Source organism: Porphyrobacter sp. TH134, from assembly GCF_002855495.1.
Taxonomy (GTDB): domain Bacteria; phylum Pseudomonadota; class Alphaproteobacteria; order Sphingomonadales; family Sphingomonadaceae; genus Erythrobacter.
Window position 1 is genome coordinate 1 of record NZ_PKRO01000019.1, and the last position, 55,386, is coordinate 55,386.

Consider the following 55,386-nt stretch of genomic DNA (forward strand, 5'->3'; position numbering starts at 1 on the left):
GGAGCCACAATCGTCTGCCTCTCTCGGATCAGGCGCTACGCCTGTCGTTCTACATCACCCTCGCCGCCAGCGCCCCTCCCGCGAAGCGGGTTCGTGCTTCGACCCCGTTTAAGACATCAACATCATCGCCGCCTCGGGCCTGACCCGGCGTCCCGCTGCCTTTGCCCGTTTGGCGGTTCAGAAAGCTAAGGATGCGTTTCGGGCCGAGGAGTCGTCCCATGCGGCCTGCGCAGCTGCGGGCGTCAAATTGCTCAGGTCGGGAAAGTTGGTTCCCCGATAGGAAATGACCGTCTCATTGATGCCGTTGTTGTTCCACTCATAGGCGATGGCGTAGAAGCCGGAAGCTAGAACAGCGTTTGGGTCTAGTTCGGCGAGTGCATCTGTCAAAACTGTTGCTGTCCCTATCCCCCCAGACACCGGTAAATTGTTTACGAGGGGTTCCGGCCCTCGATTATATGAGTCCATTGCGAGCAACGAGAGAAAGACTTCACGATTCATACTGGTTCCACCTTCCATCAACGGATCATTCGAAGGAAATCCGATCCATTCAGCCGATGCTCAACTGGCATTTCGCCAATCGGCCGATTTCGAGGTCGGTTCACAACTGTCCCAATATGAGTCCTGACCCACAACAATCGCTGCGTAATCCCGGTGGTCACAGGATCATCGGTAAGCTCGACGGTGATGCGTTTTAGCGTCACACCCTCGCCAAAGGTCGCCGCCAGATCATCGGGATCGACCTTGGCAACGCTGGTCGGATCGGCGGGATCGCCGAAGGTCACCAGCATCGGATAGGCCGACCGCGCAGGTATCCACAAGTCGGCTGGCCATGTGCGCGGGAGCGTCCGCTTGCCGGTGACTTCGAGGACATCGTCCAGCGCGTCCTCGAATGGCTTGTTCTCCTGCAGCGCGAGAAGGACATAAACCATGCTTGCCCAATTGGGATCCTTGTCCGACCGCAGCAGCGCAAACAGCGTCTTGCCGCCCGGCAGATCAACCGCCGCCGCTTCCCCGCGCACCCGCCGCTTGACCGCTTGGTTCGCCGGGACCGACCCGGCGCGCACGAGAGTCTGCTGCACCGCGATGACGCTTGACCCGGTTTTCAACCCTTCAGGCGTCTCGACCTCGACTGTGAGACGGTAGCGATAGTCGGGTGCCGCGTCGTCAGCGAAGGCGCAGCCGGGGAGCAGAAGCGCGGCGAGTGCCAGCCATGCTGCCTGAATAATGCGCGCCATGTCGTTTCTCCGTCCTATAACCTAGACACGGCAGTAATCTCATGATTTGATGAAGAAACAATCAGCAGCGGGGCCCCGGGGCCCCGGGGCGGCGGGATGGCGGGATGGCGGGAAACCACCCACATCCGGCCATTCGCAAATGACAGCGCATCGCCTGAAAGCGGACGTGCCATCCGCCTTTCTTTCGCAAGGCCTGCGACAAATTTGACGACGATCAAGGACGGGGTGACGGAAAGGGCGCATGGTCGCCTCATGACCCAACACCCCCTTCGCGCCCTCGCCTTCCTTACCGCGCCCTTACTGGCGCTCGCCGCCTGCCAGACGCCCGGTACCGACAACCCGCCGCCGATGGTGGGCAAAGCGACCTCGCCCTCGCCCGATACCCGCGCGCCGGCCTTTGTCGAGGCGGCTTGCGGGGGGTGCCATGCGGTTGAGCCGCCGTTCCTTTCGCCCAACCCCGCCTCGCCCAGCTTTGCCGCGATTGCCAACCGGCGGGGGCTATCGGAAAAGTCGCTCGGTGATTGGCTGGCCGAGGCGCATAATTACCCCGAGGACATGGATTTCACGCTGACCCGCGCCCAGATCGACCAGATCGCGCGCTACATGGTGACGCTGCGCAAGGCGGGTTACGTGCCGGACGCGTGACTTTCCTACGGCGCTGGCATTGGGTTAGGCTGCGCGCTGCTCTTTGTTATCGTCAGCTCGTCAAACGGCCCGGCACACGCGTTTTCGTGCCCGCCTCCCGTGTCCGTCCGCTCAGACAGACCACGGCAAACGTTTGATTTTAAGCATTAAATCGGAAAGGTGCGAAAGTTACACGGTGTAACCTTTGTCACCTTCGCAAACGCTTACAACCGCTCCGCCATCAGCGCCTGCATATCGGCCTCGGGACGCGGGCCGTAATGGGCAATGACCTCGGCCGCGCAGATCGCTCCGCGGCGCAGACACTGGGCCAGTGGCTCGCCTTTGGCATAGCCCGACAGGAAACCGGCGGCGAACTGATCGCCTGCGCCCGTGGTGTCGATGACCTTGGCAACGGGTTCAGCGGCGACTGCGGCGCGCTCCCCATGGGCAATCGCGACCGCGCCCTTTTCGCTGCGGGTGGCGACCAGCACCGGCACCTTGCCGGCAACCGCGGCGAGGCCGGCTTCGAAGTCATCCTCACCCGTCAGCGTGGCGAGTTCGCTTTCGTTGACGAACAGGATGTCGATCACGCCGTCTTCGATCATGGCGCGGAAATCATCGCCGTGGCGCGCGATCACGAAGCTTTCGGACGCGGTGAAGGCGATCTTGCGGCCCGCGCCGCGTGCGACTTCGATGGCGCGGCGCATCGCGCGGCGGGGTTCCTCGGGATCCCACAGATAGCCTTCGAGGTACAGGATCGCGCCGCTGGCGATCAGCTCTTCGTCGAGGGCTGCGGCGGGCAGGAACTGGCCTGCGCCAAGGAAGGTGTTCATCGTGCGCTCGCCATCGGGCGTCACGAAAATCAGCACACGGCCAGTCGCAGGCTCGTCCTCGGCAGCGCTGGTGGGGCGCGCCGGGGTGTCGAAATCGATCCCGGTGGCGCGCATGTCGTGGCGGAACACCTTGCCCAGCTGGTCATCGGCAACCTGCCCGATGAAGGCGCATTGCAGGCCGAGCGTGGCAAGGCCCGCCAGCGTGTTGGCCGCCGACCCGCCAGACAGCTCCCGCGCGGGCGGCATGGCTTCGTACAGTTCGTCAGCGCGCGCTTCGTCGATCAGGGTCATCCCGCCGCGGTTCAGTTGCAGCTCGTCAATCAGCTCTTCCGTGCAGGAGGCGATCACATCGACCACGGCATTGCCGATGGCGATCACGTCGTAACGGGGCGGGGTGGTTTCGGGCACAGACAGGTCCTTGCATGGTGTTCGCCGCGCGGTTAGCGGCCTTCGTCGCATCCGCCAAGCCATCTGTGCGCGATGCCCGGTCCGCGCGTTGACTTCGCTTCGCCCTCACCCCATCGGACAGCGCATGTCCGCCGTGCCCACCGCGATGATGAAAGCCTGTTGTCCGCCCCGCGGTAGCGCCGCGATGAAAGGCGCTGCCCTCACCCTGCTGGCAGGCGCGATGCTGCTGGGCGGCTGCGCGGGGGGAGGCAAGCCGGCGCCGGTCCGTCCGCCTGCATCAGCCCAGCCGCGCGGCACAGTGGTGCGCGTGCCGCAGGTCATGGCGCCGCAGGGGCTCGACGGGGTGATCGGCGCTTCGGCCGAGGCGCTGCTCAAGCGGTTTGGCACGCCGCGCATCGATCTGACCGAAGGGGATGCGCGCAAGCTTCAATTCGCGGGCGCGCAGTGTGTGCTGGACATCTTCATCTACCCTGTCTCTGCCGTCGCCCAGCCGACCGCCACCCATGTTGCGGCGCGGCAACGCCAGGGCGGGGCTCCGGCCGACCCCGGAGCCTGCATCCGCGAGGTCGAACAGCGGTAACGCGGTCTTAAGCTTGATCGTGGCATGTTGCGCCGCATCTCAGGGGAAAGATCGCTGCATGACCACCCAATTCATCGCCGTCGCCGAGGCTGCCGCTGCGGACGGCCGGATCACCGCCGAAGAACTGCTCAGCCTGCGCCGCGAAGGCTGGGGCGACGGGATCATCACCCGCGCCGAGGCGGAAGCGCTGTTCGCTGTCAACACGGCGCTGACCGAGCATAGCCCGGAATGGTGCGATTTCTTCGTCGAGGCGATTGGCGAGTTCGTGCTCAACGGCACGCCCCCGCGCCTGCAATGCTCGGTGGAGGAAGCCGCGTGGCTGATCGGCCAGATCGACCATGACGGCGTGGTCGAAAGCATGGCCGAACTGGAAGCGATGGTGCGCATCCTCGAACGGGCCGAAAATACGCCTGACCGGCTCAAGGATTATGTGCTGGGCGTGGTCGAGCGCGAAGTGCTGACCGGCACCGGTCCGACCCGCTGCGGCGGTCAGCTGTCCGCGACCCACATCAGCGCGGCGGAATGCCGCATCATCCGGCGCGTGATCTTCGCCAGCGGCGGGCACGGCCCGGCAGCCGTGACGCGGCATGATGCCGAGATGCTGTTCCGTCTGAAGGACGCGACGCTTGCCGATGAAAATGCCGCCGAATGGGACGACCTGTTCATCGACGGCGTGGCAAATTATCTCAAGGGCTTCACGCTCCAGAACGCGCAGGTCAGCCATGATCGCAAGCTGGAGCTGGAGGCGTTCATCGCCGATAACCGCGCCAGCGTCGGCCGCTTCATGGGCCGCGTTGCGCGCGAGGCGCCGCAGGTGATGAACCATTTCGGCAAGGTGTTCGGCAAGAAGGCGCCGGCCAAACCGGATTACGAAGCGCTCGCCGCTGCGGGCGAGGCGATCACCGACTTCGAAAACGAATGGCTGGGCACCATGATCGACGCCGACGGCGAGGTCGATGATCTGGAAAGCCGCCTGATTGCCCGTCTGGCATCAGAAGACTGAGACAGCCGGGCTGTCTTAGACCATGAAACTTTCGCCGCAGCCGCACGCGCCCTTGGCGTTCGGGTTCTCGAACACGAAGCCGGCGGTAAAGTCGTCCTCGCGCCAGTCCATCACGCTCCCGATCAGATAGAGCACCGACGCGCCGTCGATATAGAACACCCCGCCGGGGGTGACGATCTTTTCGTCGAACTTGGCTTCGGTGGTGACGTAATCGACCGAATAGGCGAGGCCCGAACAGCCCCGGCGCGGGGTCGACAGCTTGACGCCGATCGCGTCAGCCGGGGCCTTGGCCATCAGATCAGCGATGCGCGCCTCGGCGGATAGCGTCAGGATGACAGCGGCCTTGGGAGCGGGGCGACCAGAAACATCTGGCGTGGTGGTGGTTTCGGTCATGTCAGCCTCTTCTGCCAGAACAACGCTTGCCCTGAGGCGGGATCGAGCTGGTAATCGCCGTAGCCTTGCGACGCGTAAAGCGCCTTGGCGAGGTGGTTGCCGCTCAGCACTTCCAATGTGATCTTGCAGGCACCGCACTTCAAGGCCTCGGCTTCGACAGCCGCGAGCAGCGCCTTGCCGATGCCTGCGCCCCGGTGGCCGGGGAGCACCGCAAGGTCGTGGATATTGATCAAGGGTGCACCAGCAAAGGTCGAATAGCCCATGAAGCAATTGGCCAGCCCGACGGCCTCACCGTCCAACCGCGCCAGCAGCGAGAAGGCTTGGGCGTTGGCGGCAAGATCATCCACCAGCCGCGCTTTCACGCCATCGGCCAGAGGCGCCCCGCCGCCCATCGGATCGCGCGCATAGGCATCCAGCAGCGCAACCACATCACCCGCATCGCGCGGGTCGGCATAGTTGGCCCGGTCAATGGTCAAGGCAAGTGTGGGCGTCACAGCATTCCCAGTTCAAGCCGCGCATCGTCGCTCATCTTGTGCGGGCCCCATGGCGGATCCCAGACCAGCACCACCTCGGCATCGCGGATCCCGGGCACGCTGGAGACGCGCAGTTCAATCTCGCCCGGCATGCTTTCAGCCACCGGGCAATGCGGTGTGGTCAGCGTCATGGTGACAGTGGCGTCGCGGTTGTCGTCCACCTCGACCCCGTAGATCAGCCCGAGATCGTAGATATTGACCGGGATCTCCGGGTCGAAGATTTCGCGCAGTGCCGCAATGACGTCAGCCTGAAGGTCGCTGCCTTCGCCGCCGACAGCGGCTTCGCCTGTCTTGGCGGCGAGAAAGCCCTCAAGATAATCGCGGTTGCGCGGCGCATCGCTGGCCGGCGCGGCGTCGGGATCGATCGCATCGGCCACACGGGCGCGCGGCGGCTTGTTGGCGGTGATGTCGGTCTGATCGGCTGAGCTGTCCATCGCTCTCATCCTTTTCCAAAAATGCGGCGGGTGCGGGCGATCCCGGCCAGCAGCGCGTCAATATCGGCCTCGGTCGAATAGAGCCCGAAGCTGGCGCGCGCAGTGGCAGGAACGCGCAGATAATCCATCAGGGGCTGGGCGCAGTGGTGCCCGGCGCGGATCGCGACATCGGCCTCGTCAAGGATCGTGCCGAGGTCGTGGGGATGAATGTCATCGATGGTGAAGCTGACGATCCCCGCACTATCCGGCGGGCCGAACAGCGTCACATCGTTCATCGCGCCAAGCTCGCCGCGCAGCCTTGCGACCAGCGCCTGTTCGTGGGCGTGGATGTGACCGAGCCCGATGCTCTCCACATAATCCACGGCGGCGCCAAAGGTGATGGCTTCGGTGATCGCGGGCGTCCCGGCTTCAAAGCGCTGCGGGCCGCTGGCATAGATGGTGCCCTCGAACGTCACCCGGTCGATCATCGCACCGCCGCCTTCCCACGGCGGCATTGCGGCGAGCAGGTCTGCCTTGGCCCATAGCGCGCCGATCCCGGTCGGCCCGTAAAGCTTGTGGGCGGAGAACACGTAGAAATCACAGCCCAGCGCGGCAACATCGACGGGCATATGCGGTGCTGACTGGCACCCGTCGAGCAGCAGCTTTGCACCGACCGCGTGGGCCAGAGCAGCAGCGCGCGGGGCATCGAGCACAGAGCCGACCACGTTGGACACATGGCACAACGCAACCAGCTTGTGGGCCTCGGTCAGCATGGCCTCTGCCGCATCCAGATCGATCTGGTGATCGCTGGTCAGCGGACAGACGTCGATCACTGCGCCCGTGACCTCGGCGATCATCTGCCACGGCACGATATTGGAGTGGTGCTCCAACTGCGACAGCAGCATGCGGTCACCGGCCTTCAGGTTGGCCCGGCCCCAGGTCTGGGCGACAAGATTGATCGCCTCGGTCGCACCGCGGGTGAAGACCAGCTCGTTCTCGCTGCCGCCGATGAAGCGCGCCACCGTGCGCCGTGCGGCTTCGTAGGCGAGCGTCATCTCGGCGGAACGGGTGTAAACCCCGCGGTGGACGGTCGCGTAATCCTCCCCCAGCGCGCGCGCCATGGTGTCAATCACGGCGCGCGGCTTTTGCGCAGTGGCCGCGGTGTCGAGGTAGTGCCACGGCTTGCCGTTATGGGTGACCATGCCGGGGAACTCGGCGCGCAGGTCGCGCTCGATGGTGGTGGACGCGTTCACAGCTTGGCCCCCTCCAGCGCCGCCAGCGCGGCGTCCAGCAGCGTTTCGCGGCTCTCTTCGTCCTCGAGCGCCACGAAGGCATCTCCGATGAAGGCCTGCACCAGCAGCCGCTGCGCCGTGGCGGGATCGAGCCCGCGCGCCATCATGTAGAACCGCGCAGCTTCATCCAGCGCGCCCACAGTGGCGCCGTGGGCGCACTTCACATCATCAGCGAAGATTTCGAGCTGCGGCACGGCATTGGCGCTCGCCCCGGCTTCGAGCAGCAGGCCCTTGAAATCTTGCGCCGCATCGGTCTTCTGCGCATGGCGCGCGACCTTGATTTCGCCGAGGAAATTGCCGGTCGCGCCCGCCCAGTGGACCGCGCGGACGGTCTGGTTGGAGGTCGCCTCAGGCTCCGCATGGACGACCTGCGTCACGAATTCGCGGGTCACGCCCCCCTGTTCATTGGCCCCGCCGATGGTGACGCCGCCGAATTCAAAATGCGCGCCCTTGGCGAGCCGCACTTCCACCTCGACCCGGGTGTAATCGCCGCCGGCATTGGTGACGAAGAACGCCGCCGTGGCGCCTTCGCCCAGCGTCACGCGGAAGCGGTGGAGTTCAGGCGCGTCCGAGCCGACCACCAGACAGCGCGTCACGCTTGTCCCAGCGGGCACATCCACCGTCTGCCACTGGTCAAGCGCCGCGACGCCAAGCCGCGCCAGCCCGTCCATATCGGCATAGCGCCATGCCTCATCGCGGCGTGTGGGGAGAGTGGCGGTCGTCACGCCATCACCGAATCATAGCCCTCGGCCTCAAGCCTCAGAGCGAGTTCCGGCCCGCCCGTCTCGACGATCCGGCCGCCCGCAAGGATGCTCACCTTGTCGGGCGCGACCACATCAAGCAGGCGCTGGTAGTGGGTGATGAGCAGCACCGCCTTGTCGGGGCTCCGCATGATGGAATTGATCCCTGCGCCCACGATCCGGAGCGCGTCGATATCGAGGCCGCTGTCGGTCTCGTCCAGCACCGCGAAGGCCGGATCGAGGATGCCCATCTGCACCATCTCGGCGCGCTTCTTCTCGCCGCCCGAGAAGCCGACATTGACCTGCCTTTTCAGCATTTCCATGTCCATCTTGAGCAGCCCGGCCTTGTCCTTGGCGAGCTTAAGGAACTCGCCGCCGCTGAGCGGTTCTTCCCCGCGCGCCTTGCGCTGCGAATTCAAGGCCTCGCGCAGGAACTGGACGTTGGAGACGCCGGGAATTTCGACCGGGTACTGAAAACCGAGGAACAGCCCCTTGGCCGCGCGTTCATGCGGGTCGAGGGCCAGCAGATCCTCCCCGCGGAAGGTCACGCTGCCTGCGGTCACTTCGTAGCCCGGCTTGCCGCCGAGCACGTTCGACAGCGTCGATTTGCCCGCGCCGTTGGGGCCCATGATCGCGTGGATTTCGCCCGCTGGGACGCTGAGGGTGAGACCCTTCAGAATGGGCTTGTCGCCGACGGAGGCGTGGAGGTTGGTGATTTCGAGCATCGTCATTCTTTCATTTCGTCATTGCGAGCGAAGCGAAGCAATCCAGAGCGGTTCTGCGCAAACTCTGGATTGCCGCGTCGCCTGCGGCGCCTCGCAATGACGAGGTCTGGGTGAGGATCACGGCTTGCGCCCCCGAGGCTTGGGCGTATCCCCACGATCACCGCCATGCGGCTTGTCGGTGCGCTTGGGGCGATCATAGGTCTGCTTGGGATTGGCCGCCTTGTGCGCGCGGGCGGCGGCTTTGCGTTCCTCGATCCGGTCGCGCATCACCTGGGTGAGCTGCTTGAGCACCCCGTCGATATCGGTGAGGATGTCGGCGGCGGCGATGCGCATCACCTTGATGCCGACGCTCTCGAGGCTCTTGTCGCGGCGCTTGGCGAGGGTGTCGTTCTGTCCCTCCTCGTCAATCGCCAACGCGAGGCCGAGGTTGTGGCAGTTGAAATCGACGATTGCCGAGCCGACCACCGCGTGCCGGGTGAAGGTGTAGCGGCCGAGATCGGCAGCGGTGAACTTCGCGGCCAGCGCCTTGTGCGCGTCTGTCGAATGGCGCCGCATCTCGCGCGCCTGTTCGTGCAATGCGTCGAGCCGCTTGTCCGAAATCTCCCACCCGCGGCCCTTCTTCTTGAGCGCGGGGGCTTCGGCGGCGGCAGCCTCGGGGTTGAGGGCGAGGGTTTTACGAGTGGTCACTTCAATCAATGTCCTTCGTCATTCCAGCGAAAGCTGGAACCTAGGGCCGCAAAGTGCGGAGCCCGGTCGCCCGAGGCCCCAGCTTTCGCTGGGGTGACGGTGATGGTGCAAGCCGTCGTCACCCCACGCTCCCCTCAAGCGAGATCGCCAGCAGCTTCTGCGCCTCGACCGCGAACTCCATCGGCAGCTCTTTCAGCACGTCCTTGGCAAAGCCGTTGACGATCAGCGCCACGGCTTCCTCTTCGCCGAGCCCGCGCTGAATCGCGTAGAACAGCTGTTCGTCGCTGATCTTGCTGGTGGTCGCCTCGTGCTCGATCTGCGCGCTGGGGTTCTTCACCTCGATATAGGGCACGGTGTGCGCGCCGCACTGATCGCCGAGCAGCAAGCTGTCGCACTGGGTGAAGTTGCGCACGCCGCTCGCCGTCGGGCCGACGCGGACGAGGCCGCGATAGGTGTTGTTCGACTTGCCCGCCGAAATGCCCTTGGAGATGATCGTCGAGCGGCTGTTCTTGCCGTTGTGGATCATCTTGGTGCCGGTGTCGGCCTGCTGGTAATTGTTGGTGACCGCGACCGAATAGAACTCGCCGACGCTGTCCTCGCCGTTGAGCACGCAGGAGGGATATTTCCACGTCACCGCCGAGCCGGTTTCGACCTGCGTCCAGGAAACCTTCGAACGGTCCCCCTGGCACAGCGCACGCTTGGTGACGAAGTTGTAGATCCCGCCCTTGCCCTCGGCATTGCCGGGGTACCAGTTCTGCACGGTCGAATACTTGATCTCGGCATCGTCGAGCGCGACCAGTTCGACCACTGCGGCGTGAAGCTGGTTCTCGTCGCGCATCGGGGCGGTGCAGCCTTCGAGGTAGCTGACATAGCTGCCCTTGTCGGCGATGATCAGCGTGCGTTCGAACTGGCCGGTGTTTTCGGCATTGATGCGGAAATAGGTCGAAAGCTCCATCGGGCAGCGCACGCCCTCGGGGACGTAGACGAAGGTGCCGTCGGAGAAGACCGCGCAATTCAGCGCCGCGAAGTAGTTGTCGCGCACCGGCACGACCTTGCCGAGCCACTTCTTCACCAAATCGGGGTATTCGCGGATCGCCTCGGAGATCGAGAGGAAGATCACGCCCGCGCGCAGCAATTCCTCGCGGAAGCTGGTGGCGACGCTGACAGAATCGAACACCGCATCGACTGCGACCTTCTTCGCGCCCTTCACCCCGGCGAGCACCTCCTGCTCGCCCAGCGGAATGCCGAGCTTGTCGTAGATGCGCTTGATCTCGGGATCGAGCTCATCGAGGCTGCCCAGTTCGATCTTCTTCTTGGGCGCGGCGTAGTAATAGGCGTCCTGATAATCGATCTTGGGATAGCCGACCTTGGCCCAATCGGGCTCTTCCATGGTCTGCCACAGCCGGAAGGCTTTCAGCCGCCAGTCGAGCATCCATTCAGGCTCGTTCTTCTTGGCCGAGATGAACCGGACCGTATCTTCGGTCAGGCCTTTTTCGGCAAATTCGGTCTCGATGTCCGACGACCAGCCATGCTCGTAATCGGCGACCTTGGCCGCGGCTTCGCGGGCTTCCCGATCCGTTTCGGGGGCGTCGGTTTCGGGCTTGGCCTCGACTTCGGTGTAATCGGTCATGCCGGATGGTCCTCGATAATAGGGGTAGGCGCACGCGCGACAGGGCCGCGCAGCTGGGCAAGGGTGATGCCCGCCAGCGCCCCGCGCAGCGCATTGTTGATGATCGGCCAGTGCGGCTTCATGTTGCAGCCGCTTTCAAAATCGCACGGCACGTGATCGACGCAGGCGGTCAACGCAATCCGGCCCTCGATCGCCTCGACGATATCCGCCACCGTGATCGCGGCAGCGGGCCGGCCCAGCTGCAAGCCGCCGTGCGCGCCGCGGACGCTCCGCAGCAGGCCCGCAGCGGTCAGCTTCGACACCAGCTTTTGCACGGTCGGCACCGGCAGGCCCGTTTCCGCCGCCAGTTCGGCTGCGCTGACCCGCCCGTCGCCGCAATGCAGCGCTGCCTGGCACATCGTGATGACGGCGTAATCAGCAAGGTTGGACAAGCGCATTGCGAATGGTTCTCAAATCGGACGGAATCAGTCCGAATTGGTAACTAGGAGCATTTTGCTCGCATTACAACCACCAGCGCCGGGAGCGCTGTCAGGCCCCCAGTTCACGTAGATTGCGCTGGTCGATCATCTCGGCAAGATAGGGCGTCGTCTGGTCGCTCAGCCGTGCGGGCGTGCGGCCGACGAAATGAGCGATTTCCCGGATCATGTGCGGCTGATCGAAAAATGCTTCGGCCAGATCGGCCTCGTCTTCCAGGGACAGCTGGGGTGCCGACAGCATGGCGGCGGCTCGCAATGCCCGATATTTCCGCGCCAGCGCACGCGGGGTCAGGCCAAAATAGCGCTCGACCAGCCGCTGGACCTGACGGGCCGAATAGCCCGCGACCCCGTCAAGGTCGCCGACTTCCGGGTTGAACGAAGCGCCAAGCCAGCGCCCCGTGGCCGCGATCAGTTCAAGATGGCGCGGATTGACCGGTTTCAGGTTGCGTTCCACATAGGCGCCGATCGCCAGCGCGCAGTCCCGCCCGCTGACCTCGTTCTGGCGATAGGCTGCGATCAGCGCGTGGCCCAGTTCGTCAATCTCCGGCCCGAGCACGGCCGGCGCAGGCAAAAGCCGGTCGCGGTGCTGGCCGGCATGCAGCCCGGTCAGCGCGGCCCAGCCCAGCGGCGTCAGCGCGGCGCCGAAAGCATGGAACGGGCCGTCCACCACAATCGGCGTGGCGCGCGATAGCGGGGTCATCAGGCCGACGGGATGATTGGGATCGCGATGTCCCGCCGCGAACAGCATTTCGCCAGATCCATAAGGAAACACGCAAAGGTTGCCGATGGCCGCTGGCTGAATGTCGCGGATCATCGGCTCGTCGCACCGGAAATGGTAGAGCGTTGTAACAAAGGGCGCGATGCTGGGCTGCGGTGCAATGTAATCGACCGAAATCAGCGCTGCTGCGGTCAGCGCCTGCTCCGCGCTTGGCGCAGGGCTATCTGTGTGTAGCGGGGGGGAGGACAGGGCATCCATGGTTTGCCCGCCCTACATGCCACATATTGTGCGCCCGTCAAAAGCCAACAAAAATTGGGCGACGCACCCTAAGGCGCGCCGCCCCTCTAAGTTGAGGAACTCTTGGCATCACTGCTCCGAGCCCTTCGGGTCGCGGTGCGGGATATAGCCCTGGTTTTGGGCAAGGGATTGTATGCAAGCGACATGCATTTTGCAGGGCGGCTGGGGGACGATGCGCTCGACACAGGCCTGATGCTGACCTAGTCGCAAAACCGCCATGCTGTTCAACCTGATCAAACCGGCGCTGTTTGCGCTCGATTCCGAAACCGGGCACCGCCTCGCTATCCGCGGGCTGGCCGCCTTGCCGCGGCGCGGCGCGGCTGCGCCCGGCGGCCCGCTGGCGATCGACGTGGCAGGACTTGCCTTTCCCAATCCGGTCGGCGTCGCTGCCGGGTTCGACAAGGATGCCGAGGTGCCTGATGCACTGCTCGGGCTGGGCTTCGGCTTCACCGAAGTCGGCTCGATCACCCCGCTCCCGCAGGCCGGCAACCCCAAGCCGCGCCTGTTCCGGCTGGTTGAAGATCAGGCGGTGATCAACCGCATGGGGTTCAACAACGGCGGCGGGGCGGCGGCGCTGGCGCGGCTTGAGGCGCGTGCGGGGCGGCAGGGGATCGTCGGGGTCAATATCGGCGCGAACAAGGACTCCGCCGACCGCATTGCCGATTATGCGGTGATGGCACGCATGATGGCCGCGCACGCCAACTATCTGTGCGTCAATATCTCCAGCCCCAACACCCCGGGCCTGCGCGCGCTTCAGGATGAAAGCGCGCTGACCGGCCTGCTCGACGCGGTCATCGCCGCGCGCGCCGAGGCGGGGAGCGCAGCCCCGATCTTCCTCAAGGTCGCGCCCGATCTCGAACCCGCCGATATCGACGCCATCGCCCGGATCGCGATTGACAAGCGGCTGGGCGCGCTGGTCGTTTCCAACACCACGATCAGCCGCCCGCCGCTGCGCTCGCACCATGCAGGCGAGATGGGCGGGCTGTCAGGCGCGCCCTTGCGCGATCTTGCGACCCAGCGCCTGCGCGATTTCCGCAAGGCGACGGGCGGGGCTATCCCGCTGGTCGGCGTGGGCGGCATCGCCACCGCCGAGCATGCGTGGGCGCGTATCCGGGCGGGTGCATCGCTGGTGCAGCTCTATTCGGCCATGGTGTACGAAGGGCCCGGTCTTGGCGCGCGCATTGTGCGCGGGCTGGAAACGCTGATGCGGCGCGATGGCTTTGCGAGCATTGCCGAAGCGGTGGGAAGCGAATAGCACCGCAGGGATGCGCACTCTCTCCGCCCTGATCGCCCCGCTCGCGCTTGTCCTTTCGGGCTGTGCGGCCACCCAGACCACCGCTCCGGCCACTGCTCCGGCCACTGCTGCCGCTCCGGTTGCGGCCGGCGCGGTCAGCAGCGCCGATCCGCGCGCGACCGCGGCGGGCGAGGCAATCCTCGCAGCTGGCGGCTCAGCCGTTGATGCGGCGATCGCCGTGATGCTGGCGTTGACCGTGGTCGAACCGCAAAGCTCCGGGATTGGCGGCGGCGGCTTCATGGTGCGGGCCGATGGGGCCAAAGGCACGCTGGTGACCTATGATGGGCGCGAAACCGCGCCCGCCGCCGCCACGCCGATGCGCTTCCTTGACGAAAGCGGTACGGTTCTCCCGCGCGAGACCCGCGTGTTTTCGGGCCTCAGCGTCGGGGTGCCGGGCAATGTCGCGCTCGCGGCCAAGGCGCACGCGGCCCACGGCAAGCTGCCTTGGACCAAGCTGTTTGAACCCGCCATTGCGCTTGCCGAAGATGGTTTCGTGATGAACCGGCGCCTCTACGAATCGCTCAAGGGCAACAAGGGCCGCGCCGACAAGTCCGACAGCGCCCGCGCGGTGTTCTTCGGCGCGGATGGCGAGCCGCTGCCGGTTGGCTCGACCGTTAGGGTGCCAATGCTAGCGGGGACGTTACGCGAGCTTGCGCAGTACGGACGTCAAGCGATGTATGGCCCCGGCCGTGCTGCAGAACTCGCCGATTATATCGCTGCTGCCACCCCGCAAGACGGTCGGATGACAGATATAGATATTGGCGCTTACTCCGCTGAGGAACGCGAACCCATCTGCACTCGTTATCGCGTCTACAAGGTCTGCGGCATGGGCCCGCCATCATCGGGCGGGACCGCAGTGGCGCAAATGCTCGGCCAGCTGGAACGCTTCGATCTCGCCGCGCTTGGCCCGGACAGTCCGACCTTCTGGCACCTGTTCATCGAAAGCCAGCGCCTCGCCTATGCAGACCGCGAGCTGTATTCCGGCGATGCCGATTTCGTCGAAGTGCCCACCAAGGGATTGGTCGATCCAGGCTACCTGGCCTCCCGTTCGGCGCTGATTTCCCCCGAGGCGAGGATCGCCAAGCCTGAAGCCGGCGTTCCGCCCGGCGCACCGCAGCTGCGCGGTGACGGGCCGGAGGAGCCCGAGAACGGCACCACCCATTTTGCGGTCGTGGACGCAGGCGGCAACGCGGTCAGCTATACCTCGACCATCGAAGGCGCCTTCGGATCGGGGCTGCACTGGGGCGGGTTTTACCTCAACAACGAACTGACCGATTTCACGCTGACACCAGAAGTGGATGGCAAGCCGGTCGCCAACCGCGTTGAAGGGGGCAAGCGCCCGCGATCGTCAATGGCGCCGACCATCGTGTTCGATGCCAGCGGCAAGCCCGTGCTGGTCATCGGCGCGGCGGGCGGGCCGACGATCCCGGTAACCGTCGCCCGCGCGATCATCGGCGTGCTCGATTTCAATCTCGGCGCGCAGGACGCGCTTGCCTTGCCGTTTGCCATGTCGTTTGGGGACACGCTGCTGATCGAAGAAGGCAGCGCGGTAGCCGCAATGAAAGATCAACTGGCAGCCCTGGGCCACACGGCCATCCGCCTTGCGCCAGCGCCGATCAAAGCCAACGCGCTGGGGCGGCGCGCCGATGGAAGCTGGGAGGTTGCCACGGAACCGCGTCTGGTCAGCGTTGTCACGCCCTAAGACTTGGCTCTGCCGTTCATCCCGGTGCTTGCCGCTACGGCCAACAGCTTCTAATCTGCTGCGCCAACGGGGTCGCCTGTGAACCCCGACATCATAAGCCCGAAGGGATCAGGAGCTTTTGCCAATGCACGCCCCCACAGCCAATCACGCTGCCCGCGCGGTTGTAAACCCGGCGGACCACCCGCTGCTGCAGGACATCGACGGCGCGCAGAACCTTGTCGCGCTGTTTCTGAAGCGCGCTGACGAAAAGGGCGATGCGCCATTCCTGGGGCACAAGACCGGCGGCCAATGGGTCACGCAAAGCTGGCGATCGGCAGCGGAGCATGTCTGCCTGCTTGCCGAGGGCTTGCGCAGCATGGGCCTGGAGGATGGCGACCGGGTTGCGCTGGTTGCCGAAAACCGCCCCGAATGGTGCATCGCGGACCTCGCGATCATGGCCGCCGGGTGCATCACCGTGCCGACCTACACCACCAACACCCGCCGCGATCATGCGCACATCCTCGATAATTCGGGCGCACGCGCGGTGATCGTCTCGACCGAAAAGCTGCTGGCCCCGGTGGTCGGCGCGATCGGGCAGACCGGGCTGGTGGAACATGTCATCGGCATCGATGATCTGAAGCGCCAGCAATCGGGCAGTTTTGAATATCATGCCTGGGCCGGCCTCGTCACGGGCGATGCGGCGGCGGCGCGGGCGGCGGTGGATGACAGGATCAGCCGGATCGAACGTTCGGAAACCGCCTGCCTGATCTACACCAGCGGCACTGGCGGCGCCCCGCGCGGCGTGATGCAGCACCACGGCGCGATCCTGTGCAATGTCGCCGGCGCGGCCGAAGTGCTGATCGAGGATTTCGGCCTGACCGAGGAACGGTTCCTGTCGTTCCTGCCCCTGTCCCACGCCTATGAACATTCGGGCGGGCAATACCTCCCCATCGGGGTGGGTGCGGAAATCTTCTATTCGGAAGGGCTGGAGAAGCTCGCCAGCAATATCGAGGAAACCCGCCCGACGCTGATGGTGGTGGTCCCGCGCCTGTTTGAAGTGCTGCGCACGCGGATCATGAAGCAGGTCGAAAAGCAGGGCAAAGTCGCCAATTTCATGATGGACACCGCGCTCAAAATCGCGGGGAACAGCAAGGACGGCAAGAAACGGCTGCGCGACAAGCCGCTGGATTTCCTTGTCGAGAAAACCCTGCGCCCCAAGATCCGCGCCAAATTCGGCGGGCGGGTCAAGGCGATGGTGTCAGGCGGTGCACCGCTCAATCCCGAAGTCGGCAATTTCTTCGAGGCGATGGGCATCACCATGCTGCAAGGCTACGGCCAGACCGAAGCCGGGCCGGTGATCAGCTGCAATCGCCCCAAGGTCGGTCTCAAGATGGACACCGTCGGCCCGCCGCTGCGGGGCGTCGAGGTGCGCATCGCCGAGGATGGCGAAATCCTGGTGCGCGGCGAGCTGGTGATGCACGGCTATTGGCGCAACGATGCGGAAACCGCACGGACGCTTCAGAATGGCTGGCTGCACACCGGGGACATCGGCCATTTCGACAACCGCGGCCGGATCGTCATCACCGACCGCAAGAAGGACATGATCGTCAACGACAAGGGCGACAATATCGCGCCCCAGAAGGTTGAAGGGATGCTGACCCTCCAGCCTGAAATTGCCCAAGCCATGGTGAGCGGGGACAAGCGGCCCTATGTCGTTGGCCTGATCGTGCCCGATGCCGAATGGGCGCTGGAATGGGCGCGGGCCAATGGCGAGAAGTTCGATCTCAAAGCCTTGCAGGAGCTGCCCGCCTTCAAGAACGCGGTGCGCGCGGCGGTGGATCGCACGAATGCTGACCTGTCCGTGATCGAAAAGGTTCGCCAGTTCGCCTTCGCGGATGAGGCCTTCGCGATCGAAAACGAGGAAATGACGCCGAGCATGAAGATCCGCCGTCACAAGATCCGCGAGCGGTATCAGGCGCGGATTGACGGATTGTATCGGGGTTAGCCGGTCAGACCATCCGCGCGAAGTTGGCGGCTCCCGGAGCGGGGCCCGCAGCACGGCTCGGGGCAGAGGTTATCGGCGAAGCGGGCCCTTTGGTCGCAGTGGAGCCGCCTTGCTCTGTCAGCGCCGCGACTTTCGCGATCGCGCCCTCCAGCTGCTCTGCTGCAAGGGAATAGAACACCAGTTTGGCGATCTTGCGGGTTTCGACCAGACCGGCATGACGCAGCACGCCCAATTGCTGCGAGAGCGCGGGCTGGAGAATACCAGTCACCTGTTCGATCTCACCGACATTGCGCTCGCCCGCGGCCAAGGCGCTGAGAATGCGAAAGCGCAACGGATGGGCGAGCGCTTTCAGCACGTCGATCAGATTGTCCGGCTCCATCAGTCTTCGCCCTCGCTGTGGGACAGGAACCAACCGGTCATATCGGCAGCGCCATAAACCTCATCCAGATCATGTGAGGGTGCCTTGAGCATCGGTTCACCCGGTTGCCAGTTTGCCGGCGCCAGTGTGCCGCGCGCGTCGATGGCCTGAAGCGCGCCGAGAATCCGCAGCATTTCAGGGACCGATCGGCCCAGGTTCGCCGGGTAGCAGTTCATCGCCCGGATGACGCCTTGGGGGTCGATGAAGAAGGTTGTGCGCACGGCCGCGCTGTTGCTGTCCTGCGGGGAAACCATGCCGAAGGCGCGGGCGATGACCAGCGTGGGATCCTCAAGGATCGGGAAGCGCACTTCGACCCCGAAGCGGTCGCGGATCATGCGCAGCCACGCAAAGTGCGAAAACAGGCTGTCGACCGAAAGCGCCATCAACGCGCAATCGCGCGCTGCAAAGGCGGCAGCCTCGCGGGCGAGGGCGACAAATTCGGTGGTGCAGACCGGCGTAAAGTCCGCAGGGTGCGAGAACAATACAAGCCACCGTCCTCGGTATGCCGAAAGCCGGACCGGGCCAATGGTGCTGCGCGCCTCGAAGTCAGGAGCAAGGTCGCCAATGCGGAGGCCGGCACATGGGGGTGCAGGGGGGAGTGCGTGATCCATGCCCTGTGCCATATCACTTGACTGCGGCATTACAACACACATATACATGAAATGTGTAATCGAGCGGGAATTGGCATGGCTGGGGATGATCCGGTATTGGCGGCGGCGACCGCTCAAATCCTGCGGGCGTCAGGCGATGCTGCGCTGCGGCCTGAGATCGCGGGCTTTTTTGACCCGGCAACCTTCACCATCACCTATGTGGTTCACGATAAGGCGACGCGAGAGGCGGCAATTATCGATCCGGTGCTGGACTTCGATCCCAATTCCGGGCGGACGGCAACAACCTCAGCCGACGCTATCATTGCTCATGTCATTTCGCATAATCTGAAAGTGAAGTGGCTGCTTGAAACCCATGCCCACGCCGATCACTTCTCCGCGGCGCCTTACATGCAGGAAAAGCTGGGCGGGAAAATCGCCATCGGTGCCAAGATCACGGCGGTGCAGACCGTGTTTGGCAAGCTGTTCAACGCCGGCACCGAGTTTGCGCGAGACGGTTCGCAATTCGATGAATTGTTCAGCGATGGCGACAGTTTCGCCATCGGCGATGTGCCGGTCACCGTGATGCATGTACCCGGCCACACGCCCGCCGACATCGCCTATCTTGTGGGGGATGCAGTGTTCACCGGCGACACCATGTTCATGCCCGATTACGGCACCGCCCGCGCCGACTTCCCCGGCGGCGATGCGCGAACGCTGTTCCGGTCCTTGCGGCGCATCCTGTCGCTGCCGCCCGCGACCCGGCTGTTCATGTGTCATGACTACCTTCCCCAAGGCCGGACGCAGCACCTGTGGGAGACCACGGTTGCCGCCGAACGCGCAGGCAATGTCCATGCCCATGATGGCGTAACCGAGGACGAATTCGTCGCCATGCGCGAAGCGCGCGACGCCGCGCTGGACATGCCGCGCCTGATCCTGCCTTCCGTGCAGGTCAACATGCGCGCAGGCCACATGCCGGCCCCCGACGATAATGGCGTCGTCTATCTCAGGATCCCGGTCAACGCGGTATGAGCCTGTCGACGATCAGTCTGCCCGGCTTTCCCAATGCTGCGCCGGTTGGTGGTTTGGCGGGCGGCGTGCTGATCGGGGTGGCGGCGGCGCTGATGTTGCTGGGAGCGGGACGAATTGCGGGCGTTTCCGGTATCGCTGCCCGGGCTTTTGGCCTGACTGACAGCGGGCTGCCGCGGCTGGGCGCGCTGGCCTTTGTGATCGGCCTACCGCTGGGCGCGCTGATCGTCACCAGCCAGACAGGCGCGGCCACACCCATCTTTGCCGGGCCGGTCACGCTGGTGATGGCCGGCCTCATCGTGGGCATCGGCACGCGGCTGGGCAGCGGCTGCACCAGCGGTCATGGCGTGTGCGGCTTAAGCCGTTTGTCGCAACGCTCGCTCGTGGCAACGGCGACCTTCATGATGACAGGCTTTGCCACGGTCGCAGCGATGAATGCGCTGGGTATCGCGGTGCTGCCATGATCCGCGACGTTCTGATCCCGCTGGCCGCCGGCACGATTTTCGGTGCCGGGCTGACAGTCGGCGGCATGACCGATCCTGCGCGGGTGCGCGGATTTCTTGATCTGTTCGGCGGATGGGATCCGACCTTGGCCTTTGTCATGGGCGGGGCGGTGCTGGTGATGGCCCTTGCCTGGGCGGTGCAACGCAAGCTGCCGCGCCCCTTCTTTGGCGATGGCTTTACGCTTCCTGATCGCACGGACGTTACGGCCCGTCTGGTTGGCGGATCGGCCCTGTTCGGAATTGGCTGGGGAATTGCCGGATTGTGCCCCGGCCCCGGCTTTGCTGCGCTGGCGATTGCCCCCGGTTCGGCGGCGATTTTTGTCGCAGCGATGCTTGCCGGAATGGTGATCGCGGGGTTGATCGAAGCGAAGGCATGATCCTGCGCAGGGGCAACCGAAAGCGGTGCCCCTGCGCCATGTTACCGCCTTCAGAAACCTAGAACCAGAATCAACCCGCCGAGGGCCGCCGCGCCCAAGACCCGCAGCACTGACCACTTGAGCCCGAACGTCAGAGCAATCGCCAGCACGGACAGCAGCCCGGCGCGCCAGTCGAAGCTGGCAAGGTCAGGCCAGTAAAGCCGCAGCGGGCCAAACTGGCGCTGGCCGACCGTGCCAAACAGCACGTGCAGCGCGAACCATGCGGTGAGGTTGGCAATCACGCCCACCACCGCTGCCGTCACGGCTGCCAGCCCGCCCTTCAGCCGCACCGCATGGCCCAGCCGGTCAATCCACGGCGCAAAGGCGAAGATCCACATGAAGCATGGCGCAAAGGTAACCCACGTGGTCAATCCTGCGCCCATCAACCCTGCCATCATCGGTGAGAACGGCTCGGGCGCGCGGAAGGCCGCGAGATAGCCGACGAATTGCGTCACCAGGATCAGCGGGCCGGGCGTGGTCTCGGCCAGGCCAAGCCCATCAGCCATCTCGCCGGGGCGCAGCCAGCCAAAGCCTTGCACCGCCTCCTGCGCCATATAGGCAAGCACCGCATAGGCCCCGCCGAAGGTGACGATGGCCAGCTGCGAAAAGAACGCTCCGATCTCCCACAGCACATGGTCCTGCCCCAGCGTCAGCGCAATCACGGCCATCGGCGCGGCCCACACCGCGCCCCAGGTGGCGACCGAAAGGAACGTCGTGCGCCACGGGCGCTCGGGCATGGCGCGGGCAGGGGCGCCCGGCTTGATTGCCAGCAGATCGGGCCGCCGGGACGCGACCACCATGCCGATCACGCCCGACCCAAGCACGATCAGCGGGAAAGGCAGATCGAAGAAGAACAGCCCGGCAAATGCCGCCGCTGCCAGCGCGCGTTTCAATCCAGTATCAAGCGCGCGGCCGGCGATCCGCAGCAAGGCCTGCACCACAATCGCCAGCACCGCCGCCTTCACGCCGAGGAACAGTGCTTCGACCCAGGCAAGATTGGCGGCAATCGCATAAAGCACCGACAGCGCCAGAATGATCGCTGCGCCGGGGATGACAAACAGCAGCCCGGCGGCGAGCCCGCCGCGCCAGCCATGCAGGCGCCACCCGATCCATGTGGCAAGCTGCTGGGCTTCCGGGCCGGGCAGCAGGTGGCAGAAGTTGAGCGCATGCAGGAAATCATCCTCGGCGATCCACTGACGCTCGTCGACCAATTCGCGGTGCATCAGCGCGATTTGCCCGGCTGGTCCGCCAAAGCTGAGGAGGCCGATGCGGGTGAAAGCCCGCAGCAGATCACCAAAGGAAATCGGGGATGTGGGTGCTGCGCTTGCCAAGAAAACCTCGCAAAAAAGACCCTGCCGGAACCGGCAAGGTTACGAGGCAACGCTTGGGCCAGTCTCAGCCTGAGCGGGGGGTTGCTCTGCCCCGCTGCACCATCCTGTATTGTCGCAGGGCCGCAAGTTCAAGACAGATTGCGGATCTTGCCGATCGCCGGACGATGGGCTTGAAACCGGGTTGATAAACTCTCCCCAGCGTTCGGCTGACATTGTCCCGATGAAACGTCTATTTGATTTCGGGATTTGAGCCTGCTGGCAGGTTGGTTCTCCCAAATCGCAGAAAAGTCGGATAGGGGGGCGCATGGACACAGACCACAATCGCCAGCGCGGCGGTATCGTGACAGCTGGCATGAAGTCTGCGCGAGGCCCGGTAACCAGCCCCGCTTCGGTCGCCCGCGCGACCCTGATCGTTCTTGCGATTATCGGTTGTGCCTGGCTGATGATCGCGCTCAACCGCTTCTTCCTGCTGGTTTTTGCAGCGATTGTGCTGGCTGCGGTGTTCGATGCGATCACCCGCCGGATCTGCCAGTGGACGGGCATCGCGCGCCCGTTTGGACTTACCCTTGCGATCCTCTCCTTTCTCGGGGTGTTCGTGGGCGCCTTCGGGCTGTTTGGCGCCCAGCTGGCGGGTGAGTTCGATACGATCCGGCAAACCGTGCCGACGGCCATCGCGGGGCTTCAGGGCTTTCTTGACCGGTTTGGCATGGGGACGGCGGTGACCGATCTTGCCAAGGTCGGCAACGAAGATATCTCGCAGCTGTTCACCCAGGCCGGGGGTTTTGCACTGGCCGCGGGCAACGGGATCGCCGATTTTGTTCTGGTGCTGGTCGGTGCGATTTTCATGGCTGCCGATCCTGGCGTGTACCGCCGCGGGTTCCTGATGCTGGTCCCGCGCACGGCCGAAACGCATGCTGCACAATTACTGGATGATTCAGCCGAGGGTCTGCGCGGGTGGATGATCGGACAGGCGGTGTCATCGCTTGTGGTGGCGGCGCTGACATCGATCGGGCTGTGGCTGCTGGGCGTTCCGGCGGCAGGCGGGCTTGGCGTGATTGCCGGACTGCTCGATATCATCCCGATGGTAGGGCCGATCATTGCCGGGGTCCCGGCGGTGTTGCTGGCGTTTACGGTGTCTCCTCTGACCGCCTTGTGGACGTTGCTGCTGTTTCTCGCGATCCAGCAATTGCAGGGCAATGTCCTGCAACCCATGATCCAGAAACACGCGGTCGACATCCCGCCTGCACTGCTGCTGTTTGCGGTGCTGGCGTTTGGTTTGTTGTTCAGCTTCCTCGGCGTGCTGCTCGCGGCGCCCCTGACGATCGTGAGTTTCATCTTCGTGCGGCGGATCTATGTCGAAACGATCCTAGGCAAACCGGTCCCGGCTGACGACGCAGACTGATCCGGCCCGCATACCCAGCGTTCGTCCCGCACCTCGAGCGGCCTGCGCTGTCACGCGATTGCAATTCTTCCCCCGCATGTCGCCCGGATTGTTCGATTTCGTCACAAGGGTTCGTCTCCATGCAGAAACGTCGCGCTCCTTCATGGTGTTTCTTGGCGACGGCGGGGCTTGCGCTTGCGCATTACGGCGTCGCGGCCTCTGCCACCCCAGCCCCGGACACGCCCGTTGACCTGCGCGGAGAGGCCGCACCCGCAGCGCCCGGACGGCCCTATGCCGCGCGCAATCTGCCGGATCGCATCATCCTGTCGCCCGGCGGCGATCCCGCAACGGAGATGGGCGTATCGTGGCGCACCGACATGGCAGCGAACGAGACGACCGCAGAGCTTGCCGAGCTGGTCCCCGCGCCCAACTTCGGACTGCGCGCCGCTGCTGTGGCCGGAGCGAACGTCACGGCCATCAGCGAAAACGGCGAGGCGCGGTATCACAAGGTCCGGTTTACCGGGCTGAAGCCGGGGACGGCCTATGCCTACCGGGTCAGGGGATCGGCAGGCTTTTCCGAATGGCACCAGTTCCGCACCGCGAGCGCCACTGCCGCGCCGTTCCGGTTCATTTACATGGGCGACACGCAGAACCGCATTCTCGACATCGGCTCGATCGGATGGCGGCGCGCGCTGCTGCAAGCGGGCAATCCGGCGCTGATGCTGCACGCGGGCGATCTGGTCGCAAGCCGCGATGATCTGACCCATGATGACGAATGGGGTGAATGGACCGCCACCGGCGGCTGGGCGCTGGCCACCGTCCCGCAGGTTCCCGCGGCGGGCAACCACGAATATGTCGACCTGATCAACGCCGACGGCAGCGAGACCCGCCGGCTGGGCGGCCACTGGCCGGTAATGTTCAATCTCCCCGCCAACGGCGCGGCCGGTGCGGAAAAGACCAGTTATTTCACCGACTATCAGGGCGTGCGGTTTGTCGTGCTCGACGGCACCTCGGCGCTCGATCTGGGCACCTTGCAGGCGCAGACCGCATGGCTCGACGCGCGGCTGGGCGAAGCGCCGGGCCGCTGGAAGATCGTGCTGTTCCACCAACCGATCTTCACCTGTGCGCGCCCCGGCGACACGCCGGTGCTGAAAGCGGCCTGGAAGCCGTTGTTCGAAAAGCACAAGGTCGATCTGGTGCTGCAAGGCCACGACCACTGCTACGGCAGGTTGACGTCGGAAGCCGGGCGGGCCGCCGGGGTCGAGGCGCGAGCGGGCGGCGCGATGCAAGGGCCGGTCTACATGGTCTCGGTCGCGGGTGCCAAGATGTATGGCCTTAACGACCGTGCCGATACCCAGCCCGACCGGGTGGCCGAGGACACCAGCCTGTTCCAGGTGATCGATGTGGCTGCTGACCGCTTGGCCTTGCGCGCCTATCTCAACACCGGAGTGCTATATGACGGCTTCGATCTGGTGAAATCGGACACGGGCAACCGGCTTGAAGAACTGCCCGATGATTTGCCAACGGTGCGGCGCTGTTCAGGGCCGGCGCAGCTGATCGACCAGCCGATGCCCGCAGACAGGCTCGGCCCGGACGGCCTTCCCTGCACCGCCGAAGTCAAGGACTGACACCCGCCTGCACAAAATCGGTCACGCGCAGGCCGGTTGTAACAGCAATGACCCGGAACGGTCGCCACCATTTCATCAAGCCGCCTTAGGCCCCCCGCCAGATTGAGCGCGCTGTCGCGCGATTACAGGGGGCCTTCCATGCGTCTGATCCGTTTGCTCACCGGGAGCGCTGTTGTTGCTGTTGTTGCAGGTCTCGCCGCGCCTGCTGTTGCGGGTGAGGTCGCCGGCGTGGTCGCCGACGCCACCGACACCACGGGCCTGCGCGCCGCCGAAGTGGTGATCGAGGAACTTGGCCGCCGTACCGTGACCAGCGGCGATGGCAGCTATATTTTCAACGACGTGCCCGAAGGCACCTATACCGTCACCGCCCGCTATGTCGGGGCGGACCCGGTGCGGCTCAGCATCACGGTTCCTGCCGCAGGCGCTGTCCGCCAGAACTTTGCACTGGGTGAGGCGGGGTCGGACATTCTGGTGCTTGGCCAAAGCGCGAACCTCGCCTCGGCCCTGTCGCGCAAGCGCGCCGCGGACGGCGTCTCCGACGTGCTGACCCGCGACGCCATCGGCCAGTTTCCCGATCAGAATGTCGCCGAATCGCTGCGCCGCGTTCCGGGCATCAATGTCCTCAACGATCAGGGTGAAGGCCGGTTCGTGACCGTGCGCGGGCTCGACCCCAACCTCAACGCAACCTCGCTGAACGGCGTGCGCGTGCCGGCGCCCGGGATCGATGAGCGCGGCGTGGCGCTCGATGTGATTTCCTCGGACATCATCGAATCGATCGAGGTCAAGAAGTCGCTCACCCCCGACATGGACGCCGACACCATTGGCGCTTCGATCGAGATCAAGACCACCAGCGCCTTTGACCGCAAGAACGACCTCTACGTCGTCAAGCTTGGCGGCAGCTATAATGACTATTCGGGCCAACTGACCCCCGACGTCGGATTCGATTTCGCCACCAAGCTGTCCGACAATTTCGGGGTCACAGGCGGCCTGTCCTATTATCAGCGCGAGTTTGAAAGCGACAACATCGAAGCCGATGGCTGGCAGGACGATGGCGGCCTGATCTATGCCGAGGAAATCCAGTACCGCGACTATGATGTCGAGCGCGAACGCATCAGCGCAACGCTCGGCTTCGATGCACGGGTCGGCTCGCATACCGAGCTTTATCTCAAGGGCGTTTACAGCGAATTCAACGATCAGGAATTCCGCCGCGATGTGATCTTCGTGCTGGAAGATGCCAATGTTGCAGGCAGCGGCAGTCAGGCGGTGTTCGATGACGCCGAGACCGAAATCGAAATCCGCCGCCGGGCGAAGGACCGCTTCGAATCCAGCAAGATCCGCACGGTGGTGTTTGGCGGGGAAAGCCGGTTCGGTGCCTTCAACGCCGATTATGCCGTCAGCTGGGCGAAGTCGGGCGAAACCAAGAACGGCTCGCTCGATCCGACGCGGTTTGATGGGAACTTTGAGGATTCCGGACTGGAAATCGGGTTCGATTACAGCAATCCGCGCATTCCGCTCTATGCGGTGACCGGTAACCGCGCAGGCTTCGTCGATCCGGCCAATTACGAGCTGGATTCCATCGAATTCACCGCAAACTCCGTCGGCGAGGACGAGGAATTCGCCGCGCGCTTCGATCTTGGCTATGAGATCAACAGCGATGCCGGAACCCTCACGCTCCAGGGCGGCGCCAAGGCGCGCTGGCGCCAGAAGACTTTCGGCGCCCGGTTCGAGTTCTGGGAAAATGACGACCTGACGCTCGCCGATGTGCTGGGTGCCGGACAGACCTATCGCCTCGCCGATATCTCCCCGCTCCCCGGCTTCACCGAAGCCACCGATGTCTTCAACGCCAATCGCGATGATTTCGAACTCAACGAAATCGACACCGCGCTTGCCAGCAACGTCGAAAACTTTGCGGTCGATGAAGACATCGTCGCCAGCTACCTGCTGGGCCGCTGGGAAAGCAGCAAGCTGCTGGTGATTGGGGGCCTGCGGTATGAGCGCACGTACAACCGGCTTGCCGGCAATGTGGTGCAGCTGATCGAGGAAGACGGCACGCTTCCGGGCGGTGGCATTGCGGCTGAAGATACCGTGCTGGTCACACCAACCTCGACCGAACGCAATTATGATCACTGGTTGCCCAGCCTCAATATCCGTTACGCCGTGCAGCCCGATCTGATCCTGCGCGCGGCCGCTTATCGCAGTCTGGTCCGCCCGAACATCGCCGATCTCGCGCCCCGCACTGTGATCGAAGATGATGAGGCGTCGGCCGGCAATCCCGGTCTGGTGCCTTACGAGGCGTGGAATTTCGACGCCACGGCAGAATATTACATGTCGAACAACGGGGCGATCACCGCCGGGCTGTTCTACAAGGAAATCGACAACTTCATCTTCAGCCAGCGGATCACCGATCCCGATCCGATCCTCGGGGTCGACATCACCCGGCTGGACACCACGTTGAACGGCGAGACGGCCGAAATTTTCGGGGTGGAGCTGGGCTTTTCGCAGCAGCTCGATTTCTTGCCGGGCTTGCTGTCGGGCTTCCTCGTGCAGGCCAATTACACCTTTACCGATGCCAAGGGCCTGATTTCCGATGGCGATATCGACGCTATTGCCGACACGCCGACGTTCCGCGAAATCACGCTGCCCAGCGCCAGCCGCCACACCTTCAATGGCGTGCTGGGTTATGAAAAGGGCCCGGTCTCGCTGCGTCTGGCGGGCACCTACCGCGATCTTTATCTCGATGAAATCCAGGGCGGAGCCGATGAAGACCGCTTCGTCGACAGCCTGTTCCAGCTCGACTTTTCAGGCCGCTACACAATCAACAAGAACTTCCAGACCTTCTTCGAGTGGATCAACATCAATGACGCAGAATATTTTGCGTTCAATCGCCTGGGCGGGCAGCAAAACGTGCTCCAGTTTGAAAAGTACAACTGGACAATGAAGGGCGGCATTCGGCTCACCTTCTAGGCACAAGCAGCGGGCGCGAGGCTGGCTGGCTATCAACGCCAGTTGCCCTCAAGCCCGCTTTGCTGTTGCGCCAGCCCGACCCGGCTTCACCCGCTCCGTCTGGGCTGATAATTTACGCGATAAAAGCGCGGCGATCATAACGCCGCGGGGAAGCCCCGCCGCCTGCGCCTCTTCGGGAAGACAAGCAGGCAGAACGGGCCAGCGTGGCATATCTCGCCCGCAGGCATTACCTCGCCCCAATCCATCCGGATATATGTCTGCATAGAGCGCGATCAGCTTATATGCTGCATGCGGCCCGGCCTGAAACAGGCCGGTGGCGGAGACGGAGGGATTCGAACCCTCGGTACCCTGATAGAGTACGGTTCCTTAGCAGGGAACTGGTTTCAGCCACTCACCCACGTCTCCGGGCAACTGCGTTGGCTCGGGGCGGCGCTATAGGCGGCCTCGGCGTCAGCGGCAAGGTGGCTCTGCGAAAAATCGCATGGGCCCTGTGCGAACGCGGCGCATCGGCATGGTTCGGCACGCATTCAGGCTGGCCCGGTTAGGCCTCAACCGCTCGTCGCAAATCCGATTCGCTCCAGCGACGAGCGCTTGCCTGCGGTGCATGAAGCGATTCTCCTGCACTCTGCATAAATCCGGGGCTGACACGTCACTGCGAAAGGCTGCATGATGAGCTTGATGATCGCCCGTTTCCCCGACCTTGGCCGCCCATTGGCTGGGCTGGTGCTGGGAGCCTTTGCGGCGCTGGCTCTGACAGCCCCGGCGGCGGCCCAGAACCTTGAAACATTTGATCCAGATGCGGCCTACAGCCAGCAGAACGGTGCCGGCGGCATCGATGCTGACCTGTCCGCGCCGCAAGGGACGACCCCGGTGCCGGTGCCCCCGCCCGCTGAAGCCCCCGCGCCCGACCCGCAGTTCGACAGCGAGTTCGGCAATTACGCCGCCCCGCCGCCTGCTGCTGCTGCGCCAGTGCCGGATCAAGGCGTCGCCCCCGTGACCACCGCAGCGCAGAACACGGGCCAAACCTATGGCGAAGACGATCTGATCGGCGCGGCGGAAGGCGTATTCGGCAAGGGCGCCGAAGGGCTTGCCAAGCTGATCGAGGATTTGCTGAAAAAGCAGGGCGAACCCAACGGGTACATCGTCGGGCGCGAGGCGGGCGGGGCGTTCATCGTCGGCGCGCGCTATGGCTCGGGTACGCTGCATCACAAGATCGAAGGCACCCAGCCGGTCTATTGGACCGGGCCGTCGGTCGGCTTTGACGTCGGTGCCAACGCTGCGAACACCTTCGTGCTGGTGTACAACCTTTACGATACCGAGGAGTTGTTCAAACGCTTTCCGGCGGGCGAAGGACAGGCCTATTTCGTTGGCGGCCTCAACGCCAGCTACCTGCGGCGCGGCGATGTGGTGCTGATCCCGATCCGGGTCGGTGCGGGGCTGCGATTGGGCGTCAATGCAGGCTACATGAAGTTCTCGAAAGAACAAAAGTGGATGCCTTTCTGACCCGCTAGGCGCAAACCCGGTTGCGATGCTGCGCCGGGCGCGCCATGGCGCTGGGCATGATGCTTGACCGACTCAGCCCCCAGGCGCCTGACGCGCTCCTCGCTCTGATCCGCCTCCACGCTGCCGACCCGCGTGAGGACAAGATCGATTTGGGTGTGGGTGTGTATCGCACCGAGGCGGGCGCCACGCCGGTGTTTGCCGCGATCAAGGCAGCCGAACAGCAGCTGGTCGATACCCAGGACAGCAAAAGCTACCTCGGCCCGGAAGGCGACATGAACTTCGTCAACGCGCTGATGCCCTATATCTTCGGCGCTGACCCGACGATGGGCGGACGTATCAGCGGGATGCAGACGCCGGGCGGGACCGGCGCTGTGCGTCTGGCGCTGGCACTGGCGCAAAAGGCCGGGGTGCGGCGTGTGCACATGGGCGTGCCAAGCTGGCCCAACCACGCGCAGATCCTCGCCGATCTCGGCATGGAACTGGCCCCGTTCGATCACGCCAACGCCGATGGCAGCGCCAATCTGGATGCGGTGCTGGCGGCGATCAATGGCGCAGGCGATGATGAGGCCGTGTTGCTGCATGCCTGCTGCCACAACCCGACCGGGATCGATTACACCGCCGATGATTGGGCCGCGATCGCTGCGGCTTTCGCCGATAGCGGCACCTTCCCGATTATCGATTCGGCCTATCAGGGCCTAGGTCATGGGATGGAGGAAGATGCCGCCGGGTTGCGTGCGGTTCTGGCCGCGGTGCCCGAAGCCTTCATCGCCTATAGCTGCGACAAGAACTTCGGTCAGTACCGCGACCGGGTCGGCGCGTTCTATGTGCTCGCCAAGGAGCCAGGGGCGCTTGATACGGCTTTCTCCAACGCCAACGCGCTGGCGCGCGCAGCGTGGTCGATGCCGCCCGATCACGGCGGCGCCGCGGTGCGGATCATCCTTCGCGACCCCGATATGACCGCGCAGTGGCTGGCTGAGCTTGACGATATGCGCGTCCGGATGCGGCAGGTGCGTGATGCGCTCGCCAAGGCAGGTACGGCAGGGCGGATCGATCTGACGCCGCTGGGCAGCCAGAATGGTCTGTTCGCGATGCTGCCGGTCACCAAGGACGAGGTCGCACAGCTTCGCGAAGACCACGGCATCTATATGGCCGCATCCGGGCGGATCAACATTGCCGGGCTGACCACGGCCAACCTGCCCAAATTCATTGCTGCACTGGCCGCCGTCGCGGGCTGAGAGGCAAGCGGTGCTGGATCGCCAGCCAGAGCTTGAAGGTGACTTGGTTCGGCTGCGGCCGCTGCGCCAAAGCGACTGGGAGGCCCTGTTTGCGGTCGCCTGCGATCCGCTGATCTGGGCGCAGCATCCCGCGCATGACCGCTGGCAGGAGCCGGTGTTCCGGGCGTTTTTCGATGATGCGCTGGCCCAAGGCGGCGCGCTGGCCGTGATCGATGGGGCAAGCGGTGCCATCATCGGATCCTCCCGGTTTCAGGGGTTGGATGATGCTGCGGACGGCTCGGTCGAGATCGGCTGGACGTTTCTTGCGCGGCCCTGTTGGGGCGGCGGTTATAACCACGATCTGAAGCGGCTGATGCTGCGCCATGCGCTGGCGAGCGTGGCCGAATGCCGGTTTATGGTGGGCGAGAACAACATCCGATCACGCCGCGCGCTGGAGCGGATCGGCGCCCGCCTGACCGACCGGCGCGAGGAGCGCATCATGGCGGGCGGCGCGGCGGTTCCGCACCTCACCTATGTCATCACGCGCGAGGATTTTGCACGAGGGCCGCTGTCGCAAAGCCGTTGACCACATTGCGGTCGCCGGAGCGAACGGCGGCCCAATCCGCCTCAATACATATGCTGGCCGCCGTTGATGCTCATGGTCGAGCCGGTCATGAAGCCGCCGTTCTCGGAGGTGAGAAACGCCACCCCGCGGGCGATTTCTTCGGCCATGCCGAGCCGGCCGACGGGGATCTTGGCGACAATCTTTTCCAGCACCGCCGGCGGTACGGCGGCGACCATGTCGGTGTCGATATAGCCCGGCGCGATCGCATTCACCGTCACCCCGAACTTCGCGCCTTCCTGCGCCAGGGCCTTGGTAAAGCCGTGAATGCCGCTTTTCGCGGCGGCATAGTTGACCTGCCCGTATTGCCCCGCCTGCCCGTTGATCGAGCCGATGTTGACGATCCGCCCCCAACCGCGCTCCCGCATGCCGGGGAAGGTCGCCTTGGCCATGTTGAAGCAGCCGCCAAGGTTGATGCGCATCACATCGTTCCAGTCTTCAAAGCTCATCTTGTGCAGCGTGCCATCGCGCGTGATGCCGGCATTGTTGACCACAATATCGACCGGCCCGTGATCTGCCGCCACGCGCGCGCAACCTTCCAGCACCGCTTCGTGATCGCCCACGTCCCACCTGTAGGCAGGGATGCCGGTGGCCGCGGTAAAGGCCGCCGCTTTTTCCTCGTTCCCGGCATAATTGGCGATGACCGAGTGGCCCTGGCGTTGGAGACGCTTGCAGATCGCCTCTCCGATCCCGCGCGTTCCTCCGGTGACGATGGCAACCCGGCCCATGGCGATTCTCCCCTCATTTGCGATGCTTGAACAGGCGGTAGCCTAATGGTGCCGTAGGGGAAGGGGAAGAACCGAATAGCTATGCCGCCTCGCATCGCCACACGCGCCGCGCAAACGCGAATATGGGGGGCTAAACGCGGCAGGGAGGGGTCATGAAGGGATCAGGCGCCAGCAAGGCTTGCCAAAACCTCTTAAAAATATCCTGCAAAATCAGGAGATTTGCAAGAAATCAGAACTTGATCTGCGTGCCCACATACACAGCCTGGCTGTCCTTGACCGCATTGGTCAGAGGATCCAGCCGGTCACGTTCCTTGGAATACCGCACGCCGGCCATCACGTTGAGGTTCGGCGAAACCCGGAAGCTGCCGCCCAGGCCCACAGTCTGCTGGCTGATCGAATCGAGCGTATTGGGCGAACGGCCTGCAATCTGGCGATCTTCAAGCTCGATTCGCGGTTGCAGCCGGCTCGGCTTGTCGGCGTCTTGCGGGGCCGAGGGCTTGAATTGCGCCAGATCGGGCGCAGCGATGTTGCTGACGCTGCCCGACAGATCGGCGGTGCGGGCAAAGCTGGTATAGCCGCGCGCCGCGCCAAGCTGGAACTTGCTGGTGTCGAGCCCGGGGAAACCAAGACCGCGGCCGGGGACACTGTCGAGCACCTTGCGGACCGAAATCGCCCGCGCCGTATCATTGTCCACCCGCACGGCCACCGTCACGGTGCGCTTGCCAGCCACGGGGGCGGCATTGGCAGGCGTAAAGTGCAGGCCGCGCGCGCGGGCCTTGTCAGCGATTCGCGCAGCCAGTGCGGGATCAACCGAAGCGGGCGTGAACATCCGCAAGCCCAGTGCGTCCAGTGACGCGGCGGTCTGTGCCGGGGCGATTTCGCCCGCCAGCGCGAGTCCCGCACTCGGCACGGCCAGCGCAAGGCCCGCGCAGGATGCAGCATACAGCGCAAACAGCGGCAGCGAGCGCTGCGCCTTTGCCAATCTGCCTGCTGCCTGTGCCATTGCGAAAACCGTTTCCTTGCCTTGCGGAGTTTGAACCTGAAAATTGATCCTGTGCCCAAGCATCCTGCACCTTAACCGCGCATGAGTCGCCCCGACATCCAAGCCTGACTGATAGGGAGACACCGACCGCTTGCAATGGCTTTGCCGCTGCGAGGCCGGATTCCTTTCTGACCTGTGGCACCATGCACACATAAAGGTTTGAACAGTGCCAAGTTCAGGCTCCGTAAAGCCCACGGGGGCCTATGCAGGCCCGCCGCCGTCTGCAAACCTCGCGGATGATGCTTGCCGCAAGGGTCTTGGCGGTTATAGGGGGCTGAGATAGGGATCTGGCCCCGCGTCCCTGTGACCAATGATAAGGATTATCCGGCTGTGACACGCGCCAATTCCGCCCTTTTCCGCCCGGCTTTCCGCCGCACACTCGGATATGCGCTGCTTGGTGGCGCGCTGGTCGGCCTGAGCGCATGTGGCGGTGGTGATCGCCCGCGGACCGAACTGTCGGCGGCCCAGCTCAACACGATCGGCGTCAATGCCTATCTGTGGCGCGCCGCGCTGGACACGGTCAGCTTTGCGCCGCTGCTGCAAACCGATAGCGCCGGCGGCGTGATCGTGACCGACTGGTACACCAATCCGTCCAATCCCACCGAGCGGGTCAAGCTGACCGTCACGATCCTCGATCAGGATCTGCGCGCCGATGCGCTGCGAGTCGCGGCGAGCCGTCAGGTCAATGAAACCGGCAACTGGGTCGAGGCTCCGGTGCAGGCCGCGACCGTGCAGAAGCTGGAGGACATCATCCTCACCAAGGCCCGCGATCTGCGCCGCCAGGCTCTCGCTTCGTAACACCGCTGGCTTCCCGAGTTCCCGTTTTCGCCGGATAACCGCACATGACTGATGCCCGTTTCGACCCTGCCGTCGCCGATGAACGCTGGCAGCGTGCCTGGACGGATGCGGGCACCTTCACCGCCGATTCGAACAGCGCGAAGCCCAAAAGCTACATCCTCGAGATGTTCCCCTATCCCTCGGGGCGCATCCACATGGGCCATGTGCGCAACTACACGATGGGCGACGTGCTGGCGCGCTACCAAAAGATGCGCGGCTTCGAGGTGCTGCACCCGATGGGCTGGGACGCTTTCGGGATGCCGGCGGAAAACGCCGCGATGGAAAAGGGCGTGCACCCCGGCGGCTGGACGCGGGCCAACATCGCGCAGATGAAGGCGCAATTGCAGCGCATCGGCTTCGCGCTCGATTGGACGCGCGAATTCGCCACCTGCGATCCCGAATATTACGGCCACGAACAGGCGCTGTTCCTCGATCTGTATGAGTCGGGCCTCGTCTACCGCAAGGAATCGACCGTCAACTGGGACCCGGTCGACATGACCGTGCTCGCCAACGAGCAGGTGATCGACGGCAAGGGCTGGCGTTCGGGCGCGGAGGTCGAGAAGAGGAAGCTCAACCAGTGGTTCCTCAAGATCACCGATTTTGCGGATGATCTGCTGGAAGGGCTGGGGAAGCTGGAAGACTGGCCCGAGAAGGTTCGCCTGATGCAGGAGAACTGGATCGGCAAGTCGCAGGGGCTCACCTTCAAGTTCGAGCCGCTTGTGCCGCTGACGGAGTCGATCGAGGTCTATTCGACCAGGCCCGATACGATCTTTGGCGCGAGCTTCGTCGCGGTCGCGCCGGACCATCCGATTGCGCTTGAGGTTGCGTCACATCAACCTGATGCCGCTGCATTCATTGCCAAGTGCAAGCAGGGCGGGACGACTGCCGCCGAATTGGAGAAGCAGGAGAAGCTGGGTTACGACACCGGCTACGAAGTCCTGCACCCGTTTGACAACGGTTGGACGCTTCCCGTTTACATCGCCAACTTCGTGCTGATGGAATACGGCACCGGCGCGGTTATGGGCGTGCCGGGGCATGACCAGCGCGACTTCGAATTCGCCACCAAATACGATTTGCCGATCCTGCGCGTCGTCGCCAGCGATCCCGCGCGCGCCGACGAACCCTTCAAGGGTGAGGCCGAGGCGGGTGACGGGGTGATCGTCAACTCGGATTTCCTCAACGGCATGACCGTCGAGGCTGCCAAGGCTGAGGTCATTGCCCGCGCCGAGAGCGGCGCATGGGGCGAAGGCCGTACCGTGTGGCGGCTGCGCGACTGGGGCGTTTCGCGGCAACGCTACTGGGGGACGCCGATCCCCTTTATCCATTGCGACACCTGCGGCGTGGTGCCGGTGCCCAAGGATCAGCTTCCGGTCACCCTGCCCGAGGATGTCAGCTTCGACATTCCCGGCAACCCGTTGGAGCGCCATCCGACCTGGAAGCACGTCGACTGCCCCAAGTGTGGCGCAGCGGCGCGGCGCGAGACCGATACGCTCGACACCTTCGTGGACTCCTCGTGGTATTTCCTGCGCTTCGCCAGCCAGCCTGCCGACCGGCCCTTCGACCCCGACGAGGTCGCCAAGTGGATGCCGGTGCAGCACTATATCGGCGGCATCGAGCACGCGATCCTGCACCTGCTCTACGCCCGCTTCTGGACCCGCGCGCTCGCCCACACCGGCAAGATCGCGGTCGAGGAGCCCTTCGCGGCGCTGTTCACGCAGGGGATGGTGACGCACGAGACCTATAGCCGCATCGACGCGGGCCGGGGCGTGCCGGTCTATTATGCGCCCGAGGAGGTCCGCAGGACCGCCGAGGGCGCCACCCTGCTGGCCGACGAGGCCGCGGTCGAAGTCGGCCGCGTCATCAAGATGTCGAAGTCGAAGAAGAACGTCGTCGACCCCGACGCGATCATCGCCCGCCACGGCGCGGATGCGGTGCGCTGGTTCATGCTCTCGGACAGCCCGCCCGAGCGTGATCTGCCGTGGTCGGATGCCGGGATCGAAGGCTGCGCGCGCTTCGTCCAGCGCCTGTGGCGCTTGTTCAATGCCTATGACGCCGCCGCCACGGGCGAGGACAAGGCGCTGATGCGCAAGACGCACCAGACCATCGCCGCCGTCGCTGCCGACATCGAGGCGCTCAGCTTCAACAAGGCGGTCGCCCGCATCTACGAACTGACCGGCGCGACCGAGAAGGCCGCGCCGTCTGCCAGCCGCTCCGCCGCAATCCGGGCGCTCGTCCATCTCGCCGCCCCCATGATGCCGCACCTCGCCGAAGAGGCGTGGGCAGCGATGGGCGAAGGCCTCATCGCCGATGCCCCGTGGCCCGAAGTCGACCCTGCCCTGCTGGTCGATGACGAGGTCACCATCGCGATCCAGCACATGGGCAAGCTGCGCGACACTGTGACGGCACCCAAGGGGGCGTCAAAGGACACGCTCGAAGCGCTGGCGCTGGCGTCTGCCAACCTGCAACGCTCGGTCGATGGTGCGGCGATCCGCAAGATCATTGTCGTGCCCGACCGTTTGGTGAATATCGTCACCTGATGCGCGCCGTTCTTGCCCTTCTCGCCTGTGTGGCCCTTCCCGCTTGCGGCCTGTCGCCAATGTATGCGGGCGGCGCGAGCGCGGGTGTGGCGCAGGGCATTGCGGCGGTCGATATCCCTGCCATCCAGGGACGCGGCGGGTGGCTGGTCAAGAACGCGCTCGAAGCCCGGCTGGGGGTCGCCCGAAACGGAAATCGCCAGACGCCGCCGCAATACCGGCTCGATGTCAGGCTCGACGATTCGCTCGAAGCATTGGGCGTGCTCAATGATGACACCATCAGCCGCGAACGCCGCATCCTGCGCGCGCGCTATCAGCTGATCGATCTGGCGACAGGCGCGGTGCTGCTTGATGCAACCGCAGGGTCTGACGCGGGGATCGACGTGGTGAGCAGCGAATACGCCACGATCGCTGCCGAGCAGAAAGCGCTCGAAAACCTGGCCGTCGATGTGGCTGACCGGATGGCGACCCAGATTGCGGTGACGCTGAGAGCGCGCGCCGCGCCCCAGCCGTGAAGGCAACCCAGAAGGATTTCTTGCGCGGGGTGCCGGCGGCGGCCCGCGATGCGCGGATCTTCTTTTTCTGCGGTCCCGATGAAGCGGGCGCCAGCGCGGCGGCCAATCGCATCGTCGCGGCCCTGCCTGATGCCGGCGAGCGTGTGGAACTGGCCGGCGCCGATCTGCGCCGCGACCCTGCGCTGCTGGGCGATGAGGCGCGCTCGACCTCGTTGTTTGGCGGCGCGCGCCATATCTGGGTGCGTGCCAGCGGAGACGACGCCCACGATGCGCTGCAATTCCTGATCGAAACCGCCGATGCTGGCGCGGGCGCAGCGGCGCCGGTGATGATTGTGGCGACCTCTGCCACCGACAAGTCGCGCACCGCCAAACTGCTGGAAAAGCGCGCCGACGCGCTGGTGGCGATGTTCCATCCGCCCGATCTTGCCGCGGTGGCCGGCGCTGTGCGGGCGATGGCGGACGCGGCCGGCCTCAGGCTTGGCGGCGATCTTGCCGAACGCATTGCGCGGGGCGCTGGCCTTGATGTGCGGTTGGCCCAGTCCGAAATCACCAAGCTGGCGCTCTATTGCGATGCCGACCCGCAGGCCCCGCGCGCAGCCACCGCCGACGATCTCAACGCGATCGGCGCCAGCACCGAAGAAGACGGCTTCGCCCCGCTCGTGAACGCGGTGCTGGGCGGGGAGCTGGGCCGGCTGGGCGGGGAAATCCGGCGGATGCGCGAATTGGGGCTGAACCCCGTCGGCGTCGCGCTGGCGCTGGAACGGCGCGCAGCCCATCTGGCGCAGATTGCTGCCTATCTTGGCCCCGGCGGCAATTTCGACACGATCGATAAGGGCACGGAAATGCGGCTCGGGATCTTCTTCAAGGAGAAGCGCGACATCGGCGTGCAGTTCAAGCGGTGGACCATGCCCGCCGCGCGCGGCAGCCGCGAAACCCGGCTGGACCGGCTGATCCCGCGGCTGGTTGTGCTGCACCGCAACCTGCTCGCCAACAGCCAGGCCGCCGAGGTATTTTTAGCGCAGGAACTTGCAGAAATCGGGCGATTTGCTGCAAGGCGGTAGCAAAATGTGACAAGCGGCATTTCGCAGTCGCACAATTTGCGTTTTTACCTGTAATACACCAATCAGGTCTGCCACGAGGGGTCGCACCTTTGGGGGAAGGTCTCAGATGAATCGCATCACGCCAAAGTTACTGGAAGCCGTCAGGCATCAGTCCGTTGACCACAAGCTCGCCCCGTCGCTGGAACGGCGGCGTCTGCGCGCCTATGCCGCCATGCTGATTGCCGATGGTGCGGTGTTCAATTTCTGCTTCGCGCTTGCGGCCCTGATATGGGAAGGCCAATGGGCACAGCCGCGCGCGATGCTGGCCGCGCAGGCCTTGTTGCCGGGCTTTTTCACGATTGCGCTTTATAACGGCACCTATGGTGTGACAGCCTTGAGCGACTGGCTGTTCGCCGCCCGCAAGGCTTTGATCGCGCTGGTGATTTCGGCTGGCCTTATCAACTTTGTCGCGTTCTACACCAAATCGAACGATGATTTTTCCCGCGCCGCGGTGACGCTGGGTCTGGTGTTTACCGCAGTGATGCTGGTGGCCCTGCGCCGCGTGGTGGCGACGCTGGTGATGTGGCGCTGGGGCGGGCGCGTGACCAACCGGCTGGTGATCGACGATGGCGGATCAAGCTTTGCCTTTGCCGGAGCAGAGCGCATCTCGGCGGCTGATTACAATCTTGATCCGGGCAGCCATGATCCTTTCATGCTCGACCGCTTGGGCAAGCTGCTGCGCAATCAGGACAAGGTGGTGGTCAGCTGCCCGCGCGAGCGGCGCGAGGAATGGGCGTTCTTGCTGAAGTGTGCGGGCGTCTACGGCGAAATCGTCAGCGAGCCGGCCCACAGCCTCGGCGCGGTGGGGGTGCATCGTTACGACGCGCTCGACCGGACCACGCTGGTCGTGTCGACCGGGCCGCTGGGCCTGCGAGCCCGGATCCTGAAGCGCGGCTTTGACGTGGCTGTGGCGGGCGGGGCGCTGCTGGTGCTGTCGCCGCTGCTGATCGCGGTGGCAGTCGCCATCAAGCTGGAAGATGGCGGACCGGTGCTGTTCGTGCAGCGCCGTCTGGGACGTGGCAACCAGTTCTTCGATATGTTCAAGTTCCGCTCGATGCGCGAAGACAAGCTCGATCACGCGGGCGATCGGTCTGCGGCGCGCGACGATGACCGGATCACCCGCATCGGTGCCTTCATCCGCCGTACCAGCATTGATGAACTGCCGCAGATCATCAACGTGCTGAAGGGCGACATGTCGATTGTCGGCCCGCGTCCGCACGCGCTGGGATCGCGCGCCAACAACAAGTATTTCTGGGATATTGACCGCCAGTACTGGCAGCGTCACTGCCTCAAGCCCGGCCTGACGGGGCTGGCCCAGGTGCGCGGACATCGCGGCGCGACCGAGGTGGAAAAAGACCTGACCGATCGGCTCCAGTCCGATCTGGAATATATCGCCGGCTGGTCGCTGCGGCGTGACATCGGCATTGTGCTGCGCACCGTAATGGTGCTGCGGCACGAGAATGCTTACTGATTGTTGGTGCGGTTCTGCGGCACGGCGAAGGTGCCCGTGACCCGGCCCGGTCCGCCCGGCGCAGCCGTGCTTCCCCCGGCGGCCGCGCCATCGATGGTGGAAATGCCGCTGTCCAGATCAATCACCAAGCGCCCGCCGTTGAGCGTATCGGTGCCCCGGCGCAGGCGCACGCTGCCTGACATCGTGATGATCCGGCGGCCAAAATCATAGACCGCATTATCGCCGCTCGCGCGTTCATCACCGCGGGTGATGATGACCCCGCCGGTGGCGGTGATGCGCTGGATTTCGAGCTGTCCGGCATCGGTGAAGTTGACCAGCATCCGGTCGGACTGGATCCTGAGACCGGCCTGATTGACCACCACGCCGCCGCTGAAGGTCGCCTGATTGGCGCGGTCATCCAGCACGAACTTGCCCGCATCATAGGTTACCGGCGCGCGCGAATCGTGACGGGCGATGCCTTGTGCGGAAAGGGCCATCCCGCCTGCCAGCGCAGCCGCAAGTGCAAAGCCGCCCGCGCCCCAGACAAGCGCGAGGCGGGCGAGGGGTCGGCGGTTATCGGTCATCGCGGCATCCTCAACTGGCCGGGGATCATCGTAAAGCGAACCTTGCCTTCAAGCGTGAGCGTGCGCGCACCCAGATCGGCTTGCAGCGTTTCGGCAGAGAAGGTGCCGGCCGGCACTTCGCCTTCCACCCCAGCGCTGCCTTGCATGGTGCGTGCCTTCAGGTCGGCCGAGACACCGCTGGCGATCATCGTGTAGCCATCATTCGCAGTGAAGCGGACCGGGCCATCGACGGCCACGGTTTCCTGATTGATATCATAGATGCCGCCGCCTGCGCTCAGGCGCGCGGGGCCATCGGTCAGCAGCAATTGCGCGACCAGATCGTTCATGCGCACCAGCCCTTCGGCGGCAGAGCGCTGGACCGCCTGTCCTGCCAGCAGGGAAAACGGGCGCCCGTCATTGTCGCGCCCCCGGTACATCGCGTTATCGACGCTGAGCCGTTCGTCGATCATCGCCACCTTGTTGCGATCCAGCAAAAAGCTCACTTCGCCGCGCGGGGACAGCGGGGTGATGATCATCAGCGCGGCCATGACCCCGACGCCCATCGGCAGTGCGCGGGCAAGGATGCGCACCAGCCGGTCATGCGAGCCACCCGGCGCAGCAAAGGTCTGCCGCCGGCTGCGCAGGGCCTGCGCTTCGCTGGTTTCCATGCTGGTGTGGGCAAGAGCCATGATGCGGGTGTGCCTGCGGTGTCCTGACTGGGGGCTTACATGTGGCTGAAGATGTCGTTTTCAGCCCAGCCGGCGATGTCGAGCAGCGCGCGGGCGGGCAGGAAATCGAAACAGGCCTGCGCCAGATGCATCCGCCCCTCGCGCTCCAGCCGGATGGTCAGCTCGTCGCGCAGGCGGTGGAGGTAGCGCACGTCAGACGCCGCGTAATCGCGCTGGGCATCGGACAGCACCGGCCCGCCCCAATCGGAGGATTGCTGCTGCTTGGAGATATTCTCGCCCAGCAGTTCCTCGACGAGGTTCTTGAGGCCATGCCGGTCGGTATAGGTGCGCACCAGCTTGCTGGCGATCTTGGTGCAGAACACCGGCCCAGCCATGACGCCAAGGTAATGCTGGATCGCGGCGAGATCGAACCGGCCGAAATGGTAGATTTTCACCCGCGCCGGATCGCCCAGCACCGCCTTCAGGTTGGGCGCATCATAGGCGCTGCCGGGGCCGAAGCGGACCAGATGTTCATCGCCGCTCCCGTCCGAAAGCTGCACCACGCACAGCCTGTCCCGCGGGGTGATGAGGCCCATCGTCTCGGTATCGACCGCGATGGCGCTGCTGCCGGTAAGGACGCCTGCGGGAAGGTCTTCTTCATGAAAATGCACTGCCATGGGGCTCGCCCTACGCGCATTGGGGAAAGAGGGGAAGGCCCCAGTGGTGCAGCATGCGCCAGCGCGTGTAGGCTGCGCCGTGATGGCGAATGAAACGATCCCTGAAAGCTGGCGCCCGGCACTGGAACCGGTGCTGGCCAGCCGCGAAGCGCGGGGGCTTGGCGGGTGGCTGACGGCGCAGGAAGCTGCGGGCAAGGTGATCTATCCACCGCGCGGCACCCGGCTCGCTGCGCTGGCGCTGACCCCGCTGGATGCAGTGCGCTGCGTGATCCTGGGGCAGGACCCCTATCACGGGCCGGGGCAAGCGCATGGCCTCGCGTTTTCGGTGCAAGCAGGTGTGCGGCCTCCGCCCAGCCTCGTGAATATCTACAAGGAGCTGGAGGCCGATCTGGGCTTGCCGCGCGCGCAGACCGGCGATCTGACCCCGTGGGCGCGGCAAGGCGTGCTGCTGCTCAACAACACCCTGACGGTCGAGGCGGGGCAGGCGGGGAGCCATGCCGGGCGCGGGTGGGATGCGATCACCGATGCGGCCGTCGCAGCCGTCGCCGCGCGGGAGGCGCCGACGGTGTTCATCCTGTGGGGCAGCCATGCGAAGAAGAAGGCCAGCCGGGTGCCACAACTAACCCGCGCGTCTCACCATCTGGTGCTGACCTCCGCCCACCCCAGCCCGCTGTCAGCCTACACCGGCTTCTTCGGATCACGCCCGTTCAGCCAGACCAACGCCTTTCTGGAAGGGGCCGGGCGGGGGACGATAGACTGGCAGGTGTAAGATGCGCCGCCGCGGATGGCGGGTTTTGGGGTGTGCAAAGGATGGCCGGGATGACCGTTTCTGGGTGGAGAGTTGAACGGCTGCTTTGCAGAGGCACAGCGCCTTTTCTGAAGCGTCGGCGCGCAGACTGGTGTGGCCAACTCACCTCAGAGGCAGATTTCAGAAATCCGCCGACAGCGACAAGTTGAACCGCCGCGAGGCGATGAACTGGAAGCCCCCACCGCCGGTGACGTTCCACCCGAAGGTATTGGTCAGGTTAGCGATCTGCGCGCGCAGCACGGCAGGCGTGCGGCCCAGCTTGAAGCGGTAGCGCGTGCCGAGATCAATAATCGCGCGCTCGGGGATGAACAGCGTGTTGTCGATCCGCGCCGCTCGGTCACCCGTGTAGTTGATGCCCAGATCGACCGACAGGCCATCGAAGGCGGGGGGCTGATAATCGATCCTGAGATCGAGCGTCGTGCCCACCCGGCCCAGCGGTCGTTCGCCCAAACGGCCTTGCTCCACCGCCTCGCCGGTCACGCGCGGACGCATCAGAACCGCACCGGCCACCACATTGAGCCCCGCCACCGGCTTGGCGGTCAGCGAAATCTCCGCGCCCTGGTGCTTCACGTCGCCGAGCACGCGGAAAACATTGTCGGTATCGAGTTCGAAATAGGGACGGCGCACGTCGAACAGCCCGGTGATCAGCTTGACATCCTTTGCCAGCGTCCAGCGCACCCCGGCTTCGACCTGCCGGGTGCGTAAGGCGGGCAAGGTGAGGTTGGCGTTGGCGGCAAAGGAAGGCGCAGTGCCGCTTTCCTCCAGCCCGCGCGTGGTAGCGGCATAGATCGCAATGCCCTCGATCGCAGTGAGCGCGGCCGAGGCGTTCCACAGGATAGGGCTATCCTCGTTGGCGGTCGGAGCAAGACCGGGCGCGCGCACTTCTTTGCGGTAGCGGGTCTTCTGCACCCCCCAGATTGAACTCACCCAGCCCCTTCCACTGTATCGCATAGCCCAAGGCTCCGGTCTCCTGCCGGATTTCGTCGCGGGTCAGCGCGCCGAAGGCGACGCCGGGCTCGGCAACAGGATCGGCGACATCGATCATCCCGGGGCCGAGGCTGCGGAAAGCAAAGCCGCCCAGATCGTCGTCAACCTGCCGGAACCGGGCCGAGGCGAGCAGCCGGTGGCGGCGCGGGCCTTCTGTGAACTCGCGCTCGACCAGCAGCTCACCCGAGTAGGATTGCGTCACCTGATCGCGGCCCAGCAACACTTGCCGCTCAGCCATGCCATTAGCTTGCGTATTGGCAAAGAAGTTCGCGCCGAACTGGTCGATGGTGAAGCGCGAGGAGAACAGCCCCAATCCAATCCGCCAGCCCCCGCGCGTGATCTTCGCCATGCCGCCGAAATTTTGCGAATGGCCCGCCCAGTCGGCCCATTCCTGCCCGACAAAGCGATTGCGGGCGATGCGCTTGGGCAGGAAAGCGCCGGCGGTGAAAACCACTGGGGTCTGTTGCTCGTCGAAATAGTCGTAGCGGCTGTAGAAGCCGGTCAACTCCACGCCGTCAGCAGGCCGCCAGCGCGCAACCCCGCCATAGCGGACGAACCAGAAATCGGCCCCGTCGGGGTAAACGAACTCTTCCACCCCTGCGCCGACATTGAGATCGAGATTGCCGGCCAGCGGCAGCGCAGCATCGACCGTGGCAAAGGGCGCGAAGAAATCGCCGAAGCCGGTCCGGGCGCTGACCACCGGCTTGTCAGCGCTGCGCCGCAGCGAGAAATCGACGATCCCGGTCGGCGCCGGAAACGGATAGCCGAGCGCAGAAATGCCGACCTGGATCGTCGATCCGGCGCGCACCGCATCGCTGAGGGGGCCCTGATTGTCGAAATAGAGCCCCTCGATCCGCACGTTCTGCGCAGCAAAGGCGGAAAACCCCCGCACATTGCCGCCGCTGTAGAGACCGATCGTCTCGTCCCCCACGCTCGTCCCGAAGGCGTCCGAGGCCTGGGTGATGACGTTCTCTTCCGAGCGATTCACCAGCGCAATATTGTCGGTGCGGGGGCGCGCAACGGTCTGGACCGCATCTTGCGTAGCGGGCGCGGCTGGAGCGGCAGTGTCGGGTGGCGACGGTTGCTGGGTTTGATCGGCCGGGACAGGGATTGCCGCTGCAATGCCCAACGCTGATAGCAAAGTGGAAGTAATCATGTTGCCTCCGGCAAGGTTTGTCGCCGCCAAGCAACCACGCGCTGTGCAACCAGCACAGCCACAATCGATGCGCCAAACACGGGCAGGACGCAGGCCAGCAAAGCGAAGGTGGCGACCACGCCTATGCTCAGACCGCGCAGCCTCAGCGGCGGGGCTGCAAGGCGGCGGTTGCCGCGCCGCTGCGCCCACATCACGATCCCCGAAACGGCCATTGCGATTACAGCGAGGCAGGCAAGCAGCATCAGGTATTGATTGGGCCACCCGAAATAGCGGCCCATGTGCAGCTGCACCCCGGTCTCTACCGCGCGCGCACCCCAGCCATACTGCTGGTATCCGACATCCTTGATCAGTGCTTCGGAATAGCGATCGAAATACATGACCCGCTGGTCTTCGGGCCGGGCGGGGTAGACATCGACCACCACCGCGCCGGTCGGGCCAGAGGGCAGCGACAAGGCAAAGCCCGGCGCAATGCCGCGGGAACGGGCTTGGGAAATGATGCTATCGATCACCTCGCCGGAAGGCAGCGTGCCGGTGGAAGCGGCAGGCGCGGGCGACCGATGCGTGGCGTGGGGATCGTCCGAGGCCGGGATCGGCTGCCCCTGCATCGTCCAGCTCGCAAGCTCACCATGATGATCGTGCGGCGCGCTGCTGGAGGGAGGCGCATCGGCCCCGGCATAACCGATGCGGGCGACTGTCACGGCCTTACGCACCACATCGCCCTCGACCATCGCCCAAGGCAGGCCGGTGAGCACCAAAAAACCCATCAGCAAACCGAAGCCCAGGCCCGCCCCGGCGTGCACGTCGCGCCACCATGCACGGCCACCTGCGCGAAAATCCGGCAGCCACCCGCGCCCTTGCCTGCGCCTTTTGCCCAGCCACAGGAACAGTCCGGTGATCAGCATCACCAGCGTCCAGCACGCCGCCAGTTCAACCGCGAACCGCCCGGCGCTGCCCAGCATAAGCGAGCCGTGAAGTCGCTTTGCCAGCGCGCCGATCATCCATCCGGGATCGAACGTCGCTACCACGCGTCCATCGGCAGGATCGAGCACGACCATGCGCGCGGCGCCCTCGGCGGTGGTGATGAACACCCGCACAGGGCGATCAGAAGCTTCGGGGGTTTCCACGCGCGTGGTGGTGCCGGGGTGGTGCGCCAGCGCCGCTGCGATCAGCGCACTGGTCTGCATCGGTTCAGCTACAGGGGCAACGAACCGTGTCGCCGGGTCAAGCACATCCTCGATCTCGCGTTCAAACAGATAGGCTGAACCAGTCAGCGCCAGCAGTGACAGGATCGGGAGCACCAGCAGACTGGCCCAGAAATGCAGCGCCCACAGCGCGGCCTCGGGGTGGGGCTGGCTTGCACGTGTATCGACCATCCCCTGCCCCTTCCGCGCTCCGGATCAAAGCTGCCGATATGCAAACTCTAGACAAATAACAATGATATAACGTATCGTGTTTCACTCTGACAGCAGGGGCGCGAACGATGTCGAAAACTTCCATCCGGGCGCATCTGCGATTGGCAGCGAGCGCCGCCGCGCTCGTCATTGCATCACCGGCATTGGCACAGCAGGCCGAAGCCGATCAGTCGGCTTCGCGTGAAGAAAGCGCTGCCGGCAGCGAGATCATCGTGACCGCCCGTTTGCCCGGCACCCAAAGCTACCGGGCCGAGCGCGCCGCCATCGGCACCAAGACCAATGTCCCGTTAATCGAAACACCGATTTCGGCCAGCGTCGTCACCCGTCAGTTTCTTGACGACACGCAAGTCACCACGATCACCGATGCGCTACGATTCGTGCCGGGGGGTTTACAGCGGCAACAATGGCCGAGCGGCGGTTGACGAGAACCTCTCGATCCGCGGCTTCTCCTACCTGCGCAGCACCTTTGTGGACGGCACGCGTCAGCAGGCCTTCAACATCGACGTCAATCCCGAACCCTATGGCCTCGAACGCATTGAAGTGCTGCGCGGGGCAGCATCGGTGCTGTATGGTTCGACCCAGCCCGGCGGGATCGTCAATTCGGTCTCGCGCCGGCCCCGCGCCAAGCCTTCGGGCGAGGTCATGGTATCGGGCGGGAGCCTCGATCGGCTGCGTCTCGGCTTCGACGTCACCGATGCGCTCGATGGCGAGGGCAAGGTCGCCGCGCGGCTGACCGGCTTCCTGCGCAATCAGGACGATCTGGCCGACACCGCCTTCAACAACCGCCGTTACATCGCCCCGGCGATCAGCTTCTTCCCGCGCGAAGGCACCAAGATCACATTGCTCGGCTCCTACCAGAAGGACAATTTCCGCCTGGTGCCCTACCTTCCAGCTGACGGCACGCTTCGCGCCAATCCCAACGGCGTCATCCCGCGCGAGCGGTTCCTCGGCGAGCCGGGACTGCCTGATGACAATGTCGAAACGCTGGGTGCCAAGCTGATTGTGCGGCACGAATTCTCGGACAATGTCGTGCTCAATCACGTCACCGGCTACCGCGATTACAGCCGCTTCACCAATTACATCTTCCCGCTGCTCGATCCGGGTGAACGGGTGGCCGAACGCCTGATCTTTCCGATCACCACCAATGCCAACGTCTGGTCGACAGACACCAACGTTCAGATCAAGGGTGAATGGCTGGGAGCGCAGCACAATCTGCTGATCGGGGCCGACTACTACCAGATCCGCGATCGCAGCGTGACCGAGGGAGCAACCCTCGATCCGGCGGCGGCCAATGATCTGGTCGAAGTGCTGCGTGAAACCGCAGCTGGCGGCACGGCGCTGCTGATTTCCACTCACGACATTTTCCGGGCCAAGGATGCCGCCACCCTAATCGGGATCATGCGCCAGGGTCGGATGGTCGACCTGATCGACCCTGCCAGCCTGAGCGGACAGGAACTCGACAAGCTTTACCTCACCCACATGACAGAGCGCGCGGCATGAGCGCGATTGCCGCCAAGGACTGGCGCGAGTTCATCCGTGACCGGCGGTTGCTGATCGCTTCGGCATTGATGATCGTGCTGGCGCTGCTGGCGCTGGCGCTGGCGCTGTCATGGCAGCGGATCGCCAGCCACGAAGCCGACCGCCGCGCCGCCGAAGCCGGCGACCGCCAGACCTGGCTCGAACAGGGCGAGCAGAATCCGCATGGCGCGGCGCATTTTGCCAGCTGGGCGTTCCGGCCGCTCACCCCACGGCGGTGATCGATCCGGGCGTAACCCCCTACGCCCCGACCGCGATCTGGCTGGAGGCGCACAGCCGCAACACCGGCACGGGCCGCCCGGTCGAGGATCGCGCTGCGGCGCTTGATCTGGGCGAGTTCAGCCTCGCTTGGGTGCTCCAGACGCTCGCTCCGCTGCTGGTTTTCGTGCTGGCGGCGGGCCTTGTGGCGCGCGAGCGCGAGCGGGGCACATTGCGACTGATGCTGGCCTCGGGCGCGCGCGCCGAAGCGATTGTCCGGGCCAAGGCAGGCAGTCTGGGCCGGATCACGCTCGCCTTGATCGCCCCGCTGGCCGTGGCGGGCGTGGCCGCGGCGCTGCTGGCTCCGGCTGCCTTCAGCGCCGATCAGGCGCTCCGGCTGGCATTGCTGTGCGGAGCGTATGGTCTCTATCTGGCGCTGTTTCTGGCCGTTGGCGTCGCCGTCTCGGCGCTCGCCGGGCGAAACGACCGGGCGCTGCTGGTGCTGGCCGGGGTGTGGCTGGTGGCAGTACCGCTTGGCCCGCGCCTAGGCGGAACGCTAGCTGACATGATCGCCCCCACACCCGATGCGCGCACCTTCTGGGCGCAGATGGACGCCGATTACAAGAACGGCCTGCCCGGCGATGCCGACAGCAAGACTCGCGCAGCCCAGCTCGAAGCGGCGACGCTTAAGCAATATGGAGCAGCCAGCGTCGATGATCTGCCGGTGAGCTACTCGGGCATCTCGCTCGATGCGAGCGAGCGCTACGGCTACAAGGTGTTCGACCGCCGCTTTGCCGAGCTCAATGCCGAACGTGAAAGCCAACGCAGCGCGATGCGGCTGGCTAGCCTCGTCTCGCCGCTCACAGCATTCCAGAATGTCTCGGCGGGGCTCGCGGGCACCGATCTTGCCCACCATCGCCACTTCGCCGATGCCGCCGAGGCGCACCGGAGACTGGTGGTCGACCAGCTCAATGCCGATCTCATCACGAACGGCGCGGGCAAGACCTATGAAGGCTACAATGCCGACCGGCGGCTGTGGGAGGTGGTGCCTGTTTTCAACTACGCCCAGCCCAAGGCGCTCGCGCTGGCCCCGGCATGGCTGTTCGACCTCGCCATCTTGCTGGCATGGTGCACTGCCGGAGCAGCGCTGCTGATGTTCGCTGGCCGGCGCCTTGCACGGGGCGTGCTGTAATGGCCCGGCTGCTGCTCCACGATCTGCGCCTGTTGTTGCGCGACCGGCTGGCGCTGCTGGTGCTGGTGATCGGGCTGGCCGTAACGGGCCTTGCGGTCGGCAACGGCGCGCGCTGGATCGACCATCTCGAACAAAGCCGCAGCGCCTTCCTCGACCGCACGCAGGCCGAGCAGGCCGAATACCGCGCCAGATTCGCTGGGCCGGATTGGACCGATGGGGATTCTGCCGACGCGCCCTACTCCGCGAAGCGTTCCTTCGCCTATCCCGTGCCGGTGCTCGCTGACTTCACCATCGGGCGTTCGGACATCGAACCCGCGATGGCCGAGGTGCGGATGGGCTACCGCGCCGACACGCTGTTCCGCAATTACCAGATCGACAATCCCGAAAGGCTCCAGCGCGGGCGGATCGACCTCAGCTTTGTCGCTATCGTGGTGGCCCCGCTGCTGCTGATCGCGCTCGGATACGGGATGCTTGCGAGCGACCGCGACAGCGGCACCTTGCGGCTGATCGCAGCGCAGGCGGGCGGGGTCGGGCGGCTGGTGGCGGCGCGCAGCATCAACCGGCTGGCGCTGGTGATAGTGCCGCTGGTGCTTGGTGCGCTGGCGCTGCTTCTGATCGGCCCCAATGACCCGGCGCGGACCGAAGCAGCGTTGCTGTGGGTCAGCGTGGCTCTGGCGGGTATCGCCTTCTGGTGGGCGGTGATCCTGCTGATCAATGCGCTGCGGGTCAGTGCGGAAACCTCGGCCTTTATCCTGATCGCTGCCTGGATCCTGCTGGTTTTCGCCGCCCCGCCGCTGATCAACAGTGCTGCGCAGGCGCTCAACCCCCCGTCCTCGCGGATGGCACAGATCATCGAAGGCCGACGCGCCGAACAGCAGGCGACCGAGACCTACAAGAACGACCACGGCACCGATGGCCTAGCAGAGCTCCAGCGGGTGAAAGATGTGATCGCACAATATCAGCGCATCAGCACTGCCCATGATCGCGCCATCCGGCCATTGAGCGACGCCTTCGACCTACAACTTGCCGCCCAGCAGCGAGCCGTTCGGCAGGCGCAATGGCTATCGCCGCCGATGATGGTCTCAAACACGCTGGCGCAGATCGCCGGCACAGATGTCGAAACCTATGGCACTCTGAAGGGCGCCGCATTCGGCTATCTTTCCGATTATCAAGCGGCGCTTGATCGCGGCATCGCAAACAACCGCCTGTTCACGCTGGCGGACCACGATGCCCTGCCGACATTTCAGCCGCCACCTAGCCCGAGGCCCGGTTGGTTGGGGGTATTGTGGACCCTCATGATTACGATCGTCATTTTGGCGACCGCGCTTCGTCGATACCGGCGCCTGCGCCTTGCATAGTGCAACGCATTGAGCCAATTTCGCCGACCGCCGGCGCGATAGGCTGCAAGCGGCTCGTAAGTGCCAACCCACCACACCGGGCCAGCATTCTCCGATGATGCCCTAAGCCGCAGCTTTCGCTGGGATGACGGAAACGCCGCAAACGGGATCGGTTTCAGAATTTCGGCTGTTGGCTGAAACGCCGTCGAAGCCGACGGTCAGGCTTCGGGCTCGCCCTAGGCTTCCCGCGCAACTTCCCGCCAGCCGATATCCCGGCGGCAGAAGCCGGTGGGGAAGGTGATCGCGTCGACAGCCTGATAAGCGCGGGCCTGCGCCTCGGTGACGTTTGCGCCGGTCGCAGTGACGTTCAGCACTCGCCCCCCATTGGCCACCAGCGCGCCATCTGTCAGCGCGGTTCCGGCGTGGAACACCTTGGCGCCGTTCGTCTCTGCGTTGTCCAGCGCAATCACGCCGCCCTTTTCGGGCGTGCCGGGATAGCCGTTCGCCGCCATCACCACGGTCAGCGCGGTCTGGTCGCGGAAGGACAGCTCCACCCCCGCCAACGCCCCCTTGGCGCAGGCGAGCATGATCGCGGTCAGATCGCTCTCCAGCCGCATCATCAGCACCTGGCATTCGGGATCGCCGAAGCGGGCATTGTATTCGATCAGCTTGGGGCCGTCCGCTGTCAGCATCAGGCCTGCGAAGAGAACGCCGGAATAGGGATTGCCCTCCTCGCGCATCGTCCGCACCGTGGGTTCGATGATCTCGGCCATGACGCGGGCCTGCAATTCCGGCGTCAGCACCGGGGCGGGGGAATAGGCTCCCATGCCGCCGGTGTTCGGCCCCACATCGCCATCGCCCACCCGCTTGTGATCCTGCGCCGAACCGAAGGGGACAATCGCGGTGCCGTCGGTCAGGGCGAAGAAGCTGGCTTCCTCGCCGTGCATGAACTCCTCGATCACCACCTCAGCGCCCGCCGCCCCGAACCCGCCGCCGAACATGTCGGCAAGCGCGGCCTCGGCCTCGGCCAGCGTCTCGGCGATCACCACGCCCTTGCCCGCCGCCAGCCCATCGGCCTTGAGCACGTAAGGCGGCGCAAACCGGGCGAGCGCCGCGCGGGCGTCCTCCAGCGACGCGGTGCGCACGTAGCCGGCGGTCGGGATGCCTGCGCGGGTGCACAGGTCCTTGGTGAAGCCTTTGGAGCCCTCCAGCTGCGCCGCCGCCTGCGAGGGGCCGAACACCGGCACACCCGCTGCCCGCAGCGAATCCGACAGCCCGTCCACCAGCGGCGCTTCCGGCCCGATCACGACGAGCGCGATGTCCCGTTCCGCGCAGAACGCGATCACCGCGGCGTGGTCGGTCACGTCGAGCGCCACCAACTCCGCTTCTTGCGCGATGCCCGGATTTCCGGGGGCGGCGTAGAGCTTTGTGAGGCTGGGGGATTGCGCCAGCTTCCATGCCAGAGCGTGCTCACGACCGCCGGAGCCGAGGAGAAGGATGTTCATGGGCGAAACCTCGCGCAAAAGTGAGGACGGCGCTTCGACAAGCTCAGCGCGAACGGGTATTGAACGGTCCCCTTATCCGTTCGCCCTGAGCCTGTCGAAGGGCCGCATTCCTTTGGTCACAGCTAATCGGCACATGAAAGCCCCGCCCATGTCAGACATGATTGCCGACACCCGCCCGGGCGACAATGCCCAGCCGCTGACCATCAGCGAAGTTTCCGCGCTGCTGAAGCGCACGGTCGAGGATCGCTTCGGCTTTGTGCGGCTGCGCGGGGAATTGTCGGGGGTGAAGCGGGCGGCCTCGGGGCATTTCTACTGCGCGCTGAAGGATGAAGGTGCGGTCATCGACGGGGTGATGTGGAAGGGCAATGCCGCGCGCATGAACTTCCGCGCCGAAGACGGGCTGGAGGTGATCGCGACCGGCAAGCTCACCACCTATCCGGGGCGTTCCAAATACCAGATCGTGATCGATTCGCTGGAACTGGCGGGTGAAGGCGCGCTGCTGGCGCTGCTGGAGAAGACCCGCACCCGGCTGGCGGCCGAGGGGCTGTTCGACGCGGGCCGCAAGCGCGCCTTGCCCTATCTGCCGCAGGTGATCGGGGTGATCACATCGCCGACCGGGGCGGTGATTCGCGATATTCTCCACCGGCTGGCGGATCGCTTTCCCTCGCATGTGCTGGTCTGGCCGGTGTTGGTGCAGGGTCAGGGCGCGGCCGATCAAGTGGCCGCCGCCGTGCGAGGGTTTTCGGCCCTCCAGCCCGGCGGTCCGGTCCCGCGCCCCGATGTCGTGATCGTCGCCCGCGGCGGCGGGTCGATCGAGGACTTGTGGAGCTTCAACGAGGAAGTGGTGGTCCGCGCGATTGCCGAATGCACCATTCCGGTGATCTCGGCGGTGGGGCATGAAACCGACACCACGCTGGCCGATTTCGCCGCTGATCGCCGCGCCCCCACGCCCACGGCGGCGGCGGAAATGGCGGTGCCGGTGCGCGCCGACCTCGCCCTGACCCTTGCCGATTTCGCCGCCCGTCAGCGGCGCGCTGTCTATCGTCCGGTGGAGCTGGGACGCGAGCGGCTCGCGGCGCGGGTGCGGATGCTGCCGCGCCCTGAAAACCTGCTGCAACCGCAAGCCCAGCGGCTCGATGATCTGTCCGAACGGCTGCGCCGTGCACTCGGCGATCGTTCGGCCAAGGGGCGCGAGCGCCTGGCAGGGGTGGCGGCGCGGCTGTCGCCCAGCCTGCTCACCCGTAGCGCGGCCGAGGCGCAGCGCCGGCTTGACCGCGCGCGCCTTGCCCCTGCGCTGGTGGAACGGCCCCTGCGGCAAGGTACCGACCGGCTGGCCGCGCTGACCCGCGTGATGAGCCAACTCCACCCGGAAAAGCCGCTGGAGCGCGGCTATGCGATCATCCGCGATGCGGGCGGCAAAGCGCTGACCACCCGCGCTGCGGCGGCAGGCGAGGCGGCGCTAAGGCTGCAATTCCGCGATGGCACGCTGGACGCTGTGCCCGCTGGCCCGGCCCCAGCTCCGGCCCCGGCCTTGGCCACCCCGGCCAGCCCGCCCAAGCCCGTGCGTGCCGCTGCGCGCCCCGCTTCCCCAACCCCGCCTGTCCAAGATGATTTGTTCGGTTAGCCACACAGTGCTATCAGGCAGACCATGCTGATGACCCCGTCCGACAAGCTCGCCAAACTCTACTACGGCCCGTCAGGCTTTCGTGTGCTGCGCCCCGGAAGCCACGTGATCTGCGCCGTCACAGCCGAGGCGATACCCCTGCCCGAACTGCGTTACTGGAGCGCCGAGCGGCAGGAGGCCTATGCCTCGTGCGAGATCGCCACGCGCCGCCTGCTCGGCCTCGCCTGATCCATCGTCGCCATAATCGCCGCCATGGCGGTTGACGGCCCGGATGCGAGGCCCGATGGGCGCGGGCGGATGCTGCGTCTGTTTCTTCTAGCTCTGGTCATCATCGGGCTGGGCCCCGGCACCTTCGTCCGCGCCCCGGTCAGCTCGCGCAGCGATGCCGCCGCGGTGACGGTCACGCCCATGACCGAGCGCAGCGGCGTGAGCGGCGAACTGACACTGACAGGCGCGTGGGAGCTGACGTCGCCGCATGGCTGGTTCGGCGGCTTTTCGGCGCTCGTCGCCAAGGGGTCGGCGGGCCTCATCGCGGGGAGTGACCGGGGCTTCCTGCTCGATCTCGACCTGCCGGGCGGCACCCCGCGCGCGGTTGCTGGCAGCTTTCGCTTCGTGGGATTGCGCGCCGCCGATGGCGATGAAATCATCGACCTGGAATCGCTCGCCCGCGATCCAGACACAGGCACGCTGTGGGCCGGGTTCGAGAATGCCAATCTGATCGCCCGCTTCGGGGCAGGCGGCGCCAAGGCCAGTCGCGCGCCCCCCGAAATGGCGGAATGGAGCATCAACAGCGGGCCCGAAACAATGGTGCGCCTGGCTGACGGGCGCTTTGTCGTGATCGCGGAAGGGCGAGGCCGCGGGGGCGATGCCTATCACCCGTCGCTGCTGTTCAAAGGCGATCCGGTGGAGGGCGGCACGCCCGTGACCTTCAGCTTGGCCGCGCCCGCCGATTACGATCCGGTCGATGCGACCCAGCTGCCCGATGGGCGGGTGCTGATCCTGCTGCGGCGGGTGGAATATGCCATCCCCGCGCGGTTCGATACCGCAATTGCGCTGGCCGATCCTCAGACGATCCGGGCGGGCAAGCCGTGGCGCGCGCAGGTGATCCAGCGGCTTGATGGCGGAATCTTTGCTGACAATTTTGAAGGGATCGCCTTTGTCCCTTCCGCCGAAGACCCGGCGAGAGGCGCGATCTGGCTGATCGCGGACGATAATTTCTCGCTGTTTCAGCGCAGCCTGCTGGTGCGGTTCGACTGGAACCCGGCGGCAGGCCTGCTTCCCGCAAACGAAAAAGCGCCCGGTCGCCCGAACGCTTGATCGAATCATCGCTGCCCCGAAAGGCAGTGGCGACTTAGGCGGCGGCCTGTGCCTTCACCAACTCGCGCTTCACCTTCAGCGCGCTGGCCGAAAGCTTTTCGTCGTTGGTCTTGAGCAGCCAGTTGTCGAGCCCGCCATTGTGCTCAACCGAGCGCAGGCCGTGGGTCGAAACGCGGAACTTGAAGCTGCGCTCCAGCTTTTCGCTCATCAGCGTCACGTTCTGCAGGTTGGGCAGGAACACGCGCTTGGTCTTGTTGTTGGCGTGGCTGACATTGTGGCCAGTCATGCGGCCCTTGCCGGTCAGTTCGCAGATACGCGACATGGTGTGTCTCTTCTCGTAAAGTTCGGGTGTGATCCGGGAAAGCGGCGCGCATAACGGGGCTGACCCGAATCGTCAAGCAAGTTGCGCTCGCCCCGCGCCCCGGCTAGCCGGAGGACGATGACCCACTGGCCGCTTCCCTTGCCGATGCACCGTGCCCTTGCAGAGGCACAGGCGGCTGCGGCAGCGGGCGAAGTGCCCATCGGCGCGGTCATCGTCAAGGATGGCGTCATCATCGCCGAGGCGCATAATGCCCCGCGCGGGCTGCACGATCCCACCGCCCATGCCGAAATCCTCGCCATCCGCCGCGCCGCACAGGCGCTGGGCGATGAACGCCTGACCGGGTGCGAGCTGTGGGTCACGCTGGAGCCCTGCGCCATGTGCGCCGGCGCCATCGCCCATGCGCGCATCGCCCGCCTGTATTACGCCGCCAGCGATCCCAAGGGCGGCGCGGTCGAACATGGTGCCCGGGTGTTCGAGCAGGAGCAATGCCTGCACCGCCCGGAGGTCTACAGCGGCATGGGCGAGGCGGAGGCAGCGGAACTTTTGCGCGGGTTTTTCAGGGCGCGGCGCTGAGCGGCAGCTTTTGCAATTTTTCTCCTGAAAGCTGCCATACCGCTATCGTTTAGAGTTTCGGACGCCGTGAGGCGTCGGAAAGTCGACGGTGCCCGAACCTGCGGGCCGCATGCGCTGAGCTATGGGGATTTCGATTTTGGAC

General features: G+C 65.0%; 56 protein-coding genes and 1 tRNA gene. 30 read left to right on the plus strand and 27 right to left on the minus strand.

The window, feature by feature from the left end; translation table 11 throughout:
- Positions 1–177: 177 nt before the first annotated feature.
- Positions 178–498 carry a hypothetical protein gene (locus C0V72_RS16220; RefSeq protein WP_143704561.1) on the minus strand — a complete coding sequence of 107 codons (321 nt, stop codon included), beginning with the start codon at positions 496–498 and terminating at the stop codon, positions 178–180.
- Between the two features lie 17 nt (positions 499–515).
- A complete protein-coding gene (locus tag C0V72_RS09565) occupies positions 516–1,235 on the minus strand; it encodes a hypothetical protein (protein WP_101793911.1) in 720 nt (239 codons plus the stop codon).
- Between the two features lie 252 nt (positions 1,236–1,487).
- On the opposite strand from C0V72_RS09565, the gene C0V72_RS09570 reads away from it, so the two are divergent.
- Positions 1,488–1,880 carry a hypothetical protein gene (locus C0V72_RS09570; protein ID WP_101793912.1) on the plus strand — a complete coding sequence of 131 codons (393 nt, stop codon included), beginning with the start codon at positions 1,488–1,490 and terminating at the stop codon, positions 1,878–1,880.
- Positions 1,881–2,083: 203 nt separating this feature from the next.
- On the opposite strand, the gene C0V72_RS09575 is transcribed toward C0V72_RS09570, so the two are convergent.
- Positions 2,084–3,100 carry an adenosine kinase gene (locus tag C0V72_RS09575; RefSeq protein ID WP_101793913.1) on the minus strand — a complete coding sequence of 339 codons (1,017 nt, stop codon included), beginning with the start codon at positions 3,098–3,100 and terminating at the stop codon, positions 2,084–2,086.
- 184 nt (positions 3,101–3,284) lie between these two features.
- Between C0V72_RS09575 and C0V72_RS09580 the strand changes: the two genes are divergently transcribed.
- Together C0V72_RS09580 and C0V72_RS16410 are read left to right on the plus strand one after the other, a co-directional pair.
- Complete coding sequence (locus C0V72_RS09580; RefSeq protein WP_101793914.1) at positions 3,285–3,680, plus strand: hypothetical protein; 396 nt, start codon at positions 3,285–3,287, stop codon at positions 3,678–3,680.
- Positions 3,681–3,738: 58 nt separating this feature from the next.
- Positions 3,739–4,683 carry a hypothetical protein gene (locus C0V72_RS16410; protein ID WP_101793915.1) on the plus strand — a complete coding sequence of 315 codons (945 nt, stop codon included), beginning with the start codon at positions 3,739–3,741 and terminating at the stop codon, positions 4,681–4,683.
- 15 nt (positions 4,684–4,698) lie between these two features.
- Here the strand turns inward: C0V72_RS16410 and C0V72_RS09590 are convergent, their stop codons facing one another.
- From C0V72_RS09590 to C0V72_RS09635, 10 genes are all read right to left on the minus strand, one after another.
- Positions 4,699–5,076 (minus strand): HesB/IscA family protein, encoded by a 378-nt coding sequence (locus C0V72_RS09590; RefSeq protein WP_101793916.1) that lies wholly within the window; start codon positions 5,074–5,076, stop codon positions 4,699–4,701.
- Positions 5,073–5,570 (minus strand): GNAT family N-acetyltransferase, encoded by a 498-nt coding sequence (locus tag C0V72_RS09595; RefSeq protein ID WP_233999877.1) that lies wholly within the window; start codon positions 5,568–5,570, stop codon positions 5,073–5,075. Before C0V72_RS09595 ends, C0V72_RS09590 begins: the two co-directional genes overlap by 4 nt.
- A complete protein-coding gene (locus tag C0V72_RS09600) occupies positions 5,567–6,043 on the minus strand; it encodes an SUF system Fe-S cluster assembly protein (protein ID WP_172438973.1) in 477 nt (158 codons plus the stop codon). Before C0V72_RS09600 ends, C0V72_RS09595 begins: the two co-directional genes overlap by 4 nt.
- 5 nt (positions 6,044–6,048) lie before the next feature.
- On the minus strand, positions 6,049–7,275 hold the full coding sequence (locus tag C0V72_RS09605; RefSeq protein ID WP_101793918.1) for an aminotransferase class V-fold PLP-dependent enzyme: 1,227 nt from the start codon (positions 7,273–7,275) through the stop codon (positions 6,049–6,051).
- Positions 7,272–8,039, minus strand: coding sequence for a SufD family Fe-S cluster assembly protein (locus tag C0V72_RS09610; protein ID WP_101793919.1), 768 nt, complete (start codon positions 8,037–8,039; stop codon positions 7,272–7,274). Before C0V72_RS09610 ends, C0V72_RS09605 begins: the two co-directional genes overlap by 4 nt.
- On the minus strand, positions 8,036–8,779 hold the full coding sequence (gene sufC / locus C0V72_RS09615) for a Fe-S cluster assembly ATPase SufC (protein WP_101793955.1): 744 nt from the start codon (positions 8,777–8,779) through the stop codon (positions 8,036–8,038). The genes C0V72_RS09610 and sufC overlap by 4 nt, the downstream gene beginning before the upstream one ends.
- A gap of 117 nt (positions 8,780–8,896) precedes the next feature.
- On the minus strand, positions 8,897–9,466 hold the full coding sequence (locus tag C0V72_RS09620) for an endonuclease domain-containing protein (RefSeq protein ID WP_101793956.1): 570 nt from the start codon (positions 9,464–9,466) through the stop codon (positions 8,897–8,899).
- Between the two features lie 118 nt (positions 9,467–9,584).
- Positions 9,585–11,096: a Fe-S cluster assembly protein SufB gene (gene sufB / locus C0V72_RS09625; protein ID WP_101793920.1), complete on the minus strand. Its 1,512-nt coding sequence runs from the start codon at positions 11,094–11,096 to the stop codon at positions 9,585–9,587.
- Positions 11,093–11,533 (minus strand): SUF system Fe-S cluster assembly regulator, encoded by a 441-nt coding sequence (locus C0V72_RS09630; protein WP_101793921.1) that lies wholly within the window; start codon positions 11,531–11,533, stop codon positions 11,093–11,095. The genes sufB and C0V72_RS09630 overlap by 4 nt, the downstream gene beginning before the upstream one ends.
- 91 nt (positions 11,534–11,624) lie before the next feature.
- Positions 11,625–12,548, minus strand: coding sequence for an AraC family transcriptional regulator (locus tag C0V72_RS09635; protein ID WP_101793922.1), 924 nt, complete (start codon positions 12,546–12,548; stop codon positions 11,625–11,627).
- 256 nt (positions 12,549–12,804) lie between these two features.
- Between C0V72_RS09635 and C0V72_RS09640 the strand changes: the two genes are divergently transcribed.
- The 3 genes from C0V72_RS09640 (at position 12,805) to C0V72_RS09650 (ending at position 17,567) form a co-directional block, all read left to right on the plus strand.
- Positions 12,805–13,842: a quinone-dependent dihydroorotate dehydrogenase gene (locus tag C0V72_RS09640; RefSeq protein WP_101793923.1), complete on the plus strand. Its 1,038-nt coding sequence runs from the start codon at positions 12,805–12,807 to the stop codon at positions 13,840–13,842.
- A 10-nt stretch (positions 13,843–13,852) separates the two neighbouring features.
- The gene (gene ggt, locus C0V72_RS09645; protein WP_101793924.1) at positions 13,853–15,583 is read left to right on the plus strand and encodes a gamma-glutamyltransferase; all 1,731 of its coding nucleotides are present in this window, start codon (positions 13,853–13,855) and stop codon (positions 15,581–15,583) included.
- A 124-nt stretch (positions 15,584–15,707) separates the two neighbouring features.
- Positions 15,708–17,567, plus strand: coding sequence for an AMP-dependent synthetase/ligase (locus C0V72_RS09650; protein WP_101793925.1), 1,860 nt, complete (start codon positions 15,708–15,710; stop codon positions 17,565–17,567).
- Between the two features lie 4 nt (positions 17,568–17,571).
- Here C0V72_RS09650 and C0V72_RS09655 read toward each other — a convergent pair whose 3' ends face one another.
- A complete protein-coding gene (locus C0V72_RS09655; RefSeq protein WP_101793926.1) occupies positions 17,572–17,946 on the minus strand; it encodes an ArsR/SmtB family transcription factor in 375 nt (124 codons plus the stop codon).
- The gene (locus C0V72_RS09660; RefSeq protein WP_442792578.1) at positions 17,946–18,638 is read right to left on the minus strand and encodes a peroxiredoxin; all 693 of its coding nucleotides are present in this window, start codon (positions 18,636–18,638) and stop codon (positions 17,946–17,948) included. The genes C0V72_RS09655 and C0V72_RS09660 overlap by 1 nt, the downstream gene beginning before the upstream one ends.
- 33 nt (positions 18,639–18,671) lie before the next feature.
- Here C0V72_RS09660 and C0V72_RS09665 point away from each other — a divergent pair, with 33 nt between their 5' ends.
- Genes C0V72_RS09665 through C0V72_RS09675 form a run of 3 tightly spaced genes read left to right on the plus strand, consistent with a single transcriptional unit; the run spans position 18,672 to position 20,481 of the window.
- A complete protein-coding gene (locus C0V72_RS09665) occupies positions 18,672–19,604 on the plus strand; it encodes an MBL fold metallo-hydrolase (protein ID WP_101793927.1) in 933 nt (310 codons plus the stop codon).
- Complete coding sequence (locus C0V72_RS09670) at positions 19,601–20,065, plus strand: YeeE/YedE family protein (protein WP_172438974.1); 465 nt, start codon at positions 19,601–19,603, stop codon at positions 20,063–20,065. The genes C0V72_RS09665 and C0V72_RS09670 overlap by 4 nt, the downstream gene beginning before the upstream one ends.
- Complete coding sequence (locus C0V72_RS09675; protein WP_101793928.1) at positions 20,062–20,481, plus strand: DUF6691 family protein; 420 nt, start codon at positions 20,062–20,064, stop codon at positions 20,479–20,481. The genes C0V72_RS09670 and C0V72_RS09675 overlap by 4 nt, the downstream gene beginning before the upstream one ends.
- 50 nt (positions 20,482–20,531) lie before the next feature.
- Here C0V72_RS09675 and chrA read toward each other — a convergent pair whose 3' ends face one another.
- The gene (gene chrA, locus C0V72_RS09680; protein ID WP_101793929.1) at positions 20,532–21,851 is read right to left on the minus strand and encodes a chromate efflux transporter; all 1,320 of its coding nucleotides are present in this window, start codon (positions 21,849–21,851) and stop codon (positions 20,532–20,534) included.
- Positions 21,852–22,155: 304 nt separating this feature from the next.
- Here chrA and C0V72_RS09685 point away from each other — a divergent pair, with 304 nt between their 5' ends.
- From C0V72_RS09685 to C0V72_RS09695, 3 genes are all read left to right on the plus strand, one after another.
- A complete protein-coding gene (locus C0V72_RS09685) occupies positions 22,156–23,253 on the plus strand; it encodes an AI-2E family transporter (protein ID WP_101793930.1) in 1,098 nt (365 codons plus the stop codon).
- Positions 23,254–23,405: 152 nt separating this feature from the next.
- Positions 23,406–24,860, plus strand: coding sequence for a purple acid phosphatase family protein (locus tag C0V72_RS09690; RefSeq protein WP_233999878.1), 1,455 nt, complete (start codon positions 23,406–23,408; stop codon positions 24,858–24,860).
- A gap of 138 nt (positions 24,861–24,998) precedes the next feature.
- On the plus strand, positions 24,999–27,824 hold the full coding sequence (locus tag C0V72_RS09695; RefSeq protein ID WP_101793932.1) for a TonB-dependent receptor: 2,826 nt from the start codon (positions 24,999–25,001) through the stop codon (positions 27,822–27,824).
- 314 nt (positions 27,825–28,138) lie between these two features.
- On the opposite strand, the gene C0V72_RS09700 is transcribed toward C0V72_RS09695, so the two are convergent.
- Positions 28,139–28,229, minus strand: a tRNA-Ser gene (locus tag C0V72_RS09700).
- A 264-nt stretch (positions 28,230–28,493) separates the two neighbouring features.
- Between C0V72_RS09700 and C0V72_RS09705 the strand changes: the two genes are divergently transcribed.
- From C0V72_RS09705 to C0V72_RS09715, 3 genes are read left to right on the plus strand one after another with little or no spacing between them, the layout of a single operon-like run.
- Complete coding sequence (locus C0V72_RS09705) at positions 28,494–29,327, plus strand: DUF1134 domain-containing protein (RefSeq protein WP_101793933.1); 834 nt, start codon at positions 28,494–28,496, stop codon at positions 29,325–29,327.
- Between the two features lie 59 nt (positions 29,328–29,386).
- A complete protein-coding gene (locus tag C0V72_RS09710) occupies positions 29,387–30,562 on the plus strand; it encodes an amino acid aminotransferase (protein WP_101793959.1) in 1,176 nt (391 codons plus the stop codon).
- A complete protein-coding gene (locus C0V72_RS09715) occupies positions 30,534–31,127 on the plus strand; it encodes a GNAT family N-acetyltransferase (RefSeq protein WP_233999879.1) in 594 nt (197 codons plus the stop codon). Before C0V72_RS09710 ends, C0V72_RS09715 begins: the two co-directional genes overlap by 29 nt.
- A 41-nt stretch (positions 31,128–31,168) precedes the next feature.
- Here C0V72_RS09715 and phbB read toward each other — a convergent pair whose 3' ends face one another.
- Entirely contained in the window at positions 31,169–31,891 is a 723-nt protein-coding gene (gene phbB / locus C0V72_RS09720) for an acetoacetyl-CoA reductase (RefSeq protein ID WP_101793934.1), read from the minus strand.
- A 229-nt stretch (positions 31,892–32,120) separates the two neighbouring features.
- Positions 32,121–32,894 (minus strand): hypothetical protein, encoded by a 774-nt coding sequence (locus C0V72_RS09725; RefSeq protein WP_101793961.1) that lies wholly within the window; start codon positions 32,892–32,894, stop codon positions 32,121–32,123.
- A gap of 369 nt (positions 32,895–33,263) precedes the next feature.
- Between C0V72_RS09725 and C0V72_RS09730 the strand changes: the two genes are divergently transcribed.
- From C0V72_RS09730 to C0V72_RS16615, 5 genes are all read left to right on the plus strand, one after another.
- On the plus strand, positions 33,264–33,731 hold the full coding sequence (locus C0V72_RS09730) for a DUF3576 domain-containing protein (RefSeq protein WP_101793962.1): 468 nt from the start codon (positions 33,264–33,266) through the stop codon (positions 33,729–33,731).
- Positions 33,732–33,775: 44 nt separating this feature from the next.
- A complete protein-coding gene (gene leuS / locus C0V72_RS09735) occupies positions 33,776–36,307 on the plus strand; it encodes a leucine--tRNA ligase (RefSeq protein ID WP_101793935.1) in 2,532 nt (843 codons plus the stop codon).
- Positions 36,307–36,819 carry an LPS assembly lipoprotein LptE gene (gene lptE / locus C0V72_RS09740; protein ID WP_101793936.1) on the plus strand — a complete coding sequence of 171 codons (513 nt, stop codon included), beginning with the start codon at positions 36,307–36,309 and terminating at the stop codon, positions 36,817–36,819. Before leuS ends, lptE begins: the two co-directional genes overlap by 1 nt.
- The gene (locus tag C0V72_RS09745; RefSeq protein WP_172438975.1) at positions 36,816–37,880 is read left to right on the plus strand and encodes a DNA polymerase III subunit delta; all 1,065 of its coding nucleotides are present in this window, start codon (positions 36,816–36,818) and stop codon (positions 37,878–37,880) included. The genes lptE and C0V72_RS09745 overlap by 4 nt, the downstream gene beginning before the upstream one ends.
- Before the next feature lie 106 nt (positions 37,881–37,986).
- Positions 37,987–39,390 (plus strand): sugar transferase, encoded by a 1,404-nt coding sequence (locus C0V72_RS16615; protein WP_101793937.1) that lies wholly within the window; start codon positions 37,987–37,989, stop codon positions 39,388–39,390.
- On the opposite strand, the gene C0V72_RS09755 is transcribed toward C0V72_RS16615, so the two are convergent.
- From C0V72_RS09755 to C0V72_RS09765, 3 genes are read right to left on the minus strand one after another with little or no spacing between them, the layout of a single operon-like run.
- The gene (locus tag C0V72_RS09755; protein ID WP_101793938.1) at positions 39,384–39,953 is read right to left on the minus strand and encodes an LptA/OstA family protein; all 570 of its coding nucleotides are present in this window, start codon (positions 39,951–39,953) and stop codon (positions 39,384–39,386) included. The two genes, C0V72_RS16615 and C0V72_RS09755, sit on opposite strands and share 7 nt — an antisense overlap.
- Entirely contained in the window at positions 39,950–40,621 is a 672-nt protein-coding gene (lptC, locus tag C0V72_RS09760; protein WP_172438976.1) for an LPS export ABC transporter periplasmic protein LptC, read from the minus strand. The genes C0V72_RS09755 and lptC overlap by 4 nt, the downstream gene beginning before the upstream one ends.
- Positions 40,622–40,656: 35 nt before the next feature.
- Positions 40,657–41,277, minus strand: coding sequence for a ribonuclease D (locus tag C0V72_RS09765; protein WP_101793940.1), 621 nt, complete (start codon positions 41,275–41,277; stop codon positions 40,657–40,659).
- An 82-nt stretch (positions 41,278–41,359) separates the two neighbouring features.
- On the opposite strand from C0V72_RS09765, the gene ung reads away from it, so the two are divergent.
- The gene (gene ung, locus C0V72_RS09770) at positions 41,360–42,046 is read left to right on the plus strand and encodes a uracil-DNA glycosylase (RefSeq protein ID WP_101793941.1); all 687 of its coding nucleotides are present in this window, start codon (positions 41,360–41,362) and stop codon (positions 42,044–42,046) included.
- Positions 42,047–42,205: 159 nt separating this feature from the next.
- Here ung and C0V72_RS09775 read toward each other — a convergent pair whose 3' ends face one another.
- The 3 genes from C0V72_RS09775 to C0V72_RS09785 are packed head-to-tail and all read right to left on the minus strand — an operon-like array spanning position 42,206 to position 45,601.
- Positions 42,206–43,012, minus strand: a complete 807-nt coding sequence (locus C0V72_RS09775) for a TonB-dependent receptor domain-containing protein (protein WP_172438977.1) — start codon at positions 43,010–43,012, stop codon at positions 42,206–42,208.
- Positions 42,927–44,228 (minus strand): hypothetical protein, encoded by a 1,302-nt coding sequence (locus C0V72_RS09780; RefSeq protein ID WP_143704562.1) that lies wholly within the window; start codon positions 44,226–44,228, stop codon positions 42,927–42,929. Before C0V72_RS09780 ends, C0V72_RS09775 begins: the two co-directional genes overlap by 86 nt.
- Positions 44,225–45,601 carry a PepSY-associated TM helix domain-containing protein gene (locus tag C0V72_RS09785; RefSeq protein ID WP_101793944.1) on the minus strand — a complete coding sequence of 459 codons (1,377 nt, stop codon included), beginning with the start codon at positions 45,599–45,601 and terminating at the stop codon, positions 44,225–44,227. The genes C0V72_RS09780 and C0V72_RS09785 overlap by 4 nt, the downstream gene beginning before the upstream one ends.
- A 107-nt stretch (positions 45,602–45,708) precedes the next feature.
- On the opposite strand from C0V72_RS09785, the gene C0V72_RS09790 reads away from it, so the two are divergent.
- The 5 genes from C0V72_RS09790 to C0V72_RS09805 are packed head-to-tail and all read left to right on the plus strand — an operon-like array spanning position 45,709 to position 49,924.
- On the plus strand, positions 45,709–46,062 hold the full coding sequence (locus C0V72_RS09790) for a TonB-dependent receptor plug domain-containing protein (RefSeq protein ID WP_101793945.1): 354 nt from the start codon (positions 45,709–45,711) through the stop codon (positions 46,060–46,062).
- Entirely contained in the window at positions 46,004–47,140 is a 1,137-nt protein-coding gene (locus tag C0V72_RS09795; RefSeq protein ID WP_101793946.1) for a TonB-dependent receptor plug domain-containing protein, read from the plus strand. The genes C0V72_RS09790 and C0V72_RS09795 overlap by 59 nt, the downstream gene beginning before the upstream one ends.
- On the plus strand, positions 47,137–47,397 hold the full coding sequence (locus C0V72_RS16415; RefSeq protein WP_172438978.1) for a hypothetical protein: 261 nt from the start codon (positions 47,137–47,139) through the stop codon (positions 47,395–47,397). Before C0V72_RS09795 ends, C0V72_RS16415 begins: the two co-directional genes overlap by 4 nt.
- Positions 47,394–48,566, plus strand: coding sequence for a DUF3526 domain-containing protein (locus C0V72_RS09800; protein ID WP_172438979.1), 1,173 nt, complete (start codon positions 47,394–47,396; stop codon positions 48,564–48,566). Before C0V72_RS16415 ends, C0V72_RS09800 begins: the two co-directional genes overlap by 4 nt.
- Positions 48,566–49,924: a DUF3526 domain-containing protein gene (locus C0V72_RS09805; protein ID WP_172438980.1), complete on the plus strand. Its 1,359-nt coding sequence runs from the start codon at positions 48,566–48,568 to the stop codon at positions 49,922–49,924. Before C0V72_RS09800 ends, C0V72_RS09805 begins: the two co-directional genes overlap by 1 nt.
- Positions 49,925–50,139: 215 nt before the next feature.
- Here C0V72_RS09805 and purD read toward each other — a convergent pair whose 3' ends face one another.
- On the minus strand, positions 50,140–51,408 hold the full coding sequence (purD, locus tag C0V72_RS09810) for a phosphoribosylamine--glycine ligase (RefSeq protein ID WP_101793948.1): 1,269 nt from the start codon (positions 51,406–51,408) through the stop codon (positions 50,140–50,142).
- Positions 51,409–51,556: 148 nt separating this feature from the next.
- Here purD and xseA point away from each other — a divergent pair, with 148 nt between their 5' ends.
- From xseA to C0V72_RS09825, 3 genes are read left to right on the plus strand one after another with little or no spacing between them, the layout of a single operon-like run.
- Positions 51,557–53,032 carry an exodeoxyribonuclease VII large subunit gene (xseA, locus tag C0V72_RS09815; RefSeq protein ID WP_172438981.1) on the plus strand — a complete coding sequence of 492 codons (1,476 nt, stop codon included), beginning with the start codon at positions 51,557–51,559 and terminating at the stop codon, positions 53,030–53,032.
- A 24-nt stretch (positions 53,033–53,056) separates the two neighbouring features.
- Entirely contained in the window at positions 53,057–53,260 is a 204-nt protein-coding gene (locus C0V72_RS09820) for a DUF2093 domain-containing protein (RefSeq protein ID WP_101793950.1), read from the plus strand.
- 24 nt (positions 53,261–53,284) lie between these two features.
- Complete coding sequence (locus tag C0V72_RS09825) at positions 53,285–54,349, plus strand: esterase-like activity of phytase family protein (protein WP_101793951.1); 1,065 nt, start codon at positions 53,285–53,287, stop codon at positions 54,347–54,349.
- 34 nt (positions 54,350–54,383) lie between these two features.
- Here the strand turns inward: C0V72_RS09825 and rpmB are convergent, their stop codons facing one another.
- The gene (gene rpmB / locus C0V72_RS09830; RefSeq protein WP_101793952.1) at positions 54,384–54,671 is read right to left on the minus strand and encodes a 50S ribosomal protein L28; all 288 of its coding nucleotides are present in this window, start codon (positions 54,669–54,671) and stop codon (positions 54,384–54,386) included.
- A 117-nt stretch (positions 54,672–54,788) separates the two neighbouring features.
- On the opposite strand from rpmB, the gene C0V72_RS09835 reads away from it, so the two are divergent.
- Positions 54,789–55,244: a nucleoside deaminase gene (locus C0V72_RS09835; protein ID WP_101793953.1), complete on the plus strand. Its 456-nt coding sequence runs from the start codon at positions 54,789–54,791 to the stop codon at positions 55,242–55,244.
- Positions 55,245–55,386 lie beyond the last annotated feature (142 nt).

Bases quoted from the DNA above. Each gene is read 5' to 3' on its own strand.
- C0V72_RS16615 (WP_101793937.1), top strand. From the start codon at position 37,987: ATGAATCGCATCACGCCAAAGTTACTGGAAGCCGTCAGGCATCAGTCC.
- leuS (WP_101793935.1), top strand. From the start codon at position 33,776: ATGACTGATGCCCGTTTCGACCCTGCCGTCGCCGATGAACGCTGGCAG.
- C0V72_RS09635 (WP_101793922.1), bottom strand. From the start codon at position 12,548: ATGGATGCCCTGTCCTCCCCCCCGCTACACACAGATAGCCCTGCGCCA.
- C0V72_RS09755 (WP_101793938.1), bottom strand. From the start codon at position 39,953: ATGACCGATAACCGCCGACCCCTCGCCCGCCTCGCGCTTGTCTGGGGC.
- C0V72_RS16220 (WP_143704561.1), bottom strand. From the start codon at position 498: ATGAATCGTGAAGTCTTTCTCTCGTTGCTCGCAATGGACTCATATAAT.
- C0V72_RS09695 (WP_101793932.1), top strand. From the start codon at position 24,999: ATGCGTCTGATCCGTTTGCTCACCGGGAGCGCTGTTGTTGCTGTTGTT.
- ung (WP_101793941.1), top strand. From the start codon at position 41,360: ATGGCGAATGAAACGATCCCTGAAAGCTGGCGCCCGGCACTGGAACCG.
- C0V72_RS09670 (WP_172438974.1), top strand. From the start codon at position 19,601: ATGAGCCTGTCGACGATCAGTCTGCCCGGCTTTCCCAATGCTGCGCCG.
- purD (WP_101793948.1), bottom strand. From the start codon at position 51,408: ATGAACATCCTTCTCCTCGGCTCCGGCGGTCGTGAGCACGCTCTGGCA.
- lptC (WP_172438976.1), bottom strand. From the start codon at position 40,621: ATGGCTCTTGCCCACACCAGCATGGAAACCAGCGAAGCGCAGGCCCTG.
- C0V72_RS09780 (WP_143704562.1), bottom strand. From the start codon at position 44,228: ATGATTACTTCCACTTTGCTATCAGCGTTGGGCATTGCAGCGGCAATC.
- C0V72_RS09665 (WP_101793927.1), top strand. From the start codon at position 18,672: ATGGCTGGGGATGATCCGGTATTGGCGGCGGCGACCGCTCAAATCCTG.
- phbB (WP_101793934.1), bottom strand. From the start codon at position 31,891: ATGGGCCGGGTTGCCATCGTCACCGGAGGAACGCGCGGGATCGGAGAG.
- C0V72_RS09825 (WP_101793951.1), top strand. From the start codon at position 53,285: ATGGCGGTTGACGGCCCGGATGCGAGGCCCGATGGGCGCGGGCGGATG.
- C0V72_RS16410 (WP_101793915.1), top strand. From the start codon at position 3,739: ATGACCACCCAATTCATCGCCGTCGCCGAGGCTGCCGCTGCGGACGGC.
- C0V72_RS09570 (WP_101793912.1), top strand. From the start codon at position 1,488: ATGACCCAACACCCCCTTCGCGCCCTCGCCTTCCTTACCGCGCCCTTA.
- C0V72_RS09675 (WP_101793928.1), top strand. From the start codon at position 20,062: ATGATCCGCGACGTTCTGATCCCGCTGGCCGCCGGCACGATTTTCGGT.
- C0V72_RS09710 (WP_101793959.1), top strand. From the start codon at position 29,387: ATGCTTGACCGACTCAGCCCCCAGGCGCCTGACGCGCTCCTCGCTCTG.
- C0V72_RS09565 (WP_101793911.1), bottom strand. From the start codon at position 1,235: ATGGCGCGCATTATTCAGGCAGCATGGCTGGCACTCGCCGCGCTTCTG.
- C0V72_RS09590 (WP_101793916.1), bottom strand. From the start codon at position 5,076: ATGACCGAAACCACCACCACGCCAGATGTTTCTGGTCGCCCCGCTCCC.
- C0V72_RS09785 (WP_101793944.1), bottom strand. From the start codon at position 45,601: ATGGTCGATACACGTGCAAGCCAGCCCCACCCCGAGGCCGCGCTGTGG.
- C0V72_RS09805 (WP_172438980.1), top strand. From the start codon at position 48,566: ATGGCCCGGCTGCTGCTCCACGATCTGCGCCTGTTGTTGCGCGACCGG.
- sufB (WP_101793920.1), bottom strand. From the start codon at position 11,096: ATGACCGATTACACCGAAGTCGAGGCCAAGCCCGAAACCGACGCCCCC.
- C0V72_RS09685 (WP_101793930.1), top strand. From the start codon at position 22,156: ATGGACACAGACCACAATCGCCAGCGCGGCGGTATCGTGACAGCTGGC.
- C0V72_RS09640 (WP_101793923.1), top strand. From the start codon at position 12,805: ATGCTGTTCAACCTGATCAAACCGGCGCTGTTTGCGCTCGATTCCGAA.
- C0V72_RS16415 (WP_172438978.1), top strand. From the start codon at position 47,137: ATGAGCGCGATTGCCGCCAAGGACTGGCGCGAGTTCATCCGTGACCGG.
- ggt (WP_101793924.1), top strand. From the start codon at position 13,853: ATGCGCACTCTCTCCGCCCTGATCGCCCCGCTCGCGCTTGTCCTTTCG.
- C0V72_RS09580 (WP_101793914.1), top strand. From the start codon at position 3,285: ATGAAAGGCGCTGCCCTCACCCTGCTGGCAGGCGCGATGCTGCTGGGC.
- C0V72_RS09820 (WP_101793950.1), top strand. From the start codon at position 53,057: ATGCTGATGACCCCGTCCGACAAGCTCGCCAAACTCTACTACGGCCCG.
- rpmB (WP_101793952.1), bottom strand. From the start codon at position 54,671: ATGTCGCGTATCTGCGAACTGACCGGCAAGGGCCGCATGACTGGCCAC.
- xseA (WP_172438981.1), top strand. From the start codon at position 51,557: ATGTCAGACATGATTGCCGACACCCGCCCGGGCGACAATGCCCAGCCG.
- C0V72_RS09795 (WP_101793946.1), top strand. From the start codon at position 46,004: ATGCGCTACGATTCGTGCCGGGGGGTTTACAGCGGCAACAATGGCCGA.
- lptE (WP_101793936.1), top strand. From the start codon at position 36,307: ATGCGCGCCGTTCTTGCCCTTCTCGCCTGTGTGGCCCTTCCCGCTTGC.
- sufC (WP_101793955.1), bottom strand. From the start codon at position 8,779: ATGCTCGAAATCACCAACCTCCACGCCTCCGTCGGCGACAAGCCCATT.
- C0V72_RS09835 (WP_101793953.1), top strand. From the start codon at position 54,789: ATGACCCACTGGCCGCTTCCCTTGCCGATGCACCGTGCCCTTGCAGAG.
- C0V72_RS09650 (WP_101793925.1), top strand. From the start codon at position 15,708: ATGCACGCCCCCACAGCCAATCACGCTGCCCGCGCGGTTGTAAACCCG.
- C0V72_RS09600 (WP_172438973.1), bottom strand. From the start codon at position 6,043: ATGGACAGCTCAGCCGATCAGACCGACATCACCGCCAACAAGCCGCCG.
- C0V72_RS09765 (WP_101793940.1), bottom strand. From the start codon at position 41,277: ATGGCAGTGCATTTTCATGAAGAAGACCTTCCCGCAGGCGTCCTTACC.
- C0V72_RS09790 (WP_101793945.1), top strand. From the start codon at position 45,709: ATGTCGAAAACTTCCATCCGGGCGCATCTGCGATTGGCAGCGAGCGCC.
- C0V72_RS09660 (WP_442792578.1), bottom strand. From the start codon at position 18,638: ATGTGTGTTGTAATGCCGCAGTCAAGTGATATGGCACAGGGCATGGAT.
- C0V72_RS09705 (WP_101793933.1), top strand. From the start codon at position 28,494: ATGAGCTTGATGATCGCCCGTTTCCCCGACCTTGGCCGCCCATTGGCT.
- C0V72_RS09655 (WP_101793926.1), bottom strand. From the start codon at position 17,946: ATGGAGCCGGACAATCTGATCGACGTGCTGAAAGCGCTCGCCCATCCG.
- C0V72_RS09630 (WP_101793921.1), bottom strand. From the start codon at position 11,533: ATGCGCTTGTCCAACCTTGCTGATTACGCCGTCATCACGATGTGCCAG.
- C0V72_RS09725 (WP_101793961.1), bottom strand. From the start codon at position 32,894: ATGGCACAGGCAGCAGGCAGATTGGCAAAGGCGCAGCGCTCGCTGCCG.